Here is a 42,622-nt window from a genome sequence, read left to right as displayed (position 1 = left end):
CGTGATTTTTGTCAGAAAAAACTACCTGATTTTAACACTTCCGCAACGCTTCATCCAGCTACCGGCATGGCGAAAAACTTCTTTGATTTGCCGATTTCGACACCCTTTTTTCACAAAAGCTATACTTTCATCGGCTCAAAGCACAGCGATTACGCCGCTAAAGCATATCTTTTAGCCGATGAAAGGGCCGCGATTGCGGCCTAAAAGCATAGCGATTAAGGGTAAAAAAAGCGAAGAGAAAACACCTTAAAAAGCGCAATGTGCTGATAGCCAGCGCTTTATAAACTCGCTCTACAATCGCTTATTTTCGTCCAAGTCTTTTCTTTTTCAAAATAACGCTACTTTTTTGAGGGTATATGTAAAGATAATTCAAGGCATAGTAGATATCATTGATCCTTGTAAAACCTGTCCCCACTAATTTTCTACTGACCCTTAATTTTCTCTATAAAACACTTTTCCAAGAAAAAATAATTGGAAGTCGCATATTTTTCGTATCTTTGCAGCCTATAAAAAATTAACGTAGTTTTTCTACACCTTTATTAAAATGGGACAATTACAAGAAAGATACGCTGCCTATCGTGAGCCACAGAAATTCATGGAAGCGGGAGTGTATCCGTATTTTCGTGCGATTACCAGTAAGCAAGGGCCTGAAGTCACAATGGAAGGACATAAGGTTTTGATGTTTGGCTCTAATGCTTATACCGGACTTACAGGAGATGAAAGAGTTATTGCTGCCGCCCATAAGGCTTTGGATAAGTATGGCTCCGGCTGTGCAGGTAGCAGATTCCTCAATGGGACATTGGATTTGCACGTTCAGTTAGAAAAAGAACTTGCAGAATTTGAACATAAGGATGAGGCTTTGTGCTTTTCAACAGGCTTTTCTGTTAATGCCGGTGTCATTCCTGCTGTAGTGGGACGTGGCGATTACATTATCTGTGATGATCGTGATCATGCGAGTATTGTGGATGGTCGCAGATTAAGCTTTGCCACACAACTTCATTACAAGCACAATGACATGGAGGATTTGGAGCGAGTTCTGCAGAAACTTCCACAAGAAGCAGTTAAATTGATTGTTGTCGATGGTGTGTTCTCGATGGAAGGAGATTTGGCAAAACTACCGGAGATTGTCGAATTGAAGCATAAATATAATTGTTCCCTTATGGTAGACGAAGCTCATGGTCTTGGTGTATTTGGCAAGCAAGGTCGTGGTGTTTGTGATCATTTCGGATTGACAGATGAAGTTGATTTGATCATGGGAACTTTCTCAAAGAGCTTAGCTTCGATCGGTGGATTTATTGCTGCGGATAAAGACACAATAAATTATTTGCGCCATACTTGTCGTACATATATATTCTCTGCAAGTGATACCCCCGCGGCAACAGCAGCGGCTTTAGAGGCATTGCATATTATTCAGAATGAGCCTGAGCGCTTGGAGCACTTATGGGATATTACACATTATGCTTTGCGGCGTTTCAGAGAAGAAGGCTTTGAAATCGGTGATACTGAGAGCCCAATAATTCCTTTGTATGTCCGTGATATCAATAAGACCTTTGAAGTTACCAAACTTGCATTCGAAGCCGGTGTGTTTATCAACCCTGTAATTCCACCCGCATGTGCGCCTCAAGATACTTTGGTTCGTTTTGCTTTGATGGCCAGTCACACGCAAGAACAGGTAGAGCGTGGCGTTCAAGCTCTCAAGGAAGTATTTGTTAAAGAAGGGATTATTAAGTAATAGTAACTCTTTTCGAAGAAAATATAAGCGAGATGTTGCGGTTGTTAACATCTCGCTTTTTATAATTATAAATCTTTGCTTTTACTTTAAGTATTGCTCTGCCCGTTTATCTCCAAGTTCTTGGGCTTTTTGTAATGATTTAGTAGCTTCTTCGTTCTTGCCCAACTGCTTTTGTGCTATACCCATGATAAGCCATGCGTCTGGATATTCCGGTTCAATCATGAGGCAACGTGCACATGTTTCTACAGCCTGTTCGTACATTTTCACACGTAATTGCAAACTGGCCATTTCAGCGTAATAGGTAGCCTCATGCGGATTGGTAATAATAGCCCTGGCTATATCTGCAAGAGCTTGTTGATATTGGTGTAGTTTACTTTCACATTTAAATCTTGTATAGTAGAATGAAGGTTCCAAAATCCTTCCCACCATCAGTGAGTCATATTGATTGTAGTCTGCCAGAGCTTTGCGTAAGTTGCCGTTATTATCAAAAGCTACACCACGCGCAAGAACATAAGGAGCTGCCACAGCCGTCAAAGGTTGTGGACAAGCGGCTATCGCGCTATCAAGAAGTGCCATGTATTCTTCTTTGGGAGCTTTCAATTGGACTTTGCATTGTGCGGCTTCATAGAATACTTCACCATTTCTAATATCGCTCTTTGTCAGTTCCATAAACATCCGGTAGGCTTGTTGGTAATCACCCTTGGCATAGATAATTTGTGCCTGCTGGTGTTTATAGATCGACTTAGGATTGAAGGTATAGGCCTTTTGCGACTGTTCTAATGCGAGATCCAATGACCAATTTGCAAATGGCCGGTCAGACTTGAAGATTTCTTTTCGATAGATAATCTTCGCGTAGTCCGAATATGCTTCATCCTTTTTGTCGATTTGATTGATGGCACGTTTCATTATTTCATCAGCCTGATTAAATTGGTTGGCGCTTAGATACTCTTCTGCTTGTGCCGTATAGCCTTCAATTGATTTTGGAAATTTGTTGATGAAATCAGCGATATATTGCGCGTGCGTTATTGAATCACGCGTAGATTGCGACATCATTATGGTGAGCAGCGCGTCATCGTGTGTGTTGGGTAGGGTAGTACGAATCCCTGTTGACTTTAACACGGGGTCATTTACCGACATGCCGGTTACTTTTTGGTCGTAGGCAAACCTTGCGTCTGTTGCATGTATTTCATTTCCTTTAATTGATTTTTGCAGAAGTCCCAGTATCTCGCCTTTTGAATTAAGAATAGGACATCCTATATTGATATCATCTTCTTGTGAAGAAAAGATATAATAATTATAGGTGTTATTAAATTTTTCTGTATTGTTTACCGGTATTTGTTTGGCATTTGTCTTTTTCACGGAATACGCTGCCAGCCACACTTTGTCTCCCTTATTGGCCTGATTGGCAGCGAGTGTCGCGCCGGTAGTCTTTCTATTCACTCTAAACTTGCAAATATCGTAAATTTCATTAGCCCCGTCAATCGTTTCAACATTCATCTCATTACCATTGGCGTCAATGACAACAGCCTTGGCTGCGCCCTTAAAGGGTGTCCATAGTGCTATGGCTTCACCATTATTACCAATAAAAACGCCATGTGACGAAGCCAAAATAGATCCATCTTTTGCAAATGTCGTGAGGGTGAAAACCGATTTTGACGCTTTAACGATAGGTGACGGCTGGGCCATCGCTGTCAGGCTGCAAGTGAGCATGAGCCCAACGATAAAATGTTGTATCTTCATTCTTTTAATAGTTTTCTTATTTGATATTTAATAAATCTTTTGCGTTACTAATGGCCGCTTCCGTAATATTACTGCCACTTAGCATTTGCGCGATTTCGGCAACACGCTCTTCCGTCGTAAGAATTTTCATATTGCTAATCGTTCCCATGTCAGTCTCTTCTTTCGAAACCTTATAATGCGTCGTTCCTCGGGCCGCGATTTGCGGTAGATGGGTAATGCTGATGACCTGTCGGTTCGACAATCCCATTTCGTACATAATCTGTCCCATCATTTCCGCGGCTCGACCACTCACGCCCGTGTCGATTTCGTCAAATATAATTGTCGGAAGTTTTACGGCACCGCTAATCATTGCTTTCAGCGAAAGCATTACTCGGGCAATTTCTCCTCCCGAAGCCACCTGACTGATGGGCTGCATATCGGTCGTGGAATTAGCGCTGAAGAGGAATGAAATCTTGTCTTGCCCATCATGGCTAAGCGGTTTTTCTTGCAATAGAATACTGAATCTGGCTTTAGCAATGCCCAGCGGCACAAGCCTTTTCAACAACTCTGTTTCAATCTTTTTGGCCGCAACGGATCGCTGCCGCGAAAGTTTGGCCGCCTGTTGTCTACAAGTCGCTTCCAGCTTTTCTACGATTTCTTGTTGTCGTTTCAGGTTTTCGTCGCTGTGGTCAAACAATTCAATTCGCTTTTTAAGCTCTGCCAATATCTCAATTAGCTCTTCCGTTGTCGCGGCATGGTATTTCTTTTCCAGCGTATAGATTGTATCCAACCTTAGATTAGCGTCATCCAGTTGTTTTGGATCAAAGTCTATCTTATCTACTTGCCTATCTACATCGTGCGAAATATCCTTCAACTCAATAAAGCATGCCTCCAATCGTTGCGACTGTTCTTTGATTTCCGGAAATACTTCTTCTATATTATGAAGATTGGCGCAAGCCTCTTTTAAAGAGTTTACTAACCCACCATCATCTTGTATAAGAATATTGCTTGTGTTATAAAGTGAAGACTTTATCTCTTCGGCGTGGTTTAGCATTTGCGTCAGTGTTTCCAGCTCTTCCTGTTCGCCTGCTACCAAGTTGGCTTCTTCCAATTCTTTAGTCTGAAACCTTAAGAAATCCTCGTTTTGCAGATTCTTTTGTATCTCTTCCTTCAACGCCTCCAGCTGAGCAACGGCAGCCTTATATGCCTCATAAGATTGCCGATACGCTTGTCGGATATCATCATCTTTAGCCAGAATATCTACAATATTGAGTTGAAAATCTTCTTTGTTGAGTAAAAGATTTTGATGTTGGCTGTGAATATCTATAAGATGTTCGCCCAGTTCTCGCATCAATCCGATTGCTGCCGGCTGGTCATTGATAAACCCTCTGCTTTTTCCATTGCTATTAATTTCGCGTCGGATAATGCAGTCTGTATCATCGTAGTCTATATCGTTCTGCAAGAAAAACTCCCGCATATCGTATCTTGATAAATCGAAGTGAGCTTCTACGACACATTTATGACATCCTTGCTTAATCGATTTTGAATCAGCCCGCTGTCCCAGTAGAAGCGCGATTGCTCCTAAAATAATACTCTTTCCTGCGCCCGTCTCGCCCGTTATGACCGAGAATCCTTGATGAAACTGAATATTGAGTTCATCTATGAGCGTGAAGTTCTTGATGTATAATTGTTTAAGCATTATTGAATGATTTTTTCCCAAGCGTTGTTCTGACTTGCATTGATATTTAGTAGAATATCATGAACAGTCTCTTTCTCTTTGGCCGAGCCGTGTCCTTGATAGATATTGGCCAGTTCGTCTCTTTTAAAATCTGTCCAGATCTGGGGCCAAAGACTGAGTGGCCGGGCTTCATGACACTTTTTCAAGTCGTTTTCCAATGCTGTAGAAATATTGGCTCTGCCTCTGGACGCGTTTTCGACCATGATGTCAAGCCCTGTGCGATAATAGTCATATTGTAACTGACGTAATGGGCGCATACCTTCGTCCAGATACCCGTTGATAATAGCAAACCGGTTGCGTTGGTCGGAGAAACTTTTCCATCCCGAAAAGTTAAGGCCTTGGGCATTGTTGGCAATGTCCATGCACAAAGACAAGCAGTCGTCTCCTCCCATCTGGCTGAAAGAATCCAAGTTGATTCCGATTATCAGGTAAGCGTAGTAGGCCAACAGGGCTGTCAACTGGTTGTCAATATTCTGCTGATTGAAGTTTAACTGATCGAACGGTGAATATTCGAAGTTAAAGTCATTGTCTGTATTACTGTAGATCGTTGTTGTATACGACGAGTTGTAGACCGGCCTGTTAGCCTGAATGATGGCTTTGCAGCTGAAGAGATTGCTCTCTTTTTCGTAGCTTGTCACCGTGATATTGAAGTTGCATGGAATGCGTTCATGATTCTCAAAGTGGAGTGCGGTCCATTTATGTTCGTTCAGAAACTGTGTAATCTGGCTCTGCAGCTGCTCAAAGACGCTTGCGTCAGTACCTTGCACCTGCGCATGGTTGATGACAACTTTGGCCTGCAATTCCTGGGCGCTGCATGGCCGGCCGGCTATCAGCGCCAGGCAGACAGTGAACACGCATTGTTTGAACAGCGTTTTGAGTCCGATCATGAAAATCGTTGTTTTAATGGTTGTTGTTCTTGTTAAACTCGCGCAGCCTGATTCTTGTCAGCACCTGCTTGGTGTTATTGGTAAACTCGCTGGCCAGCATCCAGCTATAATAGCCCGAATCGCGATGAAGCACATCGGTCACAGCCCATCCCTTGTATTTTCCGAAGTTGAAAACCTCCTGCATTTGGCTCTTTCCGTCTTTGTCCAGAATAGGTTTGCCCTGCGCGTCTTTCATTTCTTTCCAGACGATACGTCCTGCAAAATCCACATTGTTATTATTCTTTGAGAACTCGTTCAGCACGTCCATGTTGTTGTCGAGCTGCCGCTCCGGTTCTTCTTGCCTGCCAGGGGCATACATGTCCAGTTCGCCCATCAAAACCTTGTAGGTCGCTTCCGTGTCCTGGTCGGCCCGATGAGCTTCAAAGTCTTCTTCCATTTTCCGTCCACAATAGAATTTATAGGCAGCCGCCAGATTTCTTTTTTCCATTTTGTGGAAAATTGTTTGCGCGTCGATAAGGCGGCATTTCGAGAAGTCAAAATCTATCCCGGCACGTAGGAATTCTTCTGCCAGTAGCGGTATGTCAAAGTGGTTTGAGTTAAATCCGGCGAAGTCACAGCCCTTGAACGTGCTTTCTAATTGGGCGGCCACGGCCTTGAAAGTTGGTGCCGTTGCGACGTCATCGTCATGAATCCCAGTCAGTTCGGCTACTTCGGCAGGGATTGCTTTCCCCGGATTGATAAGTAGATTGCCGCGCTCTTCCGTCTGGTTGGGGTATACCTTGATGTATGAGATTTGGATAATGCGATCAGATACGATATCCAGTCCTGTTGATTCCAAATCGAAAACAATCAGTGGCTTTGTTAAATTCAGTTTCATATTTCTTGATATCAAAAAAATAACCTCCCTGTGATAAGTCAGGGAGGCTGTTGGCTCTATAATAGACAATCTTAATCGTTCAACAGCATGGGCATGAGTAGCATCAGTACACTCTCCGTTCCATCCTCTTCGGCCGGAACGATGATGCCTGCCCGACTGGGATCTGCCAACTCAAATACAATGTCGTCGCATTCAAAATTGGAAAGAATATCCTGCAGCGATCCTCCTTTAAAGCCTATGCTCATTGGATTTCCCGTATAGTCGCAGACCATCTGTTCCTTTGCGCTTGTGTAGAAGTCAATATCTTCCGAACTGAGTTCCAGTTTATTAGTCTCCAGACGCAGGCGGATAAGCTGGCTGCTCTCGCTGGCGAAAGGCAATACGCGGCGCAATGCTCCGATGAGACCCTTGCGGTCGATTGTCATTTTATTGGGATTATTTTGTGGTATTACGGAGTTGTAGTTCGGATATTTCCCTTCGATCAGCCGGCATTTTAGCGTGCCGCCCTTGAAGCTTATTTCCGCCGTGCGCTCATCAAATTTGATGATGACTTCCTCATTGTCTTTGGCCAATGAGTTTTTAAGCAGCAGAGCGGGCTTCTTGGGAAGGATGAAAGAAGACGGTGAGTCAGACTTGATATTGAAGTTTTGATTTCTGACAAGTTTGTGTCCGTCACTCGCAACCACGGCCAGACAATCGGCTTTTAAGTCAAAATAGATACCATTCATCACAGGGCGCAATTCATCTTGCGCCGTGGCAAAAATACAGCGGCTGATGTTTTCGGCCAGTGTCGCAGACTCGATGGTCAATGCCGTGGCACTGTCGGGAATGGCTTGTGCTCGCGGATATTCATCAGCGTTCTGAGCCGTAAAATTATAAAGACCGTTCTGATAGATAACTTTTACAGAATAGGTGTTGGTGTCGATATCGAATGTGAGAGGTTGTTCGGGCAATTCCTTAACCGCGTCAAGAATGGTGTGGCTGGCAATTGCGAAATTACCGTCAGTGTCGCATTCGTCAAGCGTTATTTCGCTTTGCATGATATTTTCGCTGTCTGAAGCCGTGATTTTCAGCTGCCTGCCACTTACTTCGAAAAGGAAGCACTCCAAAATGGGGAGCGCGTTTTTGCTGTTGATTACTTTAGCCAGAGATTGCAAGCGGCTATTCAAGGCGCTGCTAGATAGTGTAAACCTCATATTGTTATATTTAAAGTTTTCAGTGATAATCAAGTACAAAAATACGAAATACAATTCTGAATCACAAAAAAAAGACCTAAAATGTTTCCTTTTTTAGAACAATTTTATTAATTTCGCAAACTGTAAGCGGTCATCTCCGCAGGTATGAAAACAAGATAATAAAGATATTATGGAATTACAAGGAAAAGTTATTGCTGTGCTCGAACCACGCCGCGGCATCTCTGCCCGAGGAGAATGGGTTGTTCAGAGTTTTGTTATTGAAACTCATGATGCCTATCCTAAGAAAATGGTGTTCGATGTATTTGGGGAAGACCGTCTCCAACGCTTTAATATTCAAGTCGCTCAAGAAATTAATGTCTCGTTCGACATCGACGCGCATGAGTATCAAGGTCGTTGGTTCAACAGCATTCGGGCCTTCGACGTTCGCCAAGTAGATCCCAATGCCGCCGTAACACCGCAGCCACAAGCGCCAAACTTTGGTCCGGCTCCTGCTCCTTCCGCGACTCCAATGCCACAACCGGGCCCTGCTCCGGAAGCGGGAAGTGCCGATGATTTACCTTTCTAAGCGATTAATGCCGTTTTAACGACGCCCTCTGTCTTCTTCAATGTTGACAGGAGGCGTCGTTTTTTATATCTTTGCCGGTTTCCTTTTTCTTGCGACATCAGTCATGTTTTCGGGCTCCCATCGGTACGGAGAATCCCAAAAGCAAATTGGTACACTTGCTGTTATTGCCAAAATACATATAGTCTGTAGCTAAAATCACAGGGCCGAGTTTCAATCCGATTCCCAATCCTTTGCCTCCACTTTGTATCATGGAGTAGGCCAGTGAAAAACCGATGGATCGATTTATTTTATAACCCGACGATAGGGTTAGCTCTGTTTGTGTAGTAAGCTGTGAGAAGCGTGTCGTAGAAAGCAGACCAAAACAGAATTTTGTATCTGGTAGTTGGTATTCTCCACCTAAAACAACCGTAGAATAAAGTGCTGTCGACCGTGCTTTGCCTTTCTTCTGCTTCACTTTAAGCATGTCGAAATCTGCGATTTGGCCATTGGTCATGATGTCTCTGAATGATTCGGCCTCGTCAAGATGCGTGTTATCGAATCTATATTTCTGAATGCTTGTAGTGGTAGCTGTGTGCGAACTGGCTTTGCTCCATGAGATAAAGCCTAAATCGAGTACGGCGGCAGAAAGCATAAGATTATCTATAGGTTTGTATGTTGCGCCCAGATCAAGTCCGAGTCCAAAGCCGGCAATACCAAACGAGCCGCCCCGTCCTATTCTTTTTACATATCCGTCGTCGTCTTTCAGTTCAAAACCTTTCATTGAGGCCTCTATCTCCGCTTCTACATCGATAGTGGCTTGGCCGTGTATCTGCTGTAGCGCTTCGTTGTCAATAGTCTCCCAGTCCGTACTCTGCGATGTGCCTGTGAGGTTGGTTTGGAGATTCAGCTTTCTGATATCCATTTTCAGATTGGCAGTGCCAAACAGTAGCTTCATCTTGCCGCCTATAGTTAACTTTTCATTGATGTTGCGGGCAAATCCAAGTCCGGTTTCTACATACGAGTTGGCAAATACTTTTGTGCCTCCCTGTTCGGCCATGTAGTTGGCCCAAGACTGTGTGCCCAGCCCACGGGCGTCCCTCATCGATTCAAAGACGCGATGGGGAATTGTGGCTTCCACATCATTCTTCATTGAGATATTCACGTTCCAGAAATTCTTGCCTTTGTACCAACCGAACGACAGCAGGTCGAGTGTCACGTTGGCCTGGAGCTTGTTTTCTGTTTTTAGGCGGTTATAAAAAGCGTTATCCGTATAGTAATCTGTGTCAGAGTTGTTTCCTATTATACGGACAATGTCTTTCGAACCTAATGAATTGGAACTTGCCGTTACTTCTGTACCACCTATTATCGGTATGTTGAAGTAACCTTGGTCGGGGCGTAGTGCCGGATTTAATTGGAGTCGATAGCCCAAACCATCTAATGTGTGCATGGAACGAATAAACTGCGCATGGCCGTAATAGGGCATCATGGAAAGTAAGAGTAGTGTTCCCCATGATTTTAAAGTCAAATAATTGGTTTTCATAAGTTTAGTTTTGATAATTAATTTAGTATAGAGTTAATTGTTTGATAACCAATAATGATGAATCTTCTTAATTTTTGCAAAGTTAATTAAAAATATTGGATAGTAAATTACTTATATCAAATAATAATGATTGGTTGGGCAAAAACGATAGCATGAAAGGTTGCCGGTCCAACACCCCCCTTATCCGTCATGTCCTTGCGTTTGCTTGGTTTGCTGCATGCCATATCCGAACAGCGCGAAGTCTCCTTTCAACGGATCATCGGGGAAAAACTTCTTGAGTTCTTTCGTAAGCGCTATAACAGTTTTCATGGTAGTGGATTTGTTGCGGATCAGATTCAGCCGGATGGCTTCTTGGAGTACGTGGGTGTCGAGCGGCATGAGCAGCGTTCGCTTGTCGATAAACGGCCATAATCCCAGGTCTACGGGCGAATGGTCGCGGACCATCCAGCGAAGAAACATGCAGATGCGTTTGCACGAGGAGGCCGCTGTATGAGGAATCAAGTGGCCTACATCCCACGACGCAAAATATTGAGTGATGACTTCGATGGCTTCCATGGCGGTAGTAACGCCCTTTGCTTGCAAGAATGCCCCTAAAGTCCGGTGTGTCTGAAAAAGCGAATGCAGGCCGTCAAAGAGCCGGTGAATATGATGGTAAGTTTGTAAACGATAGAATGTTACGTCAGAATCCGGAATGTTTACTTGATATTCTCCATTACTTATCCATTGATATAAATTGCCTTTGGCCATGTCGAACAACTGCTGTATCTTGGGCATGAAAAGTTTACGATTGCCATAGCTAAGGCAAGAAGCAATGAAAGCGGTCGTCTCTTGGTTGTCACCACCTTCCGCCCGGTGCATGAACCAACTGGGATCGCCCGGCAGAAAGTCGCTCGTTTCGTAGTGTTCGGCATAAACCGTAAGTTGTTTTTTGAGTTTACTGTCCATCTTGTAAGTTGACGAATAGATAGCGGAAAAAGCGTTATTCCATGCAGGTCACCGTTACGCCGTCAAAGTCTTTCACATATTCTGTAAGTCGTTCGATATGTTCGCCTCACTTCATTTTTATTTCCATGACGGTGGAGTAGGTGTCGGTTTTCCCCGTATGGATGCGTTCCTGATGGTAGGATATAATATCTAATGAGTCCCCTTGCAGATTACGCAACACACTTCGCGCACTCTCTTTCGAGGGCGCGTTGAACGATAGCTGTACGACGGTGGTCCCTACTTGAGGAATCATAAAGTGGAGTACCTCCAATCCGAAAAGAACCAGTGCCGTCGTGACGGCCGCGACCAAATACATACCCGTTCCGCATGCCATGCCGATGGCGGCTGTCACCCATAGACCTGCCGCGGTTGTCAGTCCCCTCACCATGTTCTTTTGAAAGATAATGATGCCGGCTCCAAGGAATCCGATACCTGAAACAACCTGAGCGGCAACCCGTGATGAATCTTTCAGTGCCTCGCTGAAGCCGTATTGCGAAATAATGGTGAACAACGCGCTGCCCATGGCAACCAGGAAATGCGTACGGAATCCTGCGTCTTTCGACCTATATTCACGTTCTATCCCGATAATACCTCCTAAAAGCAAGGCTATCACAAGCCTTATTGCCATATCTAATACCATAGAAAAAGTATTTACAGATTCATAAAACAATGAGATTCTTCGTATAATATTGTATTATACAAAGGTATAAAGAATATATGGATAAAGCAAATATCATTCCGCGCATATTCCTTGATAGATGTATTCTCCCAATCGCTTATTTTTATTTAAAAACTTAAAATTGTGAGGTATGCGCATTCACGATAGAATGAAAAGTAAAAATAGTTGAGAAAGAGCGGGTATTGAGACATAAATAATTCGGAAAAGTCTTTATCTTTTGCATAAAAAAGTGCCTTTTAAATTCACGAAACATATTCTTGGTCAAAAAACAGCCGTTTTTTCGCGAGTTTGCAAATGGCTGATAGCCAGCGTTTTATAATGATATGGCTCGAGAGAGCTTATCTTTGCGTTCTCATAGCAGCCCTTTTAGGTGCTAAAAGGGTAGCTTTTAGACGGTTGGAGCATAGCTTTTGCATCCCGAAAGCATTGCTTTCAGGACCCAAAAGGGCTGCGATGACGCAATAAAAGGGTATCTATTACGGGACAAAGGCTTTTGATCGGGACAATAAAAGACCTTTTTCAGGCTTTTTATCTGTTAATTGAAAGATTTTGAATGACCGTTTTCTGTGATATAAAATTTACAAAACCAAGGAGTAGGAGCAACTGTATTACCTTCATATCTATGATACAATTATTCATTAAACTATTATTTCTTTGATCTAGGGCTCACATTGAACTTCCATACTAGAGAGCACATAAAGTAACTTGGCAAACTATTATACCAGATCTCTGTTCTTCCTTGCTTGTTCATTTCATATTTGGTTGTTGATCTCTGATGAAGCAAATCATAACCTGTAATCTTGGCCAACAAAGCGCCATTCATAAAAGAACGATCCAAATGCATATTCCAAATCCATTCGGTAGTATTCATCATGGCACTATGATATCCTCGACGTCCATACATTCCAAAGTTTGAGCCGAACGAAAGTTTCCATGGAAGTTGCAATTCTGTCTCAAAGCCCAGTTTGTAGTTGCCTGCATGAATATTTTCAAACCCACTTCTACTACTGTTAATGTAATAGTAAGTACTATTGGCATGAAGTGTGAACTCACATTTCTCATTAGGTCTGAAATTCAGCTTAACATCAACACCATACTGCCAGTTGTTCACTACGCTTCTCATGATACCAGCGCTTACATCAGTTGTAGTCATGTCAACGTTATGGTCATAATCAACTGTAAGATGGTTGTCAAGTGTCCATTTTCGAGCACTATCAAGGGGTAAACTATAGTCAATCTGTCCGTTTATACGCCAATTTCCATTAACACTTACAGGTTGCATTGTAGCAACACCAGTCACAGTGTTATACAAAGTAGCAAACGCTATGTTATTGTCTGTTTTATTGTAATTTATCGAAGCATGCCACATTCGCTGTCCCCTTCCTTCATGCTTCAAGGAAAGCGATGCATTATATCTGTGAATATTCTTCAAATTTGGATTACCTGAAATCAAGAACAATGGATCTGAGTCATCACGATATTCTATCATGTTTACAAGATTAGGAATTTCTGATTTTATGCTTGCATTCAGTTCCCAGTTGTATGTTTGTCCCCAACGAAAATATGCTTCAGGTTCAAAGAATATGGTGTTTCTTTTTACATCTTTTCTGCCAGCTCTTACATAGAACATATTTTTATTCACCACTCGTAAAGGCATTCTGATGTAACCGTATTCAATATTAAGTTTATTAGCTCCAGATGCTGCATTGAGACACCATTCCAAAAATATTCTATGGTGATTCTGATATTCTGTGTACCAATAGCTATTATTGTTATCTCTCACTGCTAAGAGTGCATTCTTTGCTGATGGAAGTATATCATAGTGCAAACTATCGAATCCTACTAGTTTGTCAAGTCTGTATAGCTCATGGTTCGTTTTGTTATATTTAAAATTATAATCATATCCTGGTTGTAAACTCCATCCTGGCCAATTCCAATCATAACTGATGTTTCCTTTTACATCCAAATTATTGTTGTAAAGCTTCAGATAATTATTTCTAAAGTCGCGTGCATTGACCGTATTCATATATCGAAGATCATAGAGTGAAAAGTTGTCAGCATCTCGCTTGTTATACTGCACGCTAAATCCTGTACGCAATAAATCTACAACGCTTATATTGAAATTGTTTTCATTTGCAAATTTTATATTAAACTGCTCGTTGGTATGGGATATTTTTTCATTCAATTCATTCAACAAAGAGTTTCCTTCAGAATTTGAGGTAAAAGCTGATTTATATTTATCGTTATGCTTATACAAAATGTCAAGTGTAGAATGTGTACTATATTTACCATTTTGTTCATAATTAAATGCATTTTTACTATCAAATATAGTAGACTTATTAATAGTTCCATCTTGTGCATGTTGATAAATATTTTTACTTGGTAAATATACCTCTGCATTTTTCAACATTTGAATATCTTCGCCATTATGCGAAATAGTATTGCTTGTGCTAATCCATTTGAACATGTCACCACCAAAGAATTTTGCATAACTCACATTTGCGGTTCTATTAGTTTGTAATCCATTAGTATTTTCTTGTGGGGTCCATTGCCCTTGTATATTAGCAATTTGATTGTCATTAAGATTGTTGACGTTTGCAAAAGCTAATAACATCTCTTTCTGGGAATTTTTCATTCCAAAACCTTTCAGCGCAAATCTACCATTGGTACCAACACCGGATTCTGCATTACCGAATATAGTTGCATCGTATTCCTTTTTTAACTTTACATCCATGACGAGGCTCTGATCTCCCATATTACTCTGCATAAGGCGCGACATAGTTCCTAATCGCTTGTATACCTTAATCTTGTTAACAGTGTAAGATGGAAGATTTTCTAAAGCCATTTTGGGATTTCCTGTAAAGAAATCGCGTCCATTAAGCAACAAACTCTCAATTAATTTTCCATTAACATATATCTGTCCGTCTTTAGTTAATTGTGCTCCAGGTAAACGTGACACCAACGCATCAAGCATACTTCCTTCTGAAAGATTAAATGCATCAGCATTGTAAACAATAGTGTCTCCACTCATCATCATCTTGATTTTTGTTGCTTTCACTACAACATTAGGCAATTCAATGTAGTCGTGTTCCATCAAAATCGGCTTTGCAGATATATAAGACTGACGTGAACTTTTCAATTCAACGTCAGTGTAAGCGTCCTTATAGCCAGGCATCACTGCCTTAATGATATAACGGCCTATTTCCTTAATTTTATCATTGAATACATACCAAGCCTGTTTGTCTTGGAATGGGAATTGTGCTTCCTCAATAGTAGCAGTTGTCGTGTCAATCACAGCACTATCAGTATTCATCAGATAAATCTTCGCAGGTATGGCAACTCCATTCATTTTATCAGCAACACGCCCCTGAATGTTGTGACCAAAGTTTGCACCACACACATTAAGAAAACAAAAGAGTAGAAATACAGCAATTAATGTTAGTCTATTCATGGTAAAAAATAATGAGAGCGTCTCAAGTAGTTGTCTACAAGAGACACCATTAATTAATATTTAAGAAGTCTACTTCCTAGTCAGCCTAGCAGATAAGCCCAGCGAATTGTATATAACAGCAACACTCAGTCCTATCATTCTAAATACAAGTTGCATTATTAGCAGAGCAAAAGTTCCCTATCTGCTACTGCCCCAACGCTCCTCAATTGTTCACGCGTAAGCTAATCCTTGAAAGACTTTAGACTAGCACACGCAAATAAGACCATTAGAGAATGGCCAATATTTGCATTTACCACTCTTACCGTTCCAAGTACAATCCTGATTTTAATAGCTACAGCCTGAAGCACTACCACTAACAACAGTCTTCAATTGCTCACGTGTGAGCGAATTCTCTACTGATTTTAAATTAATTTTCTTCATTTTTCAGGCTTTTAATTAATATTATTTAAATAACTGATAAGTATACTACTGATTACTTATCTTTTATATTTTTGCAAAACTAGGGAGTCAAAATCATATATGAATAAAAGTCATTCGGCATCCTATACCGAGCGCCATGCGTTAGAGTAATTGCTCTGCCCGTTGCAAGTCTTCGGGCGTGTCGATTCCCACCGTTTCGATGTTCGTAATGCCCACTTTGATGCGATAGCCGTTTTGCAACCAACGTAATTGCTCCAGACTCTCGGCCAGTTCGAGTGGTGATTGTGGTAATTGTGTGATTTCACGAAGCACGTCTGTCTTGTAAGCGTAGATACCCAAATGCTTCAAAAAGGGGAATGATGTTAGCCATTCTGTTCTTTCTCTGCCACGGATAAAGGGAATGACGCTGCGCGAAAAGTACATGGCATAGTTGTCGTTGGTCATTACAATCTTGGGTGAATTGGGATTCTCAATAGCCTCGATGGTCTCAAAGGGTTTGCCGAGGGTGGCTATTTGTGTCGCGGAATCGTTGAAGCAGTCGCAAACCGCTTTTATTTGAGACGGCTGTATAAAGGGCTCGTCTCCCTGAATGTTGACGGCCACGTCGTATGGTCCATTGATTTTGTCGAGCGCTTCCCGAATGCGGTCGGTGCCACTACGGTGCTTATCGGACGTCATGACGGCTTTTCCACCAAAGGCTGTTACGCAATCAAAGATACGTTGGTCGTCGGTGGCCACGTAGGCGGCGTCGAGCGTGGCTGCCACTTGTTCGTAAACTCTTTGTATGACAGGCTTTCCACCCAGCAGGGCTAATGGTTTCCCGGGGAAGCGAGTCGACGCGTAACGCGCGGGGATTAATCCGATAAATTTCATTTACAATCAATTTTTTGCATTCTCTGCAAAAATACTAAAAAAAATACAAGTAATTTTGTTGGTATATGATATTTTATTAATTTTGAAGAATAAACTGATAAATACGAATAACATGAAACATATTATATTTCTGTTTTTTTTTACGCTCCTTTCTTATTCCGTTCAAGCTCAGAAAATATACCTTGGGTCATGTTATACTCACGATAAAGGAATGTATAAGGGCGAGATGTCGGGCGGCAAGCCTCATGGAAAGGGCAGCACGGTCTTTGCCAATGGCGATACGTTTGAGGGTGAGTATGTGAAAGGAAAGCGTCAGGGATACGGAATCTATACCTTTGCGGACGGCGAGAAGTATGAAGGTCAGTGGTTTCAAGACCAGCAACATGGGCGTGGAACTTACTATTTCATGAACAATAATAAATATGTGGGTCTTTGGTTTCGCGACTATCAGCAAGGTCAGGGCACCATGTACTACTATAATGGCGACAAGTATCAGGGCGCTTGGGTGAAGGACAAGCGCCAAGGTAAAGGCACCTACACCTATGCCAGCGGCGCTTATTACACAGGACAGTGGCAGGACGACCAGAAGAGTGGCAAGGGATTTTTCGACTGGGGCGACGGTACGACCTACGATGGGATGTGGGCCAATAATCTGCGGTCGGGCAAAGGAACCAACAAATACGCTGATGGCGACGTCTATACGGGTAATTGGATGGACGATATACAGAATGGCCGTGGCATTTACAGGTTTCAGAACGGCGATGTCTACGAAGGTGAATACATTCAGGGAGAGCGCACTGGCGAGGGCGTCTTCAAGTATGCCAAAGGCGATAAATATATCGGCCATTTTCTGGAGGGATGCAAGGACGGGCAAGGCACGTTGATGTGGGCGAATGGTGACGTCTATGTCGGACAATGGAAAAACGATCTGCAAAACGGCCGTGGCAAACTGACGAAAAAGAATGGAGACGTCTTTGATGGTGTCTTTACGAACGGACAGATTAATGGTGAAGTGATTATCCATTACGCTACAGGGGCTAAGTTCAAGGGCGTATATAAGAAAGGTAAGCGCAACGGCCAGGCTATAGAGGAAGACAAGGACGGCAACCGCTTTGAAGGTACTTATATTGACGATCGTAGAGAAGGACGCTTTGTGGAGAAAGACCGTAATGGCAAGGTGACGAAAAGTGGCCGTTATGAGAATGGTCGTAGATTTGAAGAATAATATTTGAGATATGGCTGATAAAAAGAAATTGGCTGATAAAGCCCTAAAAAAAACACCTCAACATATAGGTATCGTCAAGAACGACCCCTATCTGGAGGATTACGAAGACGCTATCCGTGGACGCCACGAACACGCGCTGTGGAAAATCTCTCAGCTTACGCAAGGAGGCAAAAAGTCGTTGGCCGATTTTGCCAATGGGTACAACTACTATGGCTTGCATAAAACGTCAAAGGGATGGGTGTTTAGAGAATGGGCACCCAACGCGACAAGCCTTTGTCTGGTAGGAGACTTCAACGGATGGACGGAGAATAGTCGTTTTCAGGCCAAGCGTATTGAAGGGACGGGCGACTGGGAATTGAAACTTTCGGAGAAAGCGATCAAGCATGGTGATTTATATAAAATGCACGTCACGTGGAATGGTGGCGCAGGAGAGCGTATACCGGCTTGGGCGACGCGCGTGGTTCAGGACGAGCAGACAAAGATTTTCTCTGCCCAGGTGTGGAATCCGGAGCCTTATGCGTGGCGTAAGAAGAAGTTTACGGCCAAGCGCGACCCACTACTGATTTATGAATGTCACGTGGGAATGGGTCAAGACGCCGAGCGAGTAGGCACTTATACGGAGTTTAAGGAGCAGGTTTTGCCTCGTGTGGTGAAGGATGGATATAACTGTATTCAGGTGATGGCCATTCAAGAACACCCTTATTATGGATCGTTTGGTTATCATGTCAGTTCGTTCTTTGCACCGTCAAGTCGCTTTGGAACGCCCGAGGAGCTGAAAGGCCTAATCGACGCGGCACATGAGGCCGGCGTGGCAGTGATTATGGATATCGTACATTCGCATGCCGTAAAGAACGAAGTAGAGGGTTTAGGCAATTTGGCGGGCGATCCCAACCAGTATTTTTATCCCGGCGACCGGCACGAACATCTGGCATGGGACAGCCTTTGCTTTGATTACGGCAAGGATGAGGTGATACATTTCCTGCTGTCGAACTGTAAATACTGGCTCGAAGAGTTTCATTTTGATGGTTTCCGCTTTGACGGCGTGACTTCCATGCTCTACTACAGCCACGGACTGGGTGAGGCTTTCTGTAATTATGGCGACTACTTCAATGGGCATGAGGACGATAACGCCATCTGTTATCTGACACTGGCCAACAAGTTAATACACGAAGTGAATCCACGGGCCTTTACGATTGCCGAGGAAGTAAGTGGCATGCCGGGACTGGCCGCTAAGTTTGAGGACGGCGGTTATGGTTTCGATTATCGCATGGCGATGAATATTCCGGACTTCTGGATTAAGACGATAAAGGAACTGAAAGATGAAGACTGGAAACCCAGTTCTATCTTCTGGGAGGTGAAAAACCGTAGGTCGGACGAGAAAACGATATCTTATTGCGAAAGCCACGATCAGGCATTGGTGGGTGATAAGACGATTATCTTCAGACTGATTGACGCCGATATGTATTGGCACTTCAAGAAAGGCGACGAAAACGGAGTGGTTCATCGCGGCATTGCCTTGCATAAGATGATTCGGTTGGCAACGCTGGGGGCTATCAATGGCGGTTATCTCAACTTCATGGGTAATGAGTTTGGACATCCGGAATGGATTGACTTCCCACGCGAAGGCAATGGCTGGAGTCATAAATACGCACGCCGACAATGGAATCTGGTAGATAATATGGACTTGGACTATCATTATCTGGGCGATTTTGACCGTGATATGCTGGCTGTTGTCAAATCGGAAAAGAAATTCAACAGCACGCCTGTCACCGAAATATGGCATGACGATGGCGATCAAGTTTTGGCGTTTATGCGTGGCGACTTGCTTTTCGTCTTTAATTTCTCGCCTTCGCGCTCGTTTACGGATTATGGATTCTTAGTGCCTATCGGTAGTTACGAGGTCGTACTCAATACCGATAACAAGGCGTATGGCGGCAATGGATTCGCTGATGACACATTGACGCATCTGACGAATTATGATCCGCTTTACGTGGAACAGCGTAAGGAATGGCTTAAACTCTATTTGCCGGCCCGCTCCGCGGTAGTTCTTCGGAAGATTTAATTTGACACAAGCAGATCATGATATCTAAAACCACGAATAGCACATTTGCCATCAAGGTGATTTGTGCTATTTTATTTATTCTGTTTTCCTTCTGTTACCTGTATTATTATCAGGCAGATTTGATCGCGATGGCACAACATGTGCTCTCGGGTGGAAAGACGTGTTATAACAGGTTGATTGGCGCAATACTCATAACAGCCGTGTTGTGGAGCCTGCAGTTGGGCCTTCAGTCGTTGGCATTGATACCTAAACGGTTTTACGCGGTTACTTATTTTCCCTCCTTACTGATCCTGACGATCCTGACAGATATTAGTCCGGATATTGATAAAAAGTTCTCGTTTGGGGCCTGGCTATGGGTATTCCCCACTCTGCTGTTACTATATGGCGGTGTTATCCGGTTACTGAACCGTTTGTATAAGATGGAAGGAAAGACGCGTCAGAATAACATTTTCGGGAACCTATGGCCCAATTTCAGCCTGTTTTTCATCATGTTTGTGTTGGGTTGTACTTTCAGCAATCATAACGATGTGTTCCATTACAGAATGAAAGTGGAGCAAAAGCTGATAGAAGGTGACTTTAAAGCAGCGGCGGAAGTGGGAAAACAGTCAATACATACAGATTCGAGCCTGACGATGTTACGAATTTATGATTTATCCGTTTTGGGCAAGTTAGGAGAGCAGTTGTTTGAATATCCTCTGGTAGGGCATGCTGAGGCCATGTTGCCAAACGGTAGTTCGGTGAAGATGATGTTCGCGTCGGAGAGAGCATTGTATAGACATCTTGGGGTGTGGATCAAGGAGAAAGTGGATATTTACAGCTATCTGAGATTCCTGAAACAGCGTAATCGAGCAACAAGAGCGGCTCACGATTATGAACTTTGTGCCTATCTTTTAGATAAAAAACTAACTCTGTTTGCCAAGGCTCTTGAAAAGTATTACCCGCTGGACGAGCATTTGCCGAAGCATTATAAGGAGGCTTTGATTCTGATGAGTCATAAGATGTCGAATCCTACCCTGCAATATCATGAGAATGTGATGGAAGCCGACTTTGCGGATTTCAAGACTTTGGAGCGGAAATATACGAATCCACAGGAGCGTTATGCGATTTTGGCCGACTCCTATGGTACTACTTATTGGTTCTATTATCTGTATCACTAACACACGGTGATACGGATAATGGGCTGCTTTTATTTTGTGAGTTTTTTAAGACGTCGTTTGGCTTCGGGCAAATCCGGGCAGAGCTGAAGCGCTTTTTTATAGTTTCGGATAGCTGCTTCCTTAAAATTCTCTTTCTCGCAGTCTCTTCCCATCATGACATATTCTACAGCTAATTCTTTCAGAAAACGATCACGGCTTTTGATTTCTTCCTGAAGTTGATCGATTTGCAGATGAAGCCGATTGACAATATTGAGTTTTCGGCGGATAAGGCGGCGAGGAGCAGGCTTCTCTATATCGTAACGGCTATGGATGGCCAGAAAGAAATGGTCGAGTGCGGCTTGCATGTCGCCTTTGTCAAATGCGTGGATAGCGTCGTAGTATTCGCGATCGGCCTTGCTTTGTTTCAGTGCGGTATCAATGATTTCTTGGTTGTTGTAAGTGCGGGCGAAGTTGACGACATCGTTTCTTACAAAGACATCTTCCTTGCGGATATGTTCCTGTAGGCTGATACCTTGGAGTGAGGTGCAGCGTGATAGCGCGACATAGGTTTGGCCTCCCGCAAAGACGCCTCCCGTGAAATCAATCTTTACCTGATTAAAGGTAAGCCCCTGGCTTTTATGGACCGTGATGGCCCAAGCAAGACGTAATGGGAATTGGCGATAGGTGCCGATCTCTGTTTCTTCAATCTTCTTTTCTTTCTCGTTGAAGGTGTATTTGACGTTGCTCCAGATCTCGTGTTCAACGTCAACTTCATTCCCACTCTCGGTCACGACATAGATGTGGCCATTGATGGCGTCGTCAAGCCCGATGATCGTTCCCAGTGTTCCATTTACCCAACGCTTCTCACGGTCGTTCTTGATGAACAGAATCTGTGCGCCGACTTTCAATTCCAGTTCCAGTGGGGTAGGAAGACTGTTTTCCGGGAATTCCCCTTCGATAATACCGAAAAAGGTCATGGCCTCTCCTTCCAGTTGTTTCAGTTTATCGTTGTTGATATAATCCACCGTGTCCCGTCGCGTGGAAAGCGTGATGGCGAGTTTGCCTTTTTCCTGTCCGAGGTCGGCTCCTACCTGTTGATTAAGGGTAATGAGGTCGTCGTTGGTGACCTGAGAGGTGCGGATATGGTCGAGCAGAGTGATAAAAGTGGTGTCGGTCTGGCGATAAACTTTCTTTAATTCTATCGAGACGAGTTTCATCTCCTTGAACACTTTGGCGTCGAAAAAGTATTTCGAAGCATAGTAAGGCTGTAGTAATTGGCGCTCCTCTTCTTTAAGTACGGGTTCGAGTTGATAGACATCGCCGACAAAGAGCATTTGCTTACCACCGAACGGCTCACGCATATTGTGATTGTAAATGCGCAAAATTTTATCGATGAAGTCGATAATATCGGAACGTACCATACTGATTTCATCAAAAATGAAGAGTTGGACGTCTTGTAACAACTTTATTTTCTCGGCATTATACTTCATTGTATTTCTGATGTGCCGAGGAGAATATCTGTCGTCGTTAGGGAGTAAAGGATAAAAAGGTATTTTGAAAAAGCTATGAAGCGTAGAGCCTCCGGCGTTAATGGCCGCAATGCCTGTAGGCGCAAGTACTACATGTTTTTTATTGGTGTTGCTTGCGATGTAGCGCAGGAATGTCGATTTACCCGTCCCCGCTTTTCCGGTGAGGAAAAGTGAGTGACGGGTAAATCGGATAATTTGAAGCGCGTTTTGCAGCTCCGCGTTATTCAAGTCTATATTGGTATCTTGATTTTCGATGATTACAGATTGTCAAAATTCACGGTTTCTTCATGAGGTTTCTTCTTTGGCTCTGTAGCCTTGGAAGCATTGTTTTCTTCATGAACTTTCTTTGCGCCTTCTATTGGCGTGATAATCGGATTGCCATCTTTGTCAAGCAAAATTTCTTCACTGTGGGAGAGACTGTCGTTGGCAGTGGTGTCTACCCGAGCTTGTGGATAATAGCTTGCGCAGTTGTACATATCTCCGGTAATGTCTGACTGGTTGGGCTTGTCAAACTTACCATGATATTTCTTGAATTCGGGATTGCTTAAGACGGCTTGAAGAAAGTAGCCGCAGATGGGGAGAGCAGTGCGGGAACCTTGTCCTAAAGCTCCGGTACGGAAATGAATGCTTCTGTATTCGCCACCTACCCATGCGCCGCAGACAAGACGGGGACTGACAGCCATAAACCATGCGTCGGAATGGTTGTTGCTGGTTCCGGTCTTTCCTCCAAACTCGGTATCACGGAAATTGCTTACGTAACCCCAAAGTGACATAGACGTGCCCCCAGGTTCACGCATGCCGCCTTGCAGTAGTTGCTGCACGAGGAAGGCGCTCTTATATGGGATCACTTGCTCAGACTTTTGGGGCGCTACATAAACTTCATTGCCATTTTTGTCGACGATACGCGTAATAAGCACAGGAGCGTGATGTTTACCGTTATCTGCGGGTACACAATAGGCATTAACCATTTCCAGCAGATTCACGTCGCTGGAGCCAAGGGCCAAAGACGGAGTCTCATCCAATGAGCTGTTGACGCCCATCTTATGCGCGGTCTCAGCTATACGCTTGATACCCATCTCTTGTCCCAGACGCACGGCCACCGAATTTATACTCTTGGCAAATGCGCTTTTCAGTGGCATGGAGTCGCCTGTGAAGTAGCCGTTTGCATTGGTGGGTGTCCAAGTTACTTCTTTCCGCAGCTTCTTGTCGTAAACTTGCATGGAGATATATTCGTCCCGGCGCTTGTCGCAAGGGGTGAGACCCTGGTTCATCGCTTCTGTATAGACGAACAATTTGAATGTAGAGCCTGGTTGGCGCATGGCAGTCACTTTATCATACTTCCATGTGGTAAAATCTATATCTCCAACCCAGGCTTTCACTTGGCCGGTTTGCGGTTCCATAGCAACAAAAGCGCAGTGCATGAAACTGGTCATGTACTTGATAGAGTCTTCGGAAGTCATCTCCTTGGTAACGATTCCTTTATCATAATCGAATACTTTTACAGGATGTTTCCATTCTTTGTAATAGTATCGGATAGAATCGGGATCATTAGGATATTTGGCTTGCAGAGCTTTATAGAACGGTTGGCGCTCGGCAATTTGCTGAATAAAGTTGGGAATCACTTGGTGGTTTTCATCCTGCCAAGGCTCTTGTGTCATCCAGTTTGTCGCACGATTTCGATAGATTCCCCAATGGTTGTTGAAGTTTTGTTGAACCAACTTCATCTGTTTGCGGGCCGCATCTTCGGCATACTTCTGCATGCGAGTGTCTATTGTCGTATAAATTTTCAGGCCACTGCTATACAAGTCATATCCCGTTTCTTCAAGCCAGCCTGTATCTTTCAGATACTGGGCAATAGCCTCACGGAAGTACATGGCTTGGCCATCGTAGTTCTCTTCTATCTTATAGTCAAGGGTTATAGGCTTTTGTGAAAGAGTATCATATTCTGCGCGACTTAAATCGCCGTGGGTAACCATATTATGGAGAACGGTGTTTCGTCGGGCAAGACTATGTTCATAGTTACTCTTGGGATTGTAATAGGTTGTTGCTTTGAGCATACCGACTAATACGGCGGCTTGTTCTGTTGTCAGATCTTTAGGAGAAACGTTGAAGTATGTTTTCGCGGCGGTTTTAATGCCATAGGCGTTGGAACCAAAATCAACGGTATTGGCATACATCGTCAGAATTTCCTTTTTGCTGAATATTGTCTCAAGTTTAGTGGCGATAATCCATTCTTTACTTTTAATGATAAGGATCTTCAAACCGGGAATCTTGCCAAGGAGTCCTGTGGAGTAGTGGGTGCGTACTCGGAACATGTTTTTGGCCAATTGCTGTGTGATGGTAGACGCGCCACGACTGTCATGACGCAGGATCGCGTCTTTGGCAGCCCCGATAAGTCCAATGGGATCAATGCCGAAATGGCTGTAAAATCGTTCATCTTCAGTGTCGATGAGGGCCTTAAAGAATGCAGGATTGACATCTTCATATTTTACGGGTGTTCGGTTTTCGTTGAAAAATTTACCAATGAGCTTGCCGTCTGCACTGTATATCTCGGAGGCTTGAGAAGTTTGGGGATCACGAATGCCGGAGAAATAGCCCGGACTTTTACCAAAAAGCCAAAGGAAGTTCATATCTACCATGCCAAGATAGATAATCAACAAAAGAATAAATGAAACTATGGCGGTAACGGTCTTTATGTACCAAGGACTGTTTTGATAAAGTTTTTTATACCAACACCAGAAAGTTTTGAGCTTTCTCATGCACTCGCTGAAAAATCTTTTTATCTTGTTCATAAGAGCATATTGTTTTTACAAAATTACGAAATAACTCCTTTAGCACAATGATGCGTCTATGTAATTTATAATTTCTTTAATATTGTCGGGATGAAACCATTGGATATCCGAATCTTTTTTAAACCAAGTGAGTTGCTTGCGCATGTATCGTCTGGTATTAGATTGTATCTGTCGGATGGCTTCTTCTTTTGAAATATCACCGTCAAGATACTTAAACATCTCTTTATAACCGACTGTATTTAAGGAATTTAAATTACGGAGATGGTATAATTGTCTTGCTTCGTCCTCCAAACCTTGATCAAGCATGTTGAGTACGCGTAGATTAATGCGGGTATACAATTCGTCACGGTCTCGGTTTAATCCTATCTTACATATCTTGAAAGGGCGTTGTTTGGTCGTGTTCGTTCTAAAAGATGAATAGGGTTTACCTGTCATGTGGCATATTTCCAAAGCATGAACGACGCGTCTGGGGTTGCGTTTGTCAACTTCATTCCAATGGATTGGATCCAATTGCTTCAATTCTTCAACCATGGCCGTGAGACCTTCTGTCTCAAGACGTTGTTTCATCAAGGCTCGTGTGGCAGAATCTATTGTAGGAATATCATCAATTCCCTTGCATACTGCGTCGATATACATCATGCTTCCACCGGTCAGCAAGCATGAAGAATGTTTTTCGAATAATTCTTTCAGAAGATTTAAGACCTCTTCTTCGTATAAAGAAGCGCTGTAATAATCTGTTAATTGGTGGTTTCCTACAAAATAATGGGGGACGATTGCTTGTTGTTGTGGCGTGGGAGCTGCTGTTCCGATAGGTATTTCCGCGAAAATCTGGCGGGAGTCAGCATTTATTATCGGTGTGTTTAGGTGTTGGGCAATAGCTAAACAAGTTTCTGTTTTGCCAACACCGGTCGGACCTAATACAACAAAAAGAGTTTTCACGATAAAATGTCGCTTGCTGATATATAAGAAGCGAGGTGTTATCGAATAATACCTCGCTTAGAACCGGATACAAAATCGATGATATATTGTATCTCTGGGGTTATTGTTAAGTTCCTCTTGATTTCTTCTATACCTTCGGCAAGGACTCCCTTGTTGTATAAAAGCCTGTAAGCTTCATGAATAAGAGATATGAGTTCGTTGTCGAATCCATAGCGACGAAGTCCTACAAGATTAACCCCGGCATATCGGGTTGGTTCCTTCCCCGCAATAATATAAGGTGGGATATCTTGCGAAAAACGGCAGCCTCCCTGAATCATGACCAAGCTTCCGATATGGCAGAATTGATGAGTGAGAACGGCTGCGCTTATGATAGCGTTGTCGTCAATGGTTACTTCTCCGGCAAATTTTGTCGAGTTGCCGATAATGCAATTATTTCCAACAAGACAGTCGTGGGCAATATGCATATTTTCCATTAAGAGATTGTTGTTTCCTACAATCGTCATACCTTTTGAGGCAGTACCTCTTGAGATTGTAACATTTTCGCGAATACTGTTATTGTCACCAACTTGGCATGTTGTTTCTTCTCCCTTGAATTTCAAATCCTGTGGCTTTGTAGAGATACTGGCCCCAGGGAAGATTTCATTATTGCTGCCTATTCTGGCTCCAAAGTTTATCGTAACACTATTCTGGAGGTTATTATTGTCTCCCAGAATGGTGTTATCATCAATAAAACAAAACGGACCAATAATATTGTTATCACCAAGTTTTGCGTTAGGGTGTACAAACGCTAACGGGCTGATTGTATTCATAAGTATATATTCTTTTCTCGTATTATTTGTTTCTCACAATCTGAGCTGTGAAGGTCGCTTCAGAAACAACATGGTCGCCGACAAAAAGATAACCTTTCATGGAGCTGATTCCATGGCGTACGGGCTGTAGCAATTCTACCCTGAACAGCAGCGTATCACCAGGAACAACCTTTTGACGGAATTTTACGTCATCAATTTTAATAAAATAGGTCGACCAACGCTCCGGATCTTCGAGTTGGTTCAAAACCAACAGGCCACCGCATTGTGCCATTGCTTCTATTTGCAGAACACCAGGCATAACCGGTTCTTCTGGAAAATGCCCTTGGAAGAAAGGTTCGTTTGCCGTTATATTCTTCACGCCTACAATACTTGTTGATCCCATAGCTATGATCTTATCAACCAACTGCATGGGGTAGCGGTGTGGTAGCAACTGCCTGATGCGGATATTATCCATGATGGGTTCATCATTGGGATCATAAATAGGGGCCTGCACTTCATGTTTGCGAATCTCCTTGCGCATTTGACGTGCAAACTTGTTGTTGATTGTATGTCCCGGACGTGTAGCTACAATGCGTCCTTTGATAGGTTTCCCAATCAAGGCCATGTCACCAATGATATCCAATAGCTTATGGCGTGTGCATTCGTTTTCCCACAAAAGCGGCTTGTGCTGTATGTAACCAATCTTCTTTGCGTCCATGTGGGGAACTTTTAGAATATCTGCCAATTGGTCAAGCTTTTCTTGTGTAACTTCTTTCTCGTAAATAACAATAGCATTGTCTAAATCGCCTCCCTTTATCAGGTTTGCTTCAAGCAGAGGAACGATGTCACGAACGAAGACGAAAGTTCTGGCAGGCGCTATTTCGTCAGTAAAATTAGCGATATCATCCAATGTCGCGAACTGGCTGTTGATGAATTTAGACTGGAAAGAGCACATTGCCGTAATCGAGAAATTATCATCCGGCAAAATGGTGATACACGAGCCGGACTGCTCGTCTTTGATTTCTATCTTCTTTCGAATGATATAATAATCCTTTTCGGCGTTTTGTTCCTCAATGCCAACCTCGTGTATCTTGTTTACGTACATCGCTGCCGATCCATCTAATATGGGAAATTCAGGGCCATTGACTTGAATCATACAGTTGTCTATACCCAATGCGTAAAGGGCGGACATGCCATGCTCGATCGTACCGATGCGGACATTATTCTTTGATAAGACAGTTCCCCGTTGTGTATCAACAACGTTTTCAGCAATAGCGTCAATGGTGGGTTGGCCTTCTAAATCGATACGTTGAATCTTATATCCTGTATTTTCAGAAGCAGGATTAAACGTAACGGTAAGGCTTAAACCTGTATGCAGTCCCTTACCAAAAAGAGAGAAGCTACCTTTGAGTGTCTTTTGTTTAGACATATCTGTATTATTATGATTTCTTTAAAAGTTCGATTTCTTTCTTGAGCTGATTTATTTCCTTATAAAGATCAGGAAGTTTCTGGAAAATCGCCTGTGATTTGAAATAAGGCAACTTTTCCATTGGCGGCGTGCCGATTAATGTTTGGTTGTCCTTTATGCTGCTTGGCACGCCTGATTGGGCGCCAAGAAACACCTTGTCGCCTATGGAGATATGACCGGCGACACCTACTTGCCCGCCAAACATACACCATTGCCCCACTTTGGTACTTCCTGCAATCCCGACCTGTGCAGACATAACTGTATTTTCACCCACTTCAACGTTATGTGCAATTTGTACAAGATTGTCCAGCTTTACACCTTTGCAAATAACGGTACTACCCATTGTTGAGCGGTCTATACACGTGTTGGCTCCGATTTCTACATCATCTTCTATCGTTACGATACCTATTTGGGGTATTTTATCGTATTGATCACCATTGGGAGCAAAGCCGAAACCATCTGAACCTATCACACTTCCTGCATGAAGAATAACTCGATTGCCGATTTTGCAATCGTGATAAATCGTGGTGTTGGGATAAATAATGCAATCTTTGCCCACTGTCACGTTGTCACCCACTACAGCATGGGGGTAGATTTGACAGCCGTCTCCGATTTCAACCCCATCCGCAATGTATGCAAAAGCGCCTATGTAACAGTCGTTGCCAATTTTTGCCTTGGGTGAGATGAAAGCCAACGAATCGATTCCTTGCTTTTTGGGTTTGGCAGCCTCATACATTTGTAGTAGCCGAGCTACACAATCGCGAGCATTAGCCACCCTTATCAAAGTCGTAGTAACGGGCTTGTCAAATTCTAATTGCTCATCAACCAGAACAATTGTTGATTTCGTATTATAGATATAATGGGTATATTTTTCGTTAGAAAGGAAAGAAATAGCGCCTTCGACGCCTTCTTCTATTTTTGCAAAAGTGTTGATGGTCGCGTTTTCGTTACCCTCAACCCGGCCCTGTACTAACTGGGCTATTTGACTTGCAGTGAATTCCATTTTGTAAATCAAATTGAATTAGTTTTGCAAATATAGCAAAAAATCTCCACAAAAAAAGGAGGCAAGAATAATATTTGCTAAAATTTCAGAATATTAATTCATTACCGCCTTTCTGCTATTGCTGCATAGCTCATCATGCAAGCATATTACTTAAAGTTGTTACACTTAAAGTGTTTCAAGTTCTTTCGCCATTTCCTGCTGTAGTTCTTTTGCCTTTTCCGCAACCAGGTCTGCATATCGCTCTATGCCACACGAGTCTTTTTCACACGGATAGAGAATGCCGCGCGAAGAGTTGACAAGCAGTCCGCAGTCCTCGATCATGCCATACCGGCATACGTCCCGCAGGCTTCCTCCTTGAGCGCCTACACCGGGTACAAGCAGGAAATGGCGAGGAGCCACTTTGCGGATATCTTCAAACATCCGGCCCTGTGTGGCACCCACCACGTACATCATGTTCTCCTCATGGCCCCACTCCCGGCTTTTGCGAAGCACTTTCTCAAACAACCATTCGCCGTGGCGGTCTTCCGTCAGTTGAAAATCATGCGAACCTTTATTGCTGGTCAGCGCCAACAGCACAACCCATTTGTTCTTGTATTCCAAAAAAGGCTTCACGCTGTCTTCCCCCATGTAGGGAGCTACGGTCAGCGCGTCCAAATCATATTCTTCAAAGAATGTCTTGGCATACATCGTGCTCGTATTTCCGATATCGCCACGCTTGGCATCCGCGATGATGAAGTGAGTAGGGTAGACCTTCTTGATGTACGTGATTGTATGTTCGAAAGCCATCATTCCTTTGATTCCATAGCATTCGTAGAATGCCAGGTTGGGCTTGTAGGCAACGCAATAAGGAGCTGTCGCGTCAATAATCATCTTGTTGAAGGCAAATATCGGCTCTTCCTCTTCGAGCATCCGTGCCGGAATTTTCTTCAGGTCGATATCCAACCCTACACATAGAAATGATTTCTTTGAAAATATTTGGTTGACGAGCTCTTCTCTTTTCATATAATTTCTATTCTTATTTGTTGTGGTTTGAAAAACTATTTGCCGACTTCGGTCCTTGGCAGTTCCTTGATTTTCCTCGTGCTTCTTTTGGTTGAGGTCATGAGATTGATAAACTCTTCGGCCTGTACGGTCTTCTCCTTGTTTTCATTCTCATCCGTTTTCTTTGTGTACCTGATTCCCATGATGATGTTAATTGTTTTGTTTGTTTGACAGGTGATTACAGTTCCGATTCTTTCATCTTCTCCGCGTTTTCCGCAACGGTCAGCGCGTCGATCATGTCTTGAATGTTGCCTCCCAGGAATCCTTGCAGGTCATGTGTCGTGAACCCGATACGGTGATCGGTCACGCGACCTTGCGGAAAGTTGTAGGTGCGAATCTTGGCAGAACGGTCCCCCGTTGATACCAGACTCTTGCGGCGATTGGCAATATCGTCCACGTATTTCTGGTGTTCACGGTCGTGAATGAACGTATAGAGACGGCTCAAGGCACGCTCCTTATTCTTGGGCTGATCACGGGTTTCGGTACATTCTATCAGGATTTCCTCCACCTCACCGGTGTTCGGATTCTTCCATGGATAGCGCAGACGAACACCCGATTCCACTTTGTTCACGTTCTGACCGCCGGCTCCACTCGAACGGAAAGTATCCCATTTGATATCACCTTCGTTGATGTTTACTTCAAACTTGTCGGCTTCAGGCAATACAGCAACCGTAGCCGCGCTCGTTTGCATGCGTCCATTGCTTTCCGTAACGGGAACGCGTTGCACACGATGCACGCCGCTTTCATATTTCAACGTGCCATATACATCGGTGCCACTGATCGCAAAGTCAATCTCCTTGAAGCCGCCCACGGCACCTTCAGAAGCATCGGTTACGCTCAGTTGCCAGCCTTTGTTGTCGCAATAGCGCTTATACATATTAAATAAGTCACCGGCAAACAGACAGGCTTCGTCACCTCCGGTCCCGGCTCTGATTTCCATTTGTACATTCTTTGCGTCTTCCGGATCTTTTGGAACCAGCAGTATCTTGATTTCCTCTTCCAGTTTAGGCTTCAGTTCTTCATTGTATTGCAATTCCTGACGCGCCATGTCCTTCATGTCCGCGTCGCTTTCGTTCGTCAAGATATCTTTGGCCTCTTCGATTGAATTGAGACAATCTATGTAGCGTTTGCGGGCATTCATGATGTCGCCCAGGTCTTTCCACTCTTTGGTGAGCTTCACGTATCGCCCCTGATCCGCTATCACATCTGGGTCTGTAATGAGGGTACTTACTTCTTCGTAACGAGCTTCAAGCCCGTCTAATTTCTCGAGTATGCTATTATTTTCCGGCATATTGTTTATTTATATTCGAACGTTCCAAATTCGCTGTGAATGGTAAGGCTCTTCTGTCCTTCCTCAATGTGTCCCACAATTTGGGCGTCTATATTGAATTCTTTACTGATGTCGATTACTTTTTCGGCAACTTCAGGCCGCACGTAGATTTCCATTCTGTGTCCCATATTGAACACCTGATACATTTCTTTCCAATCTGTTCCGGAGCAATCATGGATGGCTTTAAACAGCGGTGGTACGGGGAACATGTTGTCTTTGATTACTTTGCAGTTGTCGTTGACGAAATGGAGCACTTTCGTCTGGGCTCCGCCTGTGCAATGCACCATGCCATGAATCTCCGGGCGCATTTCATCCAGTATTCTCTTGATGACCGGCGCGTAGGTACGAGTGGGAGAGAGAACCAGCTGACCTGCGTTTACGGGCGAACCTTCTACGGCGTCTGTCAGCTTGTAACGGCCGCTGTAGACCAATTCGGATGGTACGGCATGGTCGTAGCTTTCAGGATAATTCTCTGCCAGATACTTGCTGAAGACATCATGACGTGCCGAAGTGAGGCCATTACTGCCCATGCCGCCATTGTAACGGCTTTCATACGTGGCCTGTCCCGTGGAACTAAGACCGACTATAACGTCACCCGGCTTGATGTTGGTGTTGTCAATTACATCGGCTCGTTTCATGCGGCAAGTGACGGTTGAGTCTACGATTACCGTGCGCACGAGGTCACCTACATCGGCCGTTTCGCCACCGGTCGGATAAATTCCGATTCCCATCTTTCGCATGTCTGACAGCAATTCGTCCGTGCCATTGATAATCGCGGATATGACTTCGCCGGGTATCAGCATTTTGTTGCGGCCGATCGTGCTCGAAACGAGGATGTTGTCAACGGCGCCCACGCAGAGCAGATCATCCGTATTCATGACAATGGCGTCCTGGGCAATCCCTTTCCATACACTCAGATCGCCCGTCTCTTTCCAGTACATATAGGCCAATGACGATTTCGTACCGGCACCATCGGCGTGCATGATGTTGCAATATTCCGGGTCTCCGCCCAACACGTCGGGGATAATCTTACAGAAAGCCTGCGGAAAAATGCCCTTGTCAATGTTCTTGATGGCGTTGTGCACATCTTCTTTGGCGGCAGAAACACCGCGCATCATATATCTGTTGTCCATGATTCTTTCTTTTATATCCGTTATCTTTGCCTCCTATTCGCCCTCATGCCAGAAATCCCACGACACGAAAGCCTGCAAAAGCAACATCTCCAAGCCGTTTTTCACGGTCGCGCCATATTTGGCGCCTTGCTTCATGAAGTTCGTTTCGTCAGGGTTGTAAAGCAGATCGTAGAGCAGGGTGTGGCTGTCCATGGCCTCATAGGGCAGCCGGGGACACTCTTCGGCATGCGGATACATGCCGCAGGGGGTGCAGTTGACGATGACTCTGTATTCTTTCATCATGCTGTCGGTGATGTCGTCATAGGTGATGACTCCCGGACTTTTATATCGACTGACAAAGACCGTTTCCAGTCCCAACGACTTCAAACCGTAGTCAATGGCCTTGGCAGCGCCGCCGGTGCCCAAAATCAACGCTTTCTTATGGCACGGTTCCAGCAGCGGTTCTATGCTCCGCGTGAATCCCACAACGTCACTGTTGTAGCCTTTCAGAGTCGTCTTCTTGCCTTTGTGCGAAACTTTCACGACATTGACGGCACCAATAGCTTTGGCTTCGGGCGTGATTTTGTCCAGATAGTCCATTATCTGCTGCTTGTAAGGTATCGTAACGTTGAATCCTTTCAGTTCCGGATTCTGCGCGATGACCTCGGTCAGTTCCTTGATGGATGGAATCTCGAAGTTGATGTACGTGGCATGGATATGCTCATTCTCGAATTTCTCATTGAAATAGTTCTTCGAGAACGAATGCCCAAGGGTTAGTCCAATCAGTCCGTATTTATCCATAATCTTGTTGTTTTATTTTTCCGCGAAGTACATGGTGCAGATACCGAAAGTGAGTCGCTTGAAACTTACTTTGGCAAAACCGGCCCGTTTGAGCACCTCCATCATGGTTTCGCCTTGTGGGAACGCTTCTATCGTCTTGTTCAGATAGCTATATGCGCTATCATCGTTAGAGATTATTTTACCATAAAGGGGAAGCACCGTGTTGGCGTAAAGCCAAAACAGTTGTTTCATAGGGAATGAGACGGGTGTCGTTAGTTCGATAACACTCAGATGACCGCCCTTTTTCAGCACACGACACATCTCTTTCAATCCTTGATCAAGGTCGGGAAAGTTGCGTATTCCGAAAGCGGCCGTCACGGCATCGAAAGAGTTGTCGGCGAAACTCAGCCGCATGCAGTCTTCCTTTACGAAGGAAATGATGTGGCTTAGTCCAGCTGCTTTCACCTTTTCTTCGCCCACCTTCATCATTCCTTCCGAGATATCCGAACCTGTTAGATGAACCGGCTTGAGCATTTTGGCGGCTTGTAGCGCAAAATCGGCTGTGCCCGTAGCCACGTCCAGAATGTTTTCCGGGTGGTAAGGGGCCAGTTGCCTGATGGCTTTCTTGCGCCAGTATTTGTCAATATCCCACGACAGCCGGTGGTTTAAGGTGTCATAGGTAGAAGCAATGTTGTCAAACATCGCCTCTACCTGTTGTCCTTTGTCACCTTCGTGGTAAGGTTTTATCTCTTCTTGTTTGTACATTTTATTTTCGGCCGGCCAGATAGGTGCTCACGTTCTTTTCGATACGGGCATTGATGTCGCCTTCTTCTACGGCCTTATCAAACTTTTCTCCGGTGATATGCTCGTAGAGTTCGATGTACCGTTCGCTCACGCTTTCCGCGTATTCTTCGGTAATCTCAGGCATGGTTTGTCCGGGTTCGTTCATGAAGTTGTGCTCAATGAGCCACTGACGTACAAACTCCTTAGACAGCTGCTTCTGTGCTTCGCCTTTCTCAAACTTCTCTTCGTAGCCATCGGCATAGAAGTAGCGGCTTGAGTCGGGGGTATGAATTTCGTCAATCAGATATACTTTGCCATCGCGCTTGCCAAACTCATACTTTGTATCTACGAGGATGAGGCCCTGCTTAGCGGCAATTTCCTGTCCGCGTTTGAATAGCTTACGGGTATAATCTTCCATGATGGCGTAGTCTTCGGCCGACACGATACCCTGACTGATGATTTCTTCTTTCGAGATGTTCAGGTCGTGGCCTTCGTCTGCTTTGGTCGTAGGAGTGACAATGGGTTCAGGGAATCGCTCGTTCTCACGCATGCCTTCGGGCAACTTTACACCACAAATCTCACGGCAACCATTCTTGTATTCGCGCCATGCACTGCCGGTCAGAATGGCTCGAATAATCATTTCGACACGGAAACCTTCGCACTTCAGGCCTACCGTAACCATGGGATCGGGGGTCGCCAGTTTCCAGTTGGGACAGATATCGCTTGTCGCATCCAGGAATTTGGCGGCGATTTGGTTCAGCACCTGACCCTTAAAAGGGATTCCTTTAGGCAGCACCACGTCGAAAGCGGATATTCTGTCGGTGGCAACCATCACCATGAGGTCGTCATTGATGTTATATACATCACGTACTTTACCGTGGTAAACACTCTTTTGTCCATCAAAATGGAAGTCAGTTTTGGTTAATGCTTTCATTGGGGATATTTGATTTTAAAACCTTGTTTTTATTCGTTTTCTTATCTTCTTCGTTTGCTTTGTCGTAAGCATCGTAGGCATTGACGATACGGGTAACGAGCTTATGACGTACAATATCTTTCTCTCCCAGCTTCACCACACCTATTCCTTCCACGTCGCCCAGTATGTTAAGCGCTTCTTTTAGTCCGCTTTTCTGCTCACGAGGTAGGTCTATCTGCGTCATGTCGCCCGTAACAATCATCTTCGTATTCCATCCCATACGGGTCAGAAACATACGGATTTGTTGGGGAGTCGTGTTCTGTGCTTCGTCCAAAATTACGACGGCGTCGCTCAGTGTGCGGCCTCGCATGAAGGCTAAAGGGGCAATCTGAATGACGTGTTTCTCCATCATATCCTGCAATTTCACGGTTGGAATCATGTCTTCGAGCGCGTCGTAGAGTGGTTGCAGGTAGGGATCAATCTTATCTTTCATGTCGCCGGGTAGGAATCCGAGCTTCTCACCCGCTTCAACAGCCGGACGCGACAAGATGATTTTCTTGACGGTCTTCTCTTTCAAGGCCCTTACAGCCAGCGCAATGCTGAGATAAGTTTTGCCCGTTCCGGCCGGCCCAACGGCAAATACCATGTCGTTCTTCTCTACGGCGTCAATCAATTTCTGCTGATTATGGCTGCGACTCTTGATGGGTCGTCCCGAAATGCTGTAAACCAAAACGCCTTTTACCGCGTCGGCCTTGGTGGCATGACCATTGATAATATCGAGAATGTCTTCGTCGTTTATCTGGTTATACTTGAGTATATGCTTGCGTATGCGTTCGATGGCCTCTTCAAATTTGGCCATTTCTTCTTCATCTCCCAGCACTCTAACTACGTCACCGCGTGCCGCTACACGCAGTTTAGGGAAAAGAGACTTGACCATCTGTAAGTGGCCATTGTTGACACCGTAAAACGCAACGGGGTCAATGTCTTCAAGAACAATATGCTTCTCTATCAAAATAAGGAGTCTTTACTTAATTGTAATTACGCTGCAAAAATATAAAAAAACAACGAATACGACAAAGATATCTTTGCTTTTTGTTACCTTTGTGCCACAAAGCAAGGAAAACGGAAAATGATTTTGAGTAAGAAAAGATATATTCAAGGTTTTGGTATCATTGTAGTTGCTTTGGGAATGGTAAGATGTGTCTTTCCCGAAGTGGCCTCTTCTCGTTCTCCGAAGGCTGCTTTGCCGACTTCTGTCGATACGTTTCTGGCGTCGCGGCAGCCTGTTGATACCATTGTTGCGCAATCCCAAATCGTTACCGATTCGTTACCGCTTGCTTTCACTCGTTTTTTCAAGAGCGATGGCACACCTGTCAAGAATCGAATCCTGAGCGTTCCGCATTTCGGAAACACCTTTCCCGATCAGAATGACGTACAACTGCTTTCGGCACAACGCTGGGGCGTGAAGCCGGTAGCCAATCGTACCGATGCCGAAGCACGAAAAACCGAGCTGGTTTACGTGGGTAGCAATCCTTATTTTTATGTAGATAACCTCAACAATAGCGTGCCTTATCTTGTTCCCCGTGCCTCTGCGTTGCTTCAGGAGATAGGCCGTAACTTCTTCGACAGCTTGCAGATAAAGGGCATACCTTTGCATAAGATCATTGTCACGAGCGTATTGCGAAGCAAGGCCGACGTGACTAAGTTGCGGGGGCGCAACCAGAACGCCACCGAAAATTCGTGCCATCTCTATGGAACGACCTTCGACGTGTGCTACAATCGTTACAAAACCGTTCAGACAGCCGACCAACCCCGGCGTGAAGTGCGCAACGACAGCCTGAAATGGGTGTTGAGCGAGGTGCTGCGCGACATGCGGCAGTCCAACCGTTGTTGGATAAAGTATGAGGTGCATCAGGGTTGTTTCCACATCACCGTCAGATAAATTCCATTCCGAATTTATTTTACAAAAGCCTCAAAATCCTTCGATTATTTTCAATCGACTTATCTTTTGGTTGAAAAAACGCCATTTTTCATGATGTTTGTAAACTGCTGTCAGTCAGTTTATTAGGTTTTCTTGTGATTTCGCGACCATCTGTTTGAGGGTATTTTGCATAGAAAATGGTCGTTATTTGTTGCCTTTTTGCGTTATCATTGCAGCCCTTTGACTCTCTAAAAGCATAACTTTCAGCTTTTCAAAGCTGCCCTTTGAGGGCGAAAAAGCTCAACAATGGCAAAATAACGGCTTGTTTTCTATTCTTTTTTCGCTAAACGGTGGTGTTTTTAAATGTTAAATTTTGGTTGGTTTTCTTTACAAAATGAGAGATTTACTATGGGTGTGTCAGCTTTTATCCATATAAAGCTTACATATTAAAAATGTTTAGCCGGCCATTTTTAGTATAAGGCTTTACTTAAAACTCGGTAACGCGTGCCAAGATATATTCATAGCTTTTAGGTATTGTCCGAAAGCAAGGGAGAGATTACCTTTGCGTCAATAGATAATGACTCTAAAATTTATCAAAAGCAAGAAAGTATGATGAATAGAATAAAAGTAATTCAACGTGGTGGTATGCTTGCGCTGCTACTGTCGTTGTGCGTTTTTACAACCGCTTGGGCCGAATCGCCGAGCAGGAGAACCGGGGCGAGCATCTCGGGAGTGATTAAGGAGAAAAAGACAGGCGAGCCTTTATCGCATGTCAGTGTGAAGATATTGGGCACCATGCTGGTCAACGTGACCGACGCGGAAGGCCGATACCGGTTGGAAAATTTACCCGAAGGCAGGCAGACCATTGAGGTGAGGATGGCCGGATATCGTTCGGCACGGCAGCCGATAAACGTGGTGGGCAACGTGCAAAGCACGCTCGACTTCTCGCTGACGGAAGATGAGATATCGCTGGACGAGGTTGTCGTATCGTCCAACCGGAGCCTTTCGTTGCGGCGTAACGCACCAACATTGGTTAATGTTATCGACACCCGGATGTTTGATATCACCCAGTCGTTGTGTCTGGCTCAAGGACTTAACTTCCAGCCGGGTGTAAGGACGGAGGACAACTGTGCCAACTGCGGCTTCTCGCAAGTGCGTATCAATGGGCTCGACGGCCACTATTCGCAGATACTCATCGACTCGCGCCCCGTATTTACGGCATTGCAAGGAGTGTATGGTCTGGAACAGATTCCTGCCAACATGGTAGAACGTGTGGAGGTGGCACGTGGAGGAGGCTCTGCCTTGTTTGGTTCGTCAGCCATAGGCGGTACCATCAATATCATAACGAAAGAGCCTACGGGCAATTGGGCCGAGTTGTCGCACACGTTGATGGGCATGGAAGGCGGGAAGTCTTTTGACAACAGCACCACTCTCAACACGTCGATTGTCTCGAAAAACAACCGAGCCGGTTTCTCAGTCTATGCCAGCAGTCGCCACCGTGACGGCTATGACCGCGACCATGACGGGTTTACGGATTTGCCCAAGTTGGTCAACAAGACCGTCGGACTCAATTCGTTTTTGCGGTTGAGCAATTATTCCAAACTTACGTTGCAGTATCATGCCTTGAATGAATTCAGACGAGGCGGCAATCATCTTGGTTTGCCGGCGCACGAGTCGAATATCGCCGAACAGCTTCGACATGAAATCCATGGTGGCAATTTGGGCTATGATCTTTTTACGCCTGACGGATTGAATCACCTGACTGCTTACGCCTCGTTCCAAAGCGTGTCGCGTGACAGCTATTACGGGGGTACTGGTGACGATTCGCCTGAAAGCCTACAGCAAGACGCGCGACCTGAATGTTTTGGGCGGAATGCAGTTTGTTCATTCCTTTGCCCGTCTGGGATTTATGCCGGCCGACTTTACATTGGGCGCAGAGTATAGCTATGATGGATTGAAAGACCATGCGCTTGGCTACAATGTCATCACACGGCAGCACGTGCGTGTGGGCAGTCTTTTCTTCCAGAATGAATGGAAGAATGAGCGGTGGAGCCTGTTGCTGGGCGGCCGTGTAGACAAGCACAACTTGATAAAGCAGCTTATTTTCAGTCCGCGCGCGAACTTGCGTTTCAACCCTATTGAAGAGATAAACCTGCGTCTGACCTATGCCGGAGGTTTCCGTGCGCCGCAGACATTTGACGAAGACCTGCATACAACGCTGGCCGGAGGAGAGCGCCTGAAGACACGGTTGGCATCCGGACTGAAAGAAGAGAGGTCAAACAGCATAAGCCTTTCGGCCGACATGTATCACGTGTTTGGTAAAGTGCAGACCAATCTGCTCATTGAGGGCTTCTTTACTCATCTTGACGACGTATTCGCCCAACGCAAACTGGAAGAGAAAGACGCGTTCGGTAACGGAATATTGGAGCGTTACAATGCTAACGCGGCGACGGTATTGGGCTTGAACGTAGAGGGAAAAGCGGCCTTCTCGCGCCTGTTTCAATTACAGGCTGGCATAACCTGGCAGCAAAGTCGCTACAAGGAAGCCGTGGTTTGGGATGAAGAGGCCCCGAAAGAACGGAAAATGATGCGCACACCTAATCTTTACGGTTATTTCACGGCAACCGTAGAGCCTGTAAAGAGATTCACGATGGGCTTGACGGGTAACTATACGGGCGGTATGCTCGTGGGGCATGCGGCCGGTTCGGGAGTAGCGAAGCCCGTGGCTGTCAATACCCCCGCGTTCATGACGCTTAACCTGAAACTTACCTACGACATCAAACCGATTGATGGAGTAAAGGTGCAGTTGAATGGCGGCGTACAGAACCTGACGGATGCCTATCAGAAAGATATAGACCGAGGATGGAACAGAGACGCGGCCTATATCTACGGACCGTCACAGCCACGTACTTATTACGTGGGGGTGAAGGTCAGCTATTAGCGTATCGTGAGGTTGCGATGTCACCACCGTCCCGTAGCCTGATAATATCAAGAGAAGGAAGACTGCCTCGCAAAGCGGCGGTCTTCCTTCTCTTGGTTATATGGTTTGGTCTTGTCGGTACTATTCGGTATAGAAGCGGATGACGCGTTCAATCTGTCGGCGGCATACCGGACAGAACTCCGGATTCTCATTGGTGCGCATGCGGCAGTCCTGGAACGCACGGTAAACGCCCTTCAGACTATAGCCCGCACCCTCGTAGACTCCGACTTTCTCCATGTGCTTGGGATTCAGCGGTGTAGGTATCTTCGTTCGTTTATCAAGCATATTTTCCCATTTGCTATGAAAATCTTTCAGCGTGGTAATGTTGGCTTCCCAAGGTTCGGTATCTTTAGGATACATGGGGATGGCCTCCGCCTCGTAGGCATATTCGTCGGCCAAGCCCGCGAAGCTATGCCCGAACTCGTGTACGACGACGGGTTTGGTCTTCGGGTGATGGGCTGCGGTGAGATTATAGGAGTTCAGTATGCCGCCACCGCCGTAGGTTGTTGTGTTTACCAATACGATGATATGCTCGTAGGGGATGCCGGCCAACCATTCGTGGAGGTCTTTCAGATGGAGTGTCGTAAGATATCGTTCGCTGTAGAACGTGTCGAAGTGCGAGTGAAGAGCCGTGTTCTTCCAAATGCCGGCACGCGGTTCGCTCGTCCCACTGTCAACGGAGGGCGCCTTGACGGCTACGATATGGAACCGGTTGCGCAGGCTCTTGAAGGGTTCGTGCGCAAACATAGCTTCCATGGCTTCCTTTACATCTTTTATAAAGAGCGGCATTTCGGAGGGCTGATATCCTTCGGCGATGTAGGCAATACGGATGCAACGGGCGGTGTCGTCTGGCATTTGCAGCGTCTCATAGGGCGTTACGTCTTTATAACCGGTGTGGCGGATGAGAATATCGGTGGGATCGACGGTATGAGTCATCTGTGTGATGATCTGGCGGTGGTTGTTGTATAATTCCACGGTAACATCGGCTTTCTTGAGCGGCATGGGCACGAGAAAAACGTTTTCGAACGACTTTCGTGTGGTCTGTGCTTCGGGATAGGAGAGCCATTCCTGGAAAAGAGTCGAGAAAGAGTTGCGGTAGATGACGGCTCCTGTGGCGTGATCTTTCACGATAATTTGCCCGTTACCCTCCATGGGCACCTCGGTCAGGCGGTTGCGCTTGCCCCACCAACGAGGTTCGACGCACAGTTCGTCGACCGCGATGTCCTGTTTGCTGACATCACCGGTAAAGGTGTAATTGATACGCAGGGTTTTGTCGGTAAAGTACTTGCTGAAGTCTTGAGCCATACCGTTCGTCGCGAAGAATGTCAAGAACAGCAAAAGATAGAAAAAACGATTTTTCATATAATGCTTATTATGTTATTGGGTTTGTTGTTCAGTGCCTTGAGAAGTCGCTCCTGAAACGGAAACAGCCAGTTACGGTCGTGTCGTCTTTGCCCGTCGAAAGCCATCAGGTCGAGGTCGATGGTCACTTTCCCGTTCTGCTTGTCTACCGGACTGCGGCCCAGTTGGCTTTCCGTCTCTTTCAAGAGGCGGTTGATTTCCGTCTCATCTAAAGTCGTGGTAGCCCGAAGCAGCCCGTTGAGAAAGGGCTTGGAGCAAATGCCGACCGGTTCGGTCCTGATAAAAGGGCTCCAGACGCAGTCATGAAACAGACCCGTGAGCGTTTTCCCAGCCCGGCGAACGTTTTCTTCCGATTCGAAGTTGCTTCCTATTCCTATTATAATAGTGTGTATCATTCAACACGATTCTAATTTTCCGTAAATTTACTTTAGATTCTATAACCATGTTATATTTATGCTGTTTATTTGTTATAATTTAACGCCTTGGCTACATCGAAGGCACCTTGTCGGCGGTCTTTTGTTCTTTTACTCCATCCTCTTTTTGTGTTTAACTCAAACCGGTCTTTAGATATATAATTTTACAGAGAACGATTGATAATTCATTGCAAACTTGGCTATGTTCTCGCCATTCTCTGACGATTGATTTGGATTTATCAAGCCTCTTATAAGTATAGGCCTTATACAAAACGCATGGCAACGAATGATTGGACAAGCACCATTGAACCAATAGTGTCCTAAATAATTTTGTGAAAACGCATACATATAAAAACTGTTTTTATATTCTTGTTTTGTTGGCTCACCGGATAATTTGTGGGGACA

33 protein-coding genes and 2 pseudogenes are annotated in these 42,622 nt (G+C 44.7%); 8 read left to right on the top strand and 27 right to left on the bottom strand.

The genetic code is table 11. From position 1 onward, the window contains the following. A partial coding sequence (locus JHU38_RS08160) for a hypothetical protein (RefSeq protein WP_207859344.1) occupies positions 1–204 on the top strand: 204 nt, incomplete at its 5' end. Positions 205–544: 340 nt separating this feature from the next. Beyond that, a complete protein-coding gene (gene spt / locus JHU38_RS08155) occupies positions 545–1,732 on the top strand; it encodes a serine palmitoyltransferase (protein WP_107582711.1) in 1,188 nt (395 codons plus the stop codon). Positions 1,733–1,813: 81 nt separating this feature from the next. On the opposite strand, the gene JHU38_RS08150 is transcribed toward spt, so the two are convergent. The 5 genes from JHU38_RS08150 to dnaN form a co-directional block, all read right to left on the bottom strand. Continuing rightward, positions 1,814–3,472, bottom strand: a complete 1,659-nt coding sequence (locus tag JHU38_RS08150) for a tetratricopeptide repeat protein (RefSeq protein WP_107582709.1) — start codon at positions 3,470–3,472, stop codon at positions 1,814–1,816. Positions 3,473–3,488: 16 nt separating this feature from the next. Next, entirely contained in the window at positions 3,489–5,150 is a 1,662-nt protein-coding gene (gene recN / locus JHU38_RS08145) for a DNA repair protein RecN (protein WP_107582707.1), read from the bottom strand. Further along, a complete protein-coding gene (gene porD, locus JHU38_RS08140) occupies positions 5,150–6,076 on the bottom strand; it encodes a type IX secretion system protein PorD (RefSeq protein WP_107582705.1) in 927 nt (308 codons plus the stop codon). Before porD ends, recN begins: the two co-directional genes overlap by 1 nt. Before the next feature lie 13 nt (positions 6,077–6,089). Beyond that, positions 6,090–6,953, bottom strand: a complete 864-nt coding sequence (locus JHU38_RS08135; RefSeq protein WP_107582703.1) for a 3'-5' exonuclease — start codon at positions 6,951–6,953, stop codon at positions 6,090–6,092. 71 nt (positions 6,954–7,024) lie between these two features. Continuing rightward, a complete protein-coding gene (gene dnaN, locus JHU38_RS08130) occupies positions 7,025–8,149 on the bottom strand; it encodes a DNA polymerase III subunit beta (protein ID WP_107582701.1) in 1,125 nt (374 codons plus the stop codon). Positions 8,150–8,318: 169 nt separating this feature from the next. On the opposite strand from dnaN, the gene JHU38_RS08125 reads away from it, so the two are divergent. After that, on the top strand, positions 8,319–8,714 hold the full coding sequence (locus tag JHU38_RS08125; protein WP_107582699.1) for a DUF3127 domain-containing protein: 396 nt from the start codon (positions 8,319–8,321) through the stop codon (positions 8,712–8,714). 97 nt (positions 8,715–8,811) lie between these two features. On the opposite strand, the gene JHU38_RS08120 is transcribed toward JHU38_RS08125, so the two are convergent. From JHU38_RS08120 to kdsB, 5 genes and pseudogenes are all read right to left on the bottom strand, one after another. Next, positions 8,812–10,233, bottom strand: a complete 1,422-nt coding sequence (locus JHU38_RS08120) for a DUF5723 family protein (protein ID WP_232369893.1) — start codon at positions 10,231–10,233, stop codon at positions 8,812–8,814. 180 nt (positions 10,234–10,413) lie between these two features. Further along, on the bottom strand, positions 10,414–11,178 hold the full coding sequence (locus tag JHU38_RS08115) for a TIGR02757 family protein (protein ID WP_107582697.1): 765 nt from the start codon (positions 11,176–11,178) through the stop codon (positions 10,414–10,416). A 34-nt stretch (positions 11,179–11,212) separates the two neighbouring features. Beyond that, positions 11,213–11,857, bottom strand: a pseudogene (locus tag JHU38_RS08110) (MgtC/SapB family protein). Between the two features lie 685 nt (positions 11,858–12,542). Further along, entirely contained in the window at positions 12,543–15,347 is a 2,805-nt protein-coding gene (locus JHU38_RS08105; protein ID WP_107582695.1) for an outer membrane beta-barrel protein, read from the bottom strand. A gap of 561 nt (positions 15,348–15,908) precedes the next feature. Further along, the gene (gene kdsB, locus JHU38_RS08100) at positions 15,909–16,640 is read right to left on the bottom strand and encodes a 3-deoxy-manno-octulosonate cytidylyltransferase (protein ID WP_107582693.1); all 732 of its coding nucleotides are present in this window, start codon (positions 16,638–16,640) and stop codon (positions 15,909–15,911) included. Between the two features lie 112 nt (positions 16,641–16,752). On the opposite strand from kdsB, the gene JHU38_RS08095 reads away from it, so the two are divergent. The 3 genes from JHU38_RS08095 to JHU38_RS08085 are packed head-to-tail and all read left to right on the top strand — an operon-like array spanning position 16,753 to position 21,084. After that, positions 16,753–17,865, top strand: a complete 1,113-nt coding sequence (locus JHU38_RS08095) for an MORN repeat-containing protein (RefSeq protein ID WP_107583178.1) — start codon at positions 16,753–16,755, stop codon at positions 17,863–17,865. 10 nt (positions 17,866–17,875) lie between these two features. After that, entirely contained in the window at positions 17,876–19,927 is a 2,052-nt protein-coding gene (locus JHU38_RS08090) for an alpha amylase C-terminal domain-containing protein (protein ID WP_107582691.1), read from the top strand. A 17-nt stretch (positions 19,928–19,944) separates the two neighbouring features. Beyond that, a complete protein-coding gene (locus JHU38_RS08085; RefSeq protein ID WP_107582689.1) occupies positions 19,945–21,084 on the top strand; it encodes a DUF6057 family protein in 1,140 nt (379 codons plus the stop codon). Positions 21,085–21,113: 29 nt separating this feature from the next. On the opposite strand, the gene JHU38_RS08080 is transcribed toward JHU38_RS08085, so the two are convergent. The 14 genes from JHU38_RS08080 to JHU38_RS08015 form a co-directional block, all read right to left on the bottom strand. After that, complete coding sequence (locus JHU38_RS08080; RefSeq protein ID WP_233246628.1) at positions 21,114–22,826, bottom strand: AAA family ATPase; 1,713 nt, start codon at positions 22,824–22,826, stop codon at positions 21,114–21,116. A gap of 23 nt (positions 22,827–22,849) precedes the next feature. After that, a complete protein-coding gene (locus tag JHU38_RS08075) occupies positions 22,850–25,384 on the bottom strand; it encodes a transglycosylase domain-containing protein (RefSeq protein ID WP_107582687.1) in 2,535 nt (844 codons plus the stop codon). A 39-nt stretch (positions 25,385–25,423) separates the two neighbouring features. Next, on the bottom strand, positions 25,424–26,323 hold the full coding sequence (gene miaA, locus JHU38_RS08070; RefSeq protein ID WP_107582686.1) for a tRNA (adenosine(37)-N6)-dimethylallyltransferase MiaA: 900 nt from the start codon (positions 26,321–26,323) through the stop codon (positions 25,424–25,426). A gap of 38 nt (positions 26,324–26,361) precedes the next feature. Beyond that, positions 26,362–27,132 (bottom strand): acyl-ACP--UDP-N-acetylglucosamine O-acyltransferase, encoded by a 771-nt coding sequence (lpxA, locus tag JHU38_RS08065; RefSeq protein WP_107582685.1) that lies wholly within the window; start codon positions 27,130–27,132, stop codon positions 26,362–26,364. Positions 27,133–27,154: 22 nt separating this feature from the next. Beyond that, the gene (locus JHU38_RS08060; RefSeq protein ID WP_107582684.1) at positions 27,155–28,540 is read right to left on the bottom strand and encodes a bifunctional UDP-3-O-[3-hydroxymyristoyl] N-acetylglucosamine deacetylase/3-hydroxyacyl-ACP dehydratase; all 1,386 of its coding nucleotides are present in this window, start codon (positions 28,538–28,540) and stop codon (positions 27,155–27,157) included. A gap of 10 nt (positions 28,541–28,550) precedes the next feature. Further along, positions 28,551–29,582: a UDP-3-O-(3-hydroxymyristoyl)glucosamine N-acyltransferase gene (lpxD, locus tag JHU38_RS08055; RefSeq protein ID WP_107582683.1), complete on the bottom strand. Its 1,032-nt coding sequence runs from the start codon at positions 29,580–29,582 to the stop codon at positions 28,551–28,553. Positions 29,583–29,747: 165 nt separating this feature from the next. Next, positions 29,748–30,584: an orotidine-5'-phosphate decarboxylase gene (gene pyrF, locus JHU38_RS08050; protein ID WP_107582682.1), complete on the bottom strand. Its 837-nt coding sequence runs from the start codon at positions 30,582–30,584 to the stop codon at positions 29,748–29,750. 35 nt (positions 30,585–30,619) lie between these two features. Then, complete coding sequence (locus tag JHU38_RS08045) at positions 30,620–30,766, bottom strand: hypothetical protein (protein WP_199222677.1); 147 nt, start codon at positions 30,764–30,766, stop codon at positions 30,620–30,622. 35 nt (positions 30,767–30,801) lie between these two features. Next, the gene (gene prfA / locus JHU38_RS08040) at positions 30,802–31,914 is read right to left on the bottom strand and encodes a peptide chain release factor 1 (protein ID WP_107582680.1); all 1,113 of its coding nucleotides are present in this window, start codon (positions 31,912–31,914) and stop codon (positions 30,802–30,804) included. Positions 31,915–31,919: 5 nt separating this feature from the next. Continuing rightward, positions 31,920–33,086 (bottom strand): AIR synthase-related protein, encoded by a 1,167-nt coding sequence (locus JHU38_RS08035; protein WP_107582679.1) that lies wholly within the window; start codon positions 33,084–33,086, stop codon positions 31,920–31,922. A gap of 33 nt (positions 33,087–33,119) precedes the next feature. Beyond that, complete coding sequence (locus tag JHU38_RS08030) at positions 33,120–33,866, bottom strand: shikimate dehydrogenase family protein (RefSeq protein ID WP_207859342.1); 747 nt, start codon at positions 33,864–33,866, stop codon at positions 33,120–33,122. Between the two features lie 12 nt (positions 33,867–33,878). Then, positions 33,879–34,610 (bottom strand): bifunctional demethylmenaquinone methyltransferase/2-methoxy-6-polyprenyl-1,4-benzoquinol methylase UbiE, encoded by a 732-nt coding sequence (ubiE, locus tag JHU38_RS08025; RefSeq protein WP_107582676.1) that lies wholly within the window; start codon positions 34,608–34,610, stop codon positions 33,879–33,881. A 1-nt stretch (position 34,611) separates the two neighbouring features. Then, positions 34,612–35,562: a phosphoribosylaminoimidazolesuccinocarboxamide synthase gene (locus JHU38_RS08020; RefSeq protein ID WP_107582675.1), complete on the bottom strand. Its 951-nt coding sequence runs from the start codon at positions 35,560–35,562 to the stop codon at positions 34,612–34,614. Next, positions 35,540–36,553: a PhoH family protein gene (locus tag JHU38_RS08015; protein ID WP_107582674.1), complete on the bottom strand. Its 1,014-nt coding sequence runs from the start codon at positions 36,551–36,553 to the stop codon at positions 35,540–35,542. Before JHU38_RS08015 ends, JHU38_RS08020 begins: the two co-directional genes overlap by 23 nt. A gap of 117 nt (positions 36,554–36,670) precedes the next feature. On the opposite strand from JHU38_RS08015, the gene JHU38_RS08010 reads away from it, so the two are divergent. Next, positions 36,671–37,483, top strand: a complete 813-nt coding sequence (locus tag JHU38_RS08010) for a DUF5715 family protein (RefSeq protein WP_107582673.1) — start codon at positions 36,671–36,673, stop codon at positions 37,481–37,483. A gap of 591 nt (positions 37,484–38,074) precedes the next feature. Further along, positions 38,075–40,403: pseudogene (locus JHU38_RS12430) on the top strand (TonB-dependent receptor). Positions 40,404–40,523: 120 nt separating this feature from the next. Here the strand turns inward: JHU38_RS12430 and JHU38_RS08000 are convergent. The 3 genes from JHU38_RS08000 to JHU38_RS07990 form a co-directional block, all read right to left on the bottom strand. Next, entirely contained in the window at positions 40,524–41,804 is a 1,281-nt protein-coding gene (locus tag JHU38_RS08000) for a M64 family metallopeptidase (RefSeq protein WP_107582672.1), read from the bottom strand. Continuing rightward, complete coding sequence (locus tag JHU38_RS07995; protein ID WP_107582671.1) at positions 41,801–42,199, bottom strand: 2-amino-4-hydroxy-6-hydroxymethyldihydropteridine diphosphokinase; 399 nt, start codon at positions 42,197–42,199, stop codon at positions 41,801–41,803. The genes JHU38_RS08000 and JHU38_RS07995 overlap by 4 nt, the downstream gene beginning before the upstream one ends. Before the next feature lie 168 nt (positions 42,200–42,367). Beyond that, positions 42,368–42,622: hypothetical protein (locus tag JHU38_RS07990; protein WP_207859340.1), on the bottom strand; the 255-nt coding region annotated here is incomplete at its 5' end.

Origin of the sequence: Prevotella illustrans, assembly GCF_017426725.1 — a bacterium.
GTDB classification, from domain to species: Bacteria; Bacteroidota; Bacteroidia; order Bacteroidales; family Bacteroidaceae; genus Prevotella; species Prevotella illustrans.
Note: the sequence above shows the minus strand (reverse complement) of the source record. Positions and strands in the feature narration are given on the sequence as shown.

Coding starts and splice junctions, on each gene's coding strand:
- ubiE (WP_107582676.1), bottom strand. CDS start 34,610: ATGTACAAACAAGAAGAGATAAAACCTTACCACGAAGGTGACAAAGGA.
- recN (WP_107582707.1), bottom strand. CDS start 5,150: ATGCTTAAACAATTATACATCAAGAACTTCACGCTCATAGATGAACTC.
- prfA (WP_107582680.1), bottom strand. CDS start 31,914: ATGCCGGAAAATAATAGCATACTCGAGAAATTAGACGGGCTTGAAGCT.
- JHU38_RS08095 (WP_107583178.1), top strand. CDS start 16,753: ATGAAACATATTATATTTCTGTTTTTTTTTACGCTCCTTTCTTATTCC.
- dnaN (WP_107582701.1), bottom strand. CDS start 8,149: ATGAGGTTTACACTATCTAGCAGCGCCTTGAATAGCCGCTTGCAATCT.
- JHU38_RS08020 (WP_107582675.1), bottom strand. CDS start 35,562: ATGAAAGCATTAACCAAAACTGACTTCCATTTTGATGGACAAAAGAGT.
- JHU38_RS08085 (WP_107582689.1), top strand. CDS start 19,945: ATGATATCTAAAACCACGAATAGCACATTTGCCATCAAGGTGATTTGT.
- lpxD (WP_107582683.1), bottom strand. CDS start 29,582: ATGGAATTCACTGCAAGTCAAATAGCCCAGTTAGTACAGGGCCGGGTT.
- JHU38_RS08120 (WP_232369893.1), bottom strand. CDS start 10,233: ATGAAAACCAATTATTTGACTTTAAAATCATGGGGAACACTACTCTTA.
- JHU38_RS08035 (WP_107582679.1), bottom strand. CDS start 33,086: ATGGACAACAGATATATGATGCGCGGTGTTTCTGCCGCCAAAGAAGAT.
- JHU38_RS08125 (WP_107582699.1), top strand. CDS start 8,319: ATGGAATTACAAGGAAAAGTTATTGCTGTGCTCGAACCACGCCGCGGC.
- JHU38_RS08135 (WP_107582703.1), bottom strand. CDS start 6,953: ATGAAACTGAATTTAACAAAGCCACTGATTGTTTTCGATTTGGAATCA.
- pyrF (WP_107582682.1), bottom strand. CDS start 30,584: ATGAAAAGAGAAGAGCTCGTCAACCAAATATTTTCAAAGAAATCATTT.
- spt (WP_107582711.1), top strand. CDS start 545: ATGGGACAATTACAAGAAAGATACGCTGCCTATCGTGAGCCACAGAAA.
- porD (WP_107582705.1), bottom strand. CDS start 6,076: ATGATCGGACTCAAAACGCTGTTCAAACAATGCGTGTTCACTGTCTGC.
- JHU38_RS08045 (WP_199222677.1), bottom strand. CDS start 30,766: ATGGGAATCAGGTACACAAAGAAAACGGATGAGAATGAAAACAAGGAG.
- JHU38_RS08115 (WP_107582697.1), bottom strand. CDS start 11,178: ATGGACAGTAAACTCAAAAAACAACTTACGGTTTATGCCGAACACTAC.
- JHU38_RS07995 (WP_107582671.1), bottom strand. CDS start 42,199: ATGATACACACTATTATAATAGGAATAGGAAGCAACTTCGAATCGGAA.
- JHU38_RS08075 (WP_107582687.1), bottom strand. CDS start 25,384: ATGAACAAGATAAAAAGATTTTTCAGCGAGTGCATGAGAAAGCTCAAA.
- JHU38_RS08150 (WP_107582709.1), bottom strand. CDS start 3,472: ATGAAGATACAACATTTTATCGTTGGGCTCATGCTCACTTGCAGCCTG.
- kdsB (WP_107582693.1), bottom strand. CDS start 16,640: ATGAAATTTATCGGATTAATCCCCGCGCGTTACGCGTCGACTCGCTTC.
- lpxA (WP_107582685.1), bottom strand. CDS start 27,132: ATGAATACAATCAGCCCGTTAGCGTTTGTACACCCTAACGCAAAACTT.
- JHU38_RS08010 (WP_107582673.1), top strand. CDS start 36,671: ATGATTTTGAGTAAGAAAAGATATATTCAAGGTTTTGGTATCATTGTA.
- JHU38_RS08060 (WP_107582684.1), bottom strand. CDS start 28,540: ATGTCTAAACAAAAGACACTCAAAGGTAGCTTCTCTCTTTTTGGTAAG.
- JHU38_RS08105 (WP_107582695.1), bottom strand. CDS start 15,347: ATGAATAGACTAACATTAATTGCTGTATTTCTACTCTTTTGTTTTCTT.
- JHU38_RS08030 (WP_207859342.1), bottom strand. CDS start 33,866: ATGGATAAATACGGACTGATTGGACTAACCCTTGGGCATTCGTTCTCG.
- JHU38_RS08000 (WP_107582672.1), bottom strand. CDS start 41,804: ATGAAAAATCGTTTTTTCTATCTTTTGCTGTTCTTGACATTCTTCGCG.
- JHU38_RS08090 (WP_107582691.1), top strand. CDS start 17,876: ATGGCTGATAAAAAGAAATTGGCTGATAAAGCCCTAAAAAAAACACCT.